Raw genomic sequence first — 57671 nt, forward strand, 5'->3', positions numbered from 1 at the left:
TAGGGTGTGTCCTCATTTGGCTTTGCACCAAATAAATATGCAGGCTATACGGATCATAGATTTATAATTGCGTGCCAGTTTATCAAATCGAGTTGCAATAGCACGGAAATGTTTTAATCTCGAAAATGCATTTTCAACTAAATGTCTTAATTTATATAGATATTTATCAAACTCCTTATTCGATCTCTTACTGTTTGATCTCAATGGAATAATGGGAATCATATTCTTGTTCTTGGCATATATTCTAATGTGCTCAGCATCATACCCCTTATCAGCAATGAGATAAGTTGCCTCGTCTACCGTATCAATCAGTTGTTTTGCAACTTGACTGTCGTGGACGTCACCCTCAGTGATTTTAAAATCAATCGGTAATCCATTCGCGTCGGTTGCAAGATGTATTTTTGTTGTTCGTCCACCGCGTGATTGTCCAATTGCTCTTTCGAAACCATGCCGAGCTCCACTTGCATGTTGATGCACGCGTATGTAGCTTGCGTCAATGAATACCCATTCCTGATCCAAGATGCCTCGTAATCTAAAAAAAATTTATCCCACAATCCCTTGCTTGCCCAACGATTAAAACGATTGTAAGCAGTTTGCCAAGGACAAAATTCTTGGGGAATATCACGCCATGTGGCGCCTGTACGAAGTTTCCATAAGATCGCTTCCATGATATTTCTACTATTCTTTGAACAGTAACAACCGTGTAATCGCATAGTATCTTGAATTTGCTGCCAGATATCATCGGTAAGAAGAGTACGTGCCATTGAAAATATAGAAATAAAAATAACTCAAAGGAGGATTTTAAGTATTTAAAACCAATTCTTCAAATGAGGACACGCCCTAGTCAGATGAATATTAAAAAATTAAAGCTGCGTACTTTTGGAAAAGACATTGATAAAAATAATGCCAATGATCATAAACGCCAGACCGATCAGCGCGGGAAGATCCAGTTGCTGTTTAAACACCAAGAGGCCAACCGTTGAAATCAGAATAATACCGGCACCAGACCAGATTGCATAGGCAATGCCCATCGGAATGGTTTTCATGGTCAGTGACAGGAAAAACAGGGCAACGGCATAACCGGCAATGGTGGCAAGTGAAGGCCAGAGCACGCTAAAACCATTGGAGGCCTTCAATGCAGAAGTTGCAATGACTTCTGCAATAATGGCAATCGACAGATATAAAAAAGACATATTTCTCCCTAAAACACCCGTTTTGCATGATGCATCAGATGTTCTTGTTCTGACTTGAGCCAGCTTTCAGCTTCTGTAGTCGTTGGCGTCCTGTATTGAAACTCATAATCCGGCTGGTATATATCCAGCTCAAAAATCAGGTCAATTTCACGGTCATCTAAAATGACATGCTGAACCAGACTGCTTTCATTGAGAACTTCAAAATTTTCCAGGTTAAAGGTTTTGCCTGTTTCACTGCTGCGAGTGCTGTAAGTTTTAGCTTGACCATCAGTCCCGATAGAAACTTCAAAACTTTCCACCAAGGCAAACACGGTCGGATCGACAGCTTTCAAGTCCATTTGAGCGACTGCACTTTGCACTTCAGGCAAACGCGTCAGGGCATAGCCAATATGATCGCCACAAATAATCAGGCCACCATCCATTTCCAGTTTCTGACCAGATTGAACATCAAGCGCAGACTGAAGCCGCAGGCCTAAAAATAAACCGTGCTGTACCTGCTGGCGCCAGTCTTCGACATAGACATTATTTGGAGAAAATTCCAGAATACAGTTGCCAACGGCATGTAACCGGGCTGGTTCCGGCCATTGCACATGATTCTGATAATTGGCGTAGTCTTTCACTTCCCAGGACAAGAGCTGGCTGGCGCTATCCCAAAGCGTATTGCCAATCCAGCCTTGGCGTTCCTGAACAGCAGTTCCCGTCTGGCTTTTTAGACGAAGATCAATGGTAAAACTGCGCGACTGAAACCAGTACACAACGGTATTCTCATCAGTCAGGCCATTATAAAAACTGATACTTTTACGCCGGAAAGCACCGTATAAAAAGCCCGGAATAATCTCTGGCTGAGGGATAGTGGGCTTTAAAGTCTTAATCACTTCAAACAGATTCATGATGCTGTCTCCGTCTGTTCTTCAAGTCCAAAAGAGGAAAGTGGTACAGCATTTTTTAAGATCAGTTCACCGCTAGCAACGCGCTGTTTTAAATATTGAAAGGTCTGGGCGGTCTGATTAAACAGATGTTCGCCCCCGATCAGGGCAGAATATTTGGAATTTTCAGTGTGAATCACCGGTTCAATCACGGTGTCATAATTGCAGGCGCAAAACAGCGGGAATGAATAACGTTCTTCCGAGACCTTTTTCACGCGGTGTTTGGTGGCGAGATATTTACCATTCGACAGAATTTCCATCATGTCACCGATATTCATCACCAGGGTATTTTCAATCAGTGGAATATCGATCCATTCGCCGGTTTTATTTAAAACCTGTAAGCCGGGCGCGGTTGGTAACAGCAAGGTAAAGCATTCGTAATCGGTATGTGCGCCAATGCCTTCGGCATCTTGCACTTCCGGATTATAGGGATAATGAATCAAGCGTAGCTGACTTGGTGCATCAGTAATTTTGCTTTCAAAAAAGTCCTCACGAACGCCCAACACCAGTGCAAAGGCAGAAAAAATCTGCCGGCTGATCTCACGCAGATGACTATAGTATTGGCTGACAATAGACTTGAAATCCGGATGGTCTGGCCATAAGGTGGGCCCAAGTAAAGGACAGTCTTTTCTTACCCCCTGATAATCATAATTGACATCATAGGCTTCTTTTAAATCATAACTGTTGCCGGCAAACTGTTCTTCGCCAATCGGCACATAGCCACTATGGTTTTTTGATTTGCCAATATAGTGCTGCATTTTGGTGTCCAGATCCTGAGAAAAATAGGACTGGGCCATTTCAATCAGGGCTTTGGCGTAATCAGAATTAAACTGGCTACCTTGCAGATAAAGAAATCCGACTTCTTTACAGGCATGATCCAGAGCATGAGCAACTTCAATACGATCGGCTAAATCCGGACTTTGTAATTTTGAAATATCAACCAGTGGGAGTACATATTGCGCTTGCATGATAATCACCTCTAATGTTGGTCGTCCAACACAGCGATTAAAACCTTCGGGTCGTCCCAAAGGCATTTTGGATAAGATTATTTATTGCTGCTGACCTTGGTCATACGCGGAATGACCGGCAGTTCTGCCAGTGCCGGATCCAGTTCATCTTCTTCAGCATGCACCAGATAATCGACACGTTGTCTTAACTGTTTAAATTCAGGACTAAGCATGACGTCTGGATGGCGTGGACGAGGTAGATCAACTTCGATAATTTCCTTGATTTCACCCGGATTGGCTTTCAGCGCCACAATACGGTCGGCCAGTAAAATGGCTTCATCCATATCGTGGGTCACAAAAATAATGGTGATATCAATGTTTTGCCATAGGTCCATCAGGTGACGCTGCATTTTTTGCCGCGTATGTGGATCAAGTGCCCCAAAGGGTTCATCCATCAACAGGATTTTCGGTTCATTGACCAAAGCTCGGGCAATCGCGACACGCTGTTTCATCCCGCCAGACAACTCATGCGGATACTGGTTTTCATACTTTTCCAGACCAATGATATTGATCCATTCACGTGCCTGTGCTTCTGCTGCTGCACTACTTTGGCCTTTCATGCGCGGACCAAACATGACATTTTCCTTGACAGTTTTCCATGGAAACAGGGTATAGCCCTGAAACACCATGCCACGCTCCGGACTTGGGCCGGTAATTGGCTGGCCATCCACGAGAATCTCACCACTGCTATAAGGATCCAGGCCGGCAACTACACGGCTAAAGGTTGACTTGCCGCAACCGGAAGGCCCAATCACACAGATGAACTCCCGCTTGTGAATTTTCAAATTGAGTGCATTTAAGACCGTACGCTCGGTTTTGCCATGACTGAATTTTTGTGTCAGTTGCTTTGCTTCCAGAATCACCGGACGGCTATAAATCTTGTCAAAGTATTCGCGGGTATTAAATTCAGTGTTTTGCATCAGTTGGCTCCCGGTTTCCATTTAAATAAGCGTTGTCCCAGTTTCATCAAGATCACATCACAAAGCAGGCCAATCACACCGATAATCAGGATCGCGGCAAAGACATTATCAAAGTTTTGATAGCGGGCTTGCTGGGTAATGAACCAGGTAATCCCGGAGGTACTGCCGATCAGTTCTGCTACGATCAGGTAAGTCCATGCCCAACCCAGCAGCACACGCAGATTGCGGTAAATTTCAGGCAGGGCCGCTGGAATCACCACATGCAACAAGCTTTTCAGTTTATTGGTGCCCAGAGTAAAACCGGCTTCAATCAGGCTGCGATCCACCAGACGTGTGGTATTGGCAATGATCAGGATTTGCTGGAACAGGGTTCCTATCACAATAATGGCAATTTTGGGTGCATCATTAATTCCGAGAATTGCCACTGCCAGTGCACCAAAGGCGGGAGCAGGTAAATAGCGGAAAAACTCAACAAAGGGTTCGGTCAGCTGGGAAATTTTATTTGAAAATCCGCATAAAATACCGAGTGGAATACCAACCAAGGAAGAAATAAAGAACGCGGTAAAGACCAACTTGATACTGTGCCACAGACTTTCATGAAACCAGGGTGCATTGGCTTGGGTAGGCTCCGTGGTAAACGCCGTGACCAGTGCAATCGCAACTTCATGTGGTGCAGGCAGATAAATCGGGTTGACCAGAATACCCTGCGGCGGAGCCAGACCCTGATCTACCGCAGACTGCGCAGCAGAAAAAAACTGGTCTTTATCAATACGACTCTCGACCTGTAAATAGGCAACACTACCAGAATCAGTAATCTGGACTTGTGGATGCCAGATAAATGGCAAATAGCTGACTGCACACCAAATCAGAATTGGTATTAAAAAAGACCCCAAGCCAAACAGCAATTTATTTCTTTGACTGAGTTCACGTGCAACGTAACTCATAGTGTTGCCCCTCAATATTACAAATTTTATAAAACGTAATACTGAATAAGCAAAATGGATGCCATTTCATCCCAAATCCTGAAATGACTCTTAAAATGGCTTATTTTTATAGAAAAAATTAGCAGACAACTTTTAATCATATTCAAGAAGTTAGATCAGAATGCAGAGATTTTTAATCATTTTCTGGAAAATAAACTCAATAAAAAAGACCCGAAAAATCAGGTCTCTTTTTTCAGTAACATCATTTAGCCAATAATGTCTGCATGCTGGTTTTGCAAGCTATAGATGCACTGCTGCGCAATCTGTTTTTTCTCGGCTGCGGTCATTTCAATATCTTCCCATTTCTGCATCTGCTGCAGAAGCCAGATAAAATCATCGACTTTCGGTTTGGCACTTTCTCCAACAAAATTCCGGATAATATTCTTGATTTTGTAAAAGTCATAGACATGCCGCTGGGCGGAACATTCAAACTGAATAATCTGATAATCCACCAGCATGTTCCATACGTCTGATAAATCGCTGCGCTGCTTTAAATCATCCTGCGCTTTTTGTACAGCCTTGACCACTGCCTCTACGGTAAATGGATGCTGTTCTGCCCATTCCTGGGTCATGGCCAAGACTTTATCGGCAACTTTTGGAATGACATTCTGGCTGGCAGCGACAATAAAGCTATAGCCTTCAAGTTTGGCCTGAATATTCCAGGGTTCTCCCACGCAAAACCCATCAAATACCTGTTCTGCGATTCCTTTTACCATAGAAGGCGGTGGAGAGGTCATCAGCTGGATATTCTTGGCCAGTTGTGGATCAGTCAGTGCCAGCCATTCTTTTAAACAGTAATGATGAATCGAATATTTATAAACATAGGCCAGATTGATGGAATGATTCTGTTGTAAAGCCAGTACAAGTTTCTTTGAGGTAATCTGTTCATCATCCTCAGGCTGGATACCGAGTTCATAGCACAGATCTTGGCGCAGGCTAATAAAAGCCTGATTCACGCTCAGTACTAGAGGGGTTTGCAAAGCCACCTGTAACTGGTCTGTGCCCAGGGCAGCAGCGGGCAACATGGCGGACAGACAATGTGCAGCATCCAGAAAGCCATAGGCCAGACGGTCACGCAAACTTGACCATGAGGCTTCGCGGATTAAATTGATGGTTAATCCTTGCTCGGCAAAATAACCCTGTTTTTCAGCCCAGAGAATGGCAACACAATCAAGTAAAGGAATATAGCCAATATTGAGTTCAGTTTTTTCTAATGTGGACATATGCTTTTCCTTATTGGCCCAGTAACAGCTTCTGTGCATCCAGTAAGCGTCTGGCCATTTCACCAATGGTAATCCGGTGACTCATGGCATTTTTACGCAATAAAGCAAAAGCTTGCTCTTCCGTTAAGGCATGCAGCTGGATGAGCAGGGCTTTGGCTTTATCGATATCTTTACGGTCAATCAGCTTGTCCTGGGTTTCTTTTAAATCGTTCAGCAGCTTTTTATGTTTGCGGAATTGTTCAATTGAAATTTCCAGAATGCTTTCTAGTTTGGTGGGATCAATACCATCGACAATATAAGCCGTGATTCCGGCATCAATCGCACTTTTGATGGTGTCTTTATTGGAGTTCTGGGTAAACAGCACGGTCGGAAGTTCATATTGGCTGACACAGCTTTCAATAATATCCCGATGCGGATGATCCATATTCAGCAGGATCACATCTGCATGAATACCCTTAACATGTACCATATTCAGGTCATTCAGGATTAAACAGGCCACCACCTGAAAATCATGTGAAAGCAGGGATTCCTGGATGAATTGGGCGCGCTCCAGATCATCATCAATAAGAGCAATTCGTAATTTGGACATGGAATATTTTCAAGTAAGGCCTAAGGAATATTCAAGCAGGAGTAAAGCAAAAAACATGCCATTAAATTGGTGCATAAAATTCTATTTTTCTGTTCAATTTAGTGCATAGCTTTAGGGATTTCAGCTGATGGCTGATCAAAATGAAGCGTTTAGGTAGATCATCTGCCTGAAATAAGGCGTTTTCTTATTGGAAAAGTTGGCACGATTTCTGCATTTATTAAATCGTCAAAGATGACTTTCAATATTAACAACGGCCAACGATGTCCGTTCTGATCGTAATTGCACTTTCAAGGAGTGTGATTGGTATTTCGTTCAGCACAGGATAAATGACATGGTCAGTTGTTCAGCAATACAAAACGCACAAGCGTTTCAACCCTTCCTCCAGCATTACAAAGCGCTGGGTTGCGGTATTTACAACATATTCAATCAGCAGACATATCAATGCCTAGACGTGATATGCGGCTTTTTATCATCTTTAAAAAAACAATAGTTGGAGTGCAGATATGAAAATTCTCATGATTGGGCATGGCATGGTGGGGCATAAATTCATCGAATCTGTACTGGAACAGACCGGTGATGACATTGAGCTGACCATTTTGGCAGAAGAGCCACATTTAGCTTATGACCGGGTACATTTGACCGAATATTTCAGCGGCAAGTCGGTTAAGGATCTGAGTCTGTGTCGTAGTGATTTTGCCGATGCTTATGGCATTGATTTGCGACTTAATACTAAAGCGGTTGAAATTGATCAGCTCCATAAAACCGTCACCACCAGCCAGGGTGATGTGCTGAGTTTTGACAAGTTGATTCTCGCTACCGGTTCTTATGCCTTTGTGCCACCAATCCCGGGCAATGACCGTCAGAATTGCTTTGTTTATCGTACCATTGAAGATCTGGATGCCATTCGTGCAGCCAGTCTGAATGCCAAAACTGGCGTAGTGATTGGCGGCGGCTTGCTAGGGCTGGAAGCAGCGAAAGCCCTGCGAGATCTGAATCTGGAAACCCATGTCGTAGAATTTGCTCCGCGTCTGATGGTGGTGCAGATTGATGATCTGGGCGGCCGGGTACTGCGCTCTAAAATTGAAGACCTTGGTGTCAAGGTACATACTCAAAAGGCCACGTCAAGTATTGAAGATGGTGACAGCACTCAGCATGTAATGAAGTTCGGAGATGGTTCGGTGCTTGAAACCGATATCATCCTGTTCTCGGCCGGCATTCGTCCGCGTGATGAACTGGCGCGCCAAAGTGGTTTACTGATTGGTGAGCGTGGCGGCATCATCATTAATGATTATTGCCAGACCTCACATCCGGACATTTATGCCATTGGTGAATGTGCACTTTGGGACAATAAAATTTATGGTCTGGTTGCACCAGGCTATGACATGGCGCGGATCGCGGCAAAACATGTCCTAGGCCAAGAAAGTCATGCATTCGCTGGTGCGGACATGAGTACCAAGCTCAAACTGATGGGCGTGGATGTCGCTTCTATTGGTGATGCACACGCCATGTCACCAGGTGCCTTGAGCTATTTCTATGCTGATGAAGCCGCGCAGGTTTATAAAAAAATCGTGGTGTCAGCAGACAAGACCAAGCTGCTGGGCGCGGTGCTGGTGGGCTGTGCCAAAGAATATAGTGATCTCCTGCAAATGATGCTGAATGGTCTGGCTGTACCGGAGCAACCGGAAAGCCTGATCATGCCGGGCTTTGATCAGTCGACTTCCAAATCAGGTGGTAGTGGTGTCGATTTATTGCCTGACAGTGCGACCATCTGTTCATGTAATAACGTTTCCAAAGCTGATATCTGTTCAGCTATTGATGGCGGTGCAACTTCATTGGGTGCACTGAAAAAATGCACCCAGGCTGCAACGGCGTGCGGTGGCTGTGCACCACTGGTAACGCAGGTTCTCAAATCTGAATTACAGCGTCAGGGTGTCACGGTGAACAATCACCTGTGCGAACACTTTGCCTATTCACGTCAGGAACTGTATCACCTGGTACGCGTGCATGAAATCAAGACATTCTCTGACCTGATTCAGCAACATGGGCACGGCATGGGCTGTGATATCTGCAAACCGACTGTAGCCAATATTCTGGCATCCTGCTGGAATGATTTTGTTCTGAAACCAAGTCATGCCGGTTTGCAGGATAGCAACGACTACTACCTCGGCAATATCCAGAAAGATGGTTCCTATTCGATTGTGCCACGTGTGGCAGGCGGCGAGATTACCCCGGATGGTCTGATTACCATCGGTCAGATCGCCAAAGATTATGGTCTATATACCAAAATCACGGGCGGACAACGAATTGACATGTTTGGTGCGCAGGTACATCAACTGCCTGAAATCTGGGAAAAACTGATCAATGCCGGTTTCGAGTCCGGACATGCTTACGGCAAATCCTTACGTACGGTGAAATCTTGTGTGGGTAGTACCTGGTGCCGTTTTGGAGTCGATGATTCTGTCGGCTTGGCGATTTTCCTGGAAAATCGTTATAAAGGCCTGCGTTCACCCCATAAAACCAAAATGGCAGTATCCGGCTGTACCCGTGAATGTGCAGAAGCACAGAGCAAGGATGTCGGTGTCATTGCCACGGAAAAAGGCTGGAATCTATATGTATGCGGCAATGGCGGCATGAAACCGCGCCATGCTGAACTGCTTGCCTCGGATCTGGATACTTCCACACTAATCAAATATATCGACCGCTTTTTTATGTTCTATATCCAGACAGCGGATCGACTGCAGCGCACCAGCGTATGGCGTGACAATATGGAAGGCGGTCTGGACTATCTGAAAGATGTCATTGTGCATGATTCGCTCGGCATTGCTGCTGAACTGGAAAGCCGTATGCAGCATGTGATTGGCACTTATCAGGATGAATGGCGCACTGCGATTGAAGATCCTGAAGTACGCAAACGTTTTAAGACCTTTATTAATGCCAAAGCAGCCGAGCAGAATGACCCGCATATTCAGTTTGCACCTGTACGTGGCCAGATTCGTCCAAAGACAGAAGCTGAACGTGATTTAAACCGTATTCCAGTGGTTGAAGCCTAAATACTACAGTCAGGGAGAATGAAAATGACAATTTTAAAAGACATGAACGAACTGAACTGGTACGAAGTCTGTCATCTGGATGAGATCACCCCAAATACCGGTGTTGCAGCCCTGATTGAAGATCAGCAGATTGCAATTTTTCGCGTGGGTCAGGAACAGCGGGTTTATGCTCTCAGCAATCAGGATCCATTTAGTCTCGCCAATGTCATGGCACGTGGCATTCTGGGTGATCTGCAAGGTGAGCGTGTAGTCGCATCCCCAATTTACAAGCAGCATTTCAGTCTGGTTACCGGCCGTTGTCTGGAAGAACAAGACCAGAAATTACTGGTATTTCCAACCCGAATTGAAAATGGCAAAGTTCTGGTGAGTCCAACTCCACAAAAGACCTATATTTCCAGTAATGGTCAAAACACAGAGCGTTTAAAACTGGTACTGGTCGGGAATGGACTGGCGGGTATGCGCTGTCTGGAAGACTTGCTGGATATGGCGCCAGATCGTTATGACATTACCGTGATTGGGGAAGAGTCATGGGGTAATTACAACCGGATCATGTTGTCACCAGTATTGTCCGGTGAGAAAAGCTTTGCCGAAATTATGCTGCATTCAGCCGACTGGTATGCCGAAAAAGGCATTCGATTCATCGCTGGAGATGCTGCCATCTCTATCGACCGTTCGCGTAAACAGGTCCACACCCAAAAAGGCGAAGTCGTTGCTTATGATCGTCTGATCCTCGCTACTGGTTCCAAACCCTTCGTGCCACCTATTCCGGGTGCTGAACTTGAAGGCGTGATTAGCTTCCGGGATATTCAGGATGTTAACCGCATGCTGGACTACTGCAAAACCAAGCAAAACGCCGTCGTGATTGGGGGCGGCCTGCTGGGACTGGAAGCAGCTTATGGACTGAAGCAGCAAGGGATGAATGTGACTGTGCTGCACCTGATGGACCGTATTATGGATCGTCAGCTGGACATGAAAGCCAGTCAAATGCTGGAAAAATCAATCGAAAATAAAGGCATCCGGATCATCACCGAAGCCAATACCGAAGAGCTGATCAGTATAGACGGTCATGTGACTCAACTGCGCTTAAAAGACGGGACAATGCTGGATGCCGATTTAGTGGTTTTTGCCGTCGGAATTCGCCCAAATAAAACTCTGGCTGAACAGGCTGGCTTGCGCTGTAATCGTGGGGTGCTGGTGAATGACACCATGCAGACCTATGACCCGAGTATTTATGCGGTGGGTGAATGTATTGAGCATCGTGGCCAAACCTTTGGACTGGTTGAGCCATTATGGGGACAGGCCTTTATCTGTGCGACGCATCTGGCTGAACATGGCCGACTGACCTTTAAGGCACCGACTGTTCCGACCCAACTCAAGGTTAGCGGATGTGATGTCTTTTCGGCCGGAAATTTTGAACCTCAGGATGATTTTGAAGATATCGTGCTGAATGATGAGAAGCGTCAGATTTATAAACGGATCATCATTCAACAGGACAAGGTCATTGGTGCTGTGCTATTTGGCGATACCGAAGATGGGGCTTGGTATGCAGAACTGATTGCAGACCAGACACCAATTAGTAATATCCGCAGCAAACTGCTTTTTGGTCGGGATTTTGCATTAAAAAAGGCAGGGTAATCGGATAAACCTCCTCCAAACCCTCTTTGAAAAAGAGGGGAACCTCCCTCCTTTGCTAAAGGAGGGTTGGGAAGGATTAAAACTTTTGAGATATAGAAAATATTTAAATCAAACCTGTAAAAACTAGATATCAGAGATTTGGTGAAACACGTGAATTTGGATGATTAAGGAGCACAGCAGCAATGAATAGTATTCCGGTTATGGAACTACATAGCTCTACTGAATCCCAAATAAAAACCACTCAGACGACCTGTCCTTATTGTGGAGTAGGCTGTGGTGTCATCGCGCATGTAAGCCAAACCCCTATGGGTGAAAAGGTTCAGGTTGAAGGCGATGTTCAGCATCCTGCGAACTTGGGCAAGTTGTGTATTAAAGGCAGTCATCTTGCCGATACACTTGGCTTAAAAACCCGGCTTCTGCATCCGATGACAGGGCGAAAAGAGCAGCGGCAAATAAGCACTTGGGATCATGCTATTTCAAGTATTGCCAATAAATTTCAGCAATATATTGATCAGTATGGACGTGACAGCATCGCCTTTTACGTCTCCGGCCAGCTTTTGACTGAAGACTATTATGTGGTGAACAAGTTTGTAAAGGGCTATCTCGGTACTGCCAATATTGATACCAATTCAAGACTGTGCATGTCATCTGCTGTGGCAGCGCATAAACGGGCTTTTGGCGAAGATCTGGTACCGGCCAGCTATACAGATTTTGAGCAGACAGAAATGGTGGTTCTGGTCGGATCCAATACCGCCTGGTGCCATCCGGTGCTTTATCAGCGCATTATGAAAGCCAAAGAAGAGCGGGATTTATTCGTGGTAGTGATTGATCCACGCTTTACCGCAACCTGTGAAGCGGCAGACTTACACTTGCCGATTTTACCAGGTCAGGATGTCGCGCTGTTTAATGGCTTGTTGCAATATCTTCAGCAAAATGGTCATGCCGATCTGGATTTTGTTACACACCATACTCAAGGTCTGGAGCAGGCGCTTGCCAGTAGCTCGACAGAGTCATCACTTGAAAGCGTGGCAAAACGTACCGGTATTGCTATTGAAAAATTAACCTTATTTTTTCAGAAATTTGCCCAGAACGAAAAAATCATGAGCCTGTTTTCCATGGGCGTAAACCAATCCTCTCAAGGAGTAGACAAAGCCAATAGCATTATCAACTGTCATTTATTGACAGGAAAAATAGGCAAACCCGGTTCGGCACCTTTTTCCATGACCGGACAGCCGAATGCGATGGGCGGACGGGAGGTCGGTGGGCTGGCCAATATGCTGGCCAGTCATCTGGATTTGGATAATCCGCAACATCAGCAACTGGTGCAGGATTTCTGGCAAAGCCCGGTCATCGCGCGGCAGCCCGGATTAAAAGCAGTCGATTTATTTCAAGCGGTGGAAAGCGGGAAAATCAAAGCCATCTGGATTATGGCCACCAATCCGATCGTGAGTTTGCCCGATGCAGATCAGGTTAAACGCGCTCTGGAGAAGTGTGAATTTGTGGTGGTCTCCGATATTTGTCTCAACACCGATACCACGCAATATGCCGATGTACTGTTACCGGCACTGGGTTGGGGCGAAAAAGATGGCACAGTCACCAATTCGGAGCGCTGTATTTCCCGGCAAAAGGCTTTTTTGCCGGCTCCGGGTGAAGCTAAAGCAGACTGGTGGGCCATTTCCCGGGTGGCTCAGGTCTTAGGTTTTCGCGGTTTTGACTTTAACAACAGTCATGACATTTTTCTGGAACATGCCCGTTTATCTGCCTATCAGAATAGTTCGCTTTCGCAACGTGAAGATACACCGAATTTTCGCTATTTCAACCTGCAAGGTTTAACTCATCTCGGTTTTGCGGAATATCAGAATCTAACACCGATTCGGTGGCCAGTCTGGGATAAGCAAGAAGTTTATCAGGTTGATCAACTATTTAGTCAAGGCCAGTTTAGCCATGCAGATGGCAAAGCCAGATTGGTGCCAACAGTTGCAGCCGATCCGGTACATGCTATTTCTGCTGAATATCCTCTGATCCTGAATACTGGACGCATTCGCGATCAATGGCACACCATGAGCCATACCGGATTATCTGCCAGTTTGTCCCAGCATCGTGCCGAGCCTTATTGCGAGCTGCATCCGCAAGATGCACTGAAGTATGGCCTGAAAGATGCCGAGCTGGTCGAGGTGAAATCCGCTTGGGGAAGTTGTGTACTCCGTGTGCAATTTTCACAAAATATACGACGTGGCCAGATTTTTGCACCGATTCACTGGAACGACCAGTTTGCATCCGATGCGCGGATTGGCAAAGTGGTGAATCCGGTGGTTGACCCGATTTCCGGCGAGCCAGAATTTAAGCATACTCCGGTGATGATCCAGCCATTTTATACCCAGTGGCAGGGCGTGCTGTATGTACGGGAAGGCTTTGAGCAGAAAATCCAGACCATGATTAAAAATACGGTGTGGTGGAGCAAAACTCAAACCACTCAGGCCATCCGGTATGAACTGGCAGACCGGCGCCGTTTTTCTGATATCACCGGGCAGATCAAGAGCCTGTTAGCCTTTGATGATGAAAGCTTTGAATGGCTGAATCTCGAAGATCAAACGGCGCATATCAGTCATAGTGTGGTGCTTCAGGATGGCCAGTTAATTGCCAGTTTTTATATCGCACCGGCGGCACTATTGCCAGATCGTGACTGGGTGGCAGGCCTGTTTAGACGTGAACGTCTGAGTGCATTACATCGTAAAGCATTGCTGGCAGGTCAGGCCATGTCGATGGGAAATAGTGAAGGGCCATTAGTCTGTAGCTGTTTTAAGGTCGGTAAGAACCGAATTATTCAAACCATTAAAGATAAAAATATCACGCATGAAAAACAGGTAACTGCATGTCTAAAAGCCGGAGGAAATTGTGGTTCATGTTTGCCAGAAATTAGAGGCCTGATTAAAGCCTGCCAGACGGAGTACATAGAATGAAAAGAAGAGTGATGAAGACGGTGTCTTATCCGGAAACTGATGTGGTGATCCTGGCCGGAGGTTTAGCGCGGCGCATGAATGGCATCAATAAATTGCTGCACAAATTTGATGATGAAATCCAGCTCATTAAAATCCATCAGCAGTTGAAGTCCCGGGCAAGCAAAGTTTGGGTCAATAGTCATCGGGATCACTCCATTTATAAACGGATGATTCCTTCGATCGACTTTTATCAGGACGATGAACCCGGTTTTCAGGGACCATTGATGGGCATGAAGAGTGCTTGGTCACATGTACAATCTGATTATGTGCTGTTCGTACCCTGTGATGTGACCTATATTCCCAAAAAAGTCATTTCACGTTTACATCAGGCCCTGCAACGACATCCTTTATCTGAAGTGGCGGTAGTTGAAATCAATGAAAAGGCATTGTTTCCATTCTGTCTGATGAAACGCAGCAGCTTACCCACTCTTATACAACATCTTGAAAATGATCAGCACAGTTTAAAACTCTGTTTTGCTGACATGCACATGCAGCGGGCAAGCTTTAAAAATCGTGCCCTGTTTTTTCACAGTATTAATTCATTTGACGAGCTACAGCAGCATCAACAGCTTAACTTTCTCTAGCGTTTAAAATGCTAAAAGTCGAATTATCATATTCTGGTTCACCAAAATATTGCTTTTTTTATTTTTCGAGCGAACTTTTGGACTAAAAAAGAACAAATATTACCCATTAATATTCATTAAACATAAATTTGTGCAAAGTTGGAACACTTATTGCTCATTCATTGTGAAGAAATAGGGCAGTAAATCAAGACTGTTAAATAACCGTGCAGATCTCATCATGGACCGCAGCAATGAACAGCATGACAGCTTTAGCACCTCGCAGTATCTTTCAGGATCAGTTTGGACGCCAGAAACGTAAGTTGCGGATCTCGGTGACTGACCGTTGTAATTTCAAATGCAGCTATTGCATGCCTGAACATCCGGAATGGATGAATAAAAAAGATTTGCTCAGTTTTGAAGCCCTGTATGCTTTTTGCGAGTTTATGGTGCGACACGGGATTGAGCAGATCCGGGTGACGGGTGGCGAACCGTTGATGCGTCAAGGCATCGTTCATTTTATTGCCCGCTTACAGACATTGAAAGCCTTTGGCCTGAAACGTATTTCCATGACCAGTAATGGCCATTATTTAAAAGATTATGCCAAGGCGCTTAAACAGGCAGGACTGGATGATCTGAATATCAGTCTGGACAGTCTTGATCCAAAGCAATTTCAGCAACTGACTCAAAAACAGTTGCAGCCTGTACTTCAAGGTATTTCTGCCGCGCAGCAGGCTGGTTTGACCGTCAAGATCAATAGTGTGCTGATCAAAGGCATCAATGACGATCAGATTATTCCTTTGGTGAAGTGGGCACAGCATCAGGCTGTAGAACTGCGTTTTATTGAATTTATGCCCCTTGATGGCGATCAGAAATGGAATCCGTCTGATGTCATCAGTGAGCAAGATATCCTGGCTCAACTGAAAACTGAATTTGATGTCCAGGTATCTCAAGGACAAGGCGCCAATCCAGCCCGTGGCTATTTGGTCAATGGGCAGCCTTTGGGGATTATTTCCACCATTACCCATTCATTTTGCAGTGATTGTGACCGTCTGCGCCTCAATGCCCAAGGTGAATTTTATAACTGTTTATTTGCCAGACAAGGCCTGAACCTTAAGGCAGATATCGAACAACTGGCGCTGGATCATTTCGCCACACAGACATTTCAGCACAAGCTCCACGCTTATATCTGGCATAAAGAGGCCGGCTTCCATGCGATCCAGCAATCACCCATACAAAAGCCGATCCGAAAAATCAGTATGCACAGCATTGGAGGATAAATATGTCACTCACTCAGCAAAAATTAATTCATATCAAAATAGAAGCCTTCGGTGCGATTGAACGACAAATTCCTGCAGATTTGAGTTTGCAATGCAAGTCTGAAATTCAGGTTTCTGAAGTTCTGAACGAATTGCTATCCCTCTATCCCGATATACAGCCCATGCTGGAACGTTGTGCCTGTGCAATCGGTGAAGACATTATTTCCAGACAGAATGTTTTAAATCGTGACAGTACGCTGGTGCTGTTATCGCCGGTAGCAGGAGGCTGAGATGCAACTCAAGTCACTAAAACAATTTGCCCGAATCCAGCAGACTGCTTTTAGTCTGGAGGATTTTGATGGTATTCAGCATTTTCCGGAATGTGGTGGAATCGGCATCTTTGTCGGAACAGTACGTAACCATCATCAAGGGAAAGCTGTGCGTGCCCTGAAATATACCGCCTATGCGCCTGTGGCTGAAAAAATGATTCGTGAAATTGAACAGCAGATCCAGATCAAATACCAGGTGTCTTATGTGCGGGTAGTGCACCGTATTGGTGAGCTGGAGGTTGGGGAAACAGCCATTATTGCTATGGCTTATGCGGCCCATCGTCGTGAGGCCTTCGCTGCCTGTGAGGAAGCTGTGGAACGGGTGAAGCATGAGGTTCCGGTCTGGAAAGAAGAGTTTTATCTGGATGGTAGCAGCCAGTATGTGGAAGGCTGTTGTATTCGAAAAGATCATGGACCTGAAACTAATCACTCTCATCATGCAGAAGAAGCGCATTGTCACCATCACCATGTAGCAGAACACGCTTGCCAATCACCATCTAATTAAATGCGTCCAATGAGGATGCATAAGATGAATCACTTTAAAACAGATTTTAAAAATTAGCCTGGGATGAATCATGAAAAATGTAGGGATGAAAGCAGAAAGTTACCGTACAGCAATTGCCACTGGAATCCTGCATGCACCGCCACATTGCATTGAGCTGCTACGTAATGGCAATACTGAAAAAGGTGATGCCCTGAAAACAGCACGCATTGCCGGCATTCTAGGTGCCAAACGGACCGATGAGCTGATTCCATTGTGCCATCCATTACCGATTTATCGTGCCGATGTGGAATATGAACTGTGTGATGCACATGTCGAAATTATTGCTACTGTTGAAACCATTGGACCAACTGGTGTGGAAATGGAAGCTTTGACAGCGGTCAGTCTGGCAGGTCTGACCTTGTATGACATGCTGAAGCCGCATTGTGAACCGGAAGATTTGTCGCTGGATCAATGCAGGTTGCAGCAGAAAAAAGGCGGAAAATCACATTTTACCCGCGTACTTAAAGAGAGTCTGTCCGCTTCAGTTATTGTACTGTCCGATACGGTTGCAGCAGGTAAAAAGCCGGACACTGCCGGACAAAACGTACTGGAAATTTTGCAAGAGGCTAATTTTGACGCTATTAATTATCAGGTCATTCCCGATAGCCCAGAACAGCTATTGACCCTGATTGAACAGCAGAAAAATCAGTATCCGCTGATTCTAACTGTGGGCGGTACTGGATTAGGTCCTAAAGACCTGACAGTTGAGACTCTGCAACCTTTGCTGCAACGGGAAATTCCAGGCTTGATGGAAGCTTCACGTAGTTTTGGGCAGAAACGTACACCTTATGCGGCATTAAGTCGTGGCGTGGCTGGCTATATTGAGAACAGTCTGGTGATGACCCTGCCGGGAAGTCGGCAGGGTGCGAAAGAATCCCTGATCGCGGTGCTTCCAGCGTTGGTGCACTTATTTGATGTGCAAAAAAATATTCCACATTCGGGAGGCTATCAATGAATCAGGCAATATCGCATTCAGCCTGCGGTGCTGAGCCGGGACTGATTTCTGTTGATCAGGCACTACAGATGATACTTGAGCAGACGCATATCTTGGTAGCTGAAAGCCTGCCGCTTGCTCGGGCTCTGAATCGCTATCTGGCAGAGGCGATTGATTCGGCCATACCATTGCCGCTGTTTTCACAAAGTGCTGTAGATGGCTATGCGCTTTGCAGTCCAGAAAATGTTAGTGCTCACAGCACTTTTGAACTCATTGGAGAGATTCGGGCAGGGCAAAGTACTGAAATTGAACTGCGGCCAGGTCAGGCGGTCCGGATTTTTACCGGTGCCAGGATTCCAGCAGGAACTACAACGGTCGCCCGTCAGGAAATTGTCAAATGCCATGCCAATCAAATCATTATTACAACAGACCTAAAGCCTCATACGGATATACGTGATGCAGGCGAGGAAATCGCACAAGGGCAGCGTCTGGTAGATGCAGGTCAAAAACTGCATGTAGGTGCAATTGCAGCTTTGAGCATGGCAGGCGTAAAGCAGGTTTCAGTCTATCGTTATCCTAAAATTGCTGTTGTGATTACTGGAGATGAAGTCGCTTCCAGCATTGAAGACCTGAATTCCGGAAAAATCTTTGACGCCAATGCTCCACTGATTCAGGCCTGGTTTCAATCACAGGGTCAAAACGTAGATATTCTGCATGTTTCAGATAATGAGTATGAGCTGCAAACGTTAATACATCGTCTTAAAAACCAATACGACTTCATATTGACCACAGGCGGGGTTTCGGTGGGTGATTATGATTTCATTCGTCCTGTTGCCCTGGAGCAGGGTTTTGAGCAGATTTTCTGGAAAGTGAAGCAGAAGCCCGGAAAACCGATGTTATTTGCCAAGTATCGTCGAGATGATCAAGGTTACTGTTATCTCTTGGGTTTGCCGGGAAATCCGGCTGCTGTGTATGTCGGGATGCAAATCTATACGGCAACTTTACTGAATGCCTTACAAGGGCAAAAGCAGTCACCTGCATGGCTTAGTGCGGTAATGACACATGATTTGAAAGCGGATGCACGTGAACGTTTTTTAAGAATGGCTGCAGAATTTGATCAGGGTACTTTAAAGCTCAAAAGCCTGGCGAAACAGCAGTCGCATATGTTGAGTAATCTGATGCAGGCCAATTGTCTGGTACGTATTCCGGCAGCAACAGAAATCCAAGCCGGGCATGTGGTACAAGGTTTACTGATTTGAAATGCCTGTCGCAATTCTCAATATTCGAATCACATAGAATGAGAAAGATGGATTTATTCAAAGTTCTACTCACTGGCGTGCTGTTGACTAGCCCCATGCTGTATGCCGAAACAGTTAAAATATATGCCGCAGCCAGCCTGACCAATGCGATTACTGATATTTCCAGACTATATGAGCAACAGCATCGGGACATCCAGATCGTTCCGGTTTTTGCTGCGTCTTCGGTATTGGCGAAACAAATTGCGGCGGGAGCCAGCAGTGATCTATTTTTCTCTGCAGACCTGGACTGGATGAATGATCTGATCAAGAAACAAAAAATTCAGATCGGTCAGATTCGACCTTTGCTTTTGAATGAACTCGTATTGATTAGTCCTATTCAGCAAAAAAATCATTTTAAAATGTCAGCCGACTTTAATCTTGCTAAAGCCTTTCAAGGCTATCTATGTACCGGACAAATGGAATCGGTGCCTGCCGGAAAATATGCCAAGCAAAGCTTAACCCGGCTAGGGTGGTTGAATCCGCTTCGGGGCAGAATAGTCGGTACGGATAGCGTTCGTTCAACCTTGGCTTTTGTAGAACGTGGCGAATGTCAGGTCGGCATTGTGTATAGAACTGATGCCTTGATGAGTAAAAAAGTTAAAATTTCAGGAGTATTTCCAGCCAGTACACATCGTCCGATTGTGTATCCAATCGCTTTAACCCGGCAGGGCCAGAAAAATCAGGCAGCAGTCCAATTTTCTGAATTTATCCAGACGAGTCCAAGGGCCAGGCAGATTTTCCAGAAATATGGTTTTAAGCTTAAGGTAGGCTAACTGCTCATGCTTACACCAGAAGAACTGAGTGCCTTAGCGCTTTCAGCCAAAGTAGCGGGCTTTGCCACAGCGGTGTGTCTGCCATTTGCTATCGCCGTAGCATGGTTACTGGCGCGTTATGAATTCAGGGCCAAATTTCTTGTAGAGGCGATATTGCAGATGCCCATGGTGCTACCGCCGGTGGTACTGGGGTATCTTCTGCTCCTGCTGTTTGGTCATCAGGGGATGTTAGGGCAATATCTGCATGCATGGGGAATTCAGCTGATATTTAACTGGAAAGGTGCGGTACTGGCAGCAATCATTGTGGCATTTCCTTTAATGGTACAACCGATTCGTTTGTCTTTTCAAATGATCAACCGGCAATTAGAACAGGTGGCAGGATCTCTAGGCGCTGCACCATGGCGGGTATTCTGTAGCATTAGCCTACCTCTGGCTTTGCCTGGAATTTTAATCGGTAGCATTTTATGTTTCAGCCGCAGTCTGGCAGAATTTGGTGCCACCATTACCTTTGTTGGCAATATTCCAGAAGAAACCCGCACGATTCCCATCGCCATTTATAGCCTGTTACAACAGCCTGATGGAGAAAGTATGGCTATGCGTTTGGTCATTTTATCTCTGATTCTGGCTTTTTCAGCCTTGATTGCAAATTACTGGATCATGCAAAAGTATCAACGTAAATTGGAGGGTTAAGATGCTGAAGTGTGATTTTCAGTTTAATTACGCAAATTTCCAGCTACAGGCCAGTCTGGATATGCAGACACAATTGATTGGTATTGTGGGAGCCTCAGGAAGTGGGAAAAGCACCTTTTTAAAAAATATTGCAGGGCTATTAAAACCATCACAAGGCTTTATTCATTTTCAGCAAAAAATATTATTTGATCATCAGCAGAAACTGAATATTCCTGTTCATCAAAGAAAAATTGCCCTGATTTTTCAGCAAGCCCTACTGTTTCCGCATCTGAATGTCATGCAGAATTTGAAATATGCAGAACAGCTAAATATAAAAAATAAAGGTCAGCAGAAATTTACGTTTGAAGACATTGTGGAGTTACTCGAATTAAAGCCACTACTTCGGCATCGGGCGCATCAGCTTTCTGGTGGACAGGCACAGCGCGTTTCTATCGGTCGTGCACTTTTATCTTCTCCCGACCTATTACTTTTGGATGAGCCTTTAAATGGACTGGATCAAAAGCTGAAAAACCAGATTTTACCTTTTCTGAAAATTGTGATTCATCAAACAGATTTACCCATGATTTATGTGACTCATCATGTAGATGAAGTGGCGTATTTACAGGCACAACTGCTGCATTTTGAAAAGGGAAAAATTATTTGATTCAGCCCTGCACCGATTTAAACCAGCAATGACTCCGGGCAGGTCATCCTATCGCTGTTTTGCTCATAATTTCTCAGAAGATATCTATTTTTCTCTCTATTTTTAAGAAAGAAAAGTCTAAATTTGAAAGTGAAATAAAAATTATTTTATATAAAAGAATAGTTTATTTTATGTTAAAAATAATCTGGCATGACCTATGCATATATCTAATTAAAGTCAAAGAAGACTCTACATTTGTATGACGGCCAATGACGTCCGTTCTGATCGTTACTGATATGCCTTGTGCATCACAGTGACTTAAATACGTTCAGTTCTGGTAAGGAAATGGCTATGTCTTCAAATACAAGTCTCAATAAAGCAACAAAAATAAGTCTATTTAACTTCAGTAGTTCAGCGATGCGGGCCTTCCATATGAGTTGGCTCGCTTTTTTTGTCTGTTTCTTTGCGTGGTTTGCCTGTGCACCGTTAATGCCAGTGATTGCCGGTGAATTCAGCCTGACCAAAGAGCAGATCGCCAATATCAATATTGCCGCAGTCGCCATTACAATTCTGGTGCGTCTGATCGTGGGGCCATTGTGTGATAAATATGGTCCGCGTAAAACCTATACCGCTTTATTGATTATTGGCAGTATTCCGGTGTTTGGTGTGGCGTCGGCCAACAGTTATGAATCTTTCTTGTTTTTCCGTTTATTGATTGGCGCCATCGGTGCCAGTTTTGTCATCACTCAATATCATACCAGTATCATGTTTGCGCCGAATGTCGTGGGAACGGCAAATGCGACTACAGCAGGCTGGGGGAATGCCGGTGGCGGTGCGACTCAAGCCCTGATGCCTTTAATGCTGGCTGCTTTGGTCATGTTCGGTGTAGAACAGGCAATGGGATGGAGAATTGCACTTCTGGTTCCGGGTATTCTGATGATCATTGTCGGTGTACTGTACTGGAAATTCACCCAAGACTGTCCACAAGGTAATTTTAAAGAACTCCGTGCTCAAGGTATTTCTGTCGGTAGCGATAAAAAAGGTGGTCTTGCCATTCTGATGCATGCCGCACGTAACTACCGTGTGTGGATTCTATTTGGGGCTTACGCAGCCTGTTTTGGTATTGAAATTTTCATCCATAATATTATTGCCTTGTACTTTGTCGACAACTTTCAGTTTGGCTTAAAAGAGGCAGGCATGGCTGCCGGAATTTTTGGTTTACTGGCATTGTTTGCCCGTGCCTTGGGCGGTATTGTTTCAGACAAAGTCGCGATTCGAAAAGGTCTGGATGGCCGAACCAAAGTCCTGTTTGCTTTGATCATGCTGGAAGGTCTATTTCTTATTCTATTCTCACAAATGAATAGCGCGACCTTGGCGATCATGGCAATGACCATCTTTGCCTTGTTTACTCATATGGCATGTGGCGCTACCTATGCACTGGTACCCTTTATCGACCGTGATGCCTTGGGTGGTGTGGCTGGTATTATTGGAGCAGGTGGCAATGTCGGCGCGGTGGCTGCGGGGTTCCTGTTAAAAGGGATGCTGGATATTCAAACCACTTTGATGGTACTGGGTGGCTTGGTGGTGATTGCTGCAAGTTGTGTGTTGATGATCCGTTTCTCTGTCGAGCATAAAGAAAAAGAACAGCGTTTATATGAACAGGCCGTGACTGAACGTCATCTGGCGGAAGTACAGCAATAACACAACACGCCCTGATATAAAATGAATTGACAAAAAGGATAGCAATATCCTTTTTGTTGTTTTTGCTAACGCAATAATAAAATGATGAGCTATATATTCAGGATAGGAAAATATTATTTAAAAAGTACAGAATGGTTGAATTTATCGAATAAAATTAAAATCATTTATAGTTTATATGTTTAATTTGAGATGAAAAAATTATATATATTTTAATAATGATTTTTAAAAAAATAAATGAATTTAATAAGTGTAGATAAAATAAAAGCCATTTTAATAATGGCTTTTATGCTTATGGTGGAGGATTAATAAGTTTTATAAGGTAAAAACTTTCCGGATAATACGACATTCACCCGATCTCCGTTTGGATTATTCTCACGTTGAATATCCATATTGAAATCAATTGCACTCATAATTCCATCACCAAATTCTTCATGGATCAGTTCTTTAATAGTCATACCATAGACGCTGACAACCTCATACCAGCGATAAATCAGCGGATCTGTCGGCACACTGGTTGGCAGAGAACCTTTATAGGGTACGATTTGCAACCAGGCGATGGCTTCATCAGTCAATCCAAATATTTCACCAATTTTTTCTGCCTGTTCTTTATTAAAAGCCATCTGACCCAAACATGCGGCTGTCACCCATTCTTTAGAAAGGCCTACTGTTTCAGCGACATCTGCCCATTTGATAGACTTTAAAACTTTCGCTGAAATAATCATGTCTGTCACTTGTTGACGATGGCTAATCATAATCTTCTCCAATAGCTATATTTAAAAAATGACCGCTATAGATAATGCAGAGATTGTGCCAATATAATTATTAGGATTAAATTTTAAAATAATTTATATGATTTTCATTAGACATTTAAAATAAATGGCATGCTATTTGCTTTTATCTATATTAAATATGGCAACGGCGCCATGACACAATTGATCTGTTTGAATAATGCAAGGCAAAGACGCCTAGGGTTGAAATAGACCTTAGGCGTTTTTTATTTGCAAACAGGCAAGTAATTTATATAAAGGGGATAAAAATATGGCTTATCTTGCTCCTGCAGAGTTTGCAAAAAAAGTGGTCGATGCTGGTGAGGCAAAACTTCATATGGCCACGCGTGATGTTTTAATTCGTGCGTTTATGGCAGGCGCAATTCTGGCGCTGGCAGCAGTATTTGCTGTCACGATTGCGGTACAAACAGGGGTGCCACTGATCGGTGCGCTGCTATTTCCAGTCGGTTTCTGCATGTTGTATCTATTAGGCTATGACCTGCTGACCGGGGTATTTGTATTGACTCCATTAGCCTGGTTAGACAAACGTCCTGGGGTGACGTGGGCACGTATTTTAAAAAACTGGGGGCTGGTTTTTTTAGGTAACTTTGCCGGATGTTTAACCGTGGCAGTGTTGATGGCCGCAGTCTATACCATGGGTTTCGCCGCTGAACCGAATGCAGTCGGGGTGAAAATTGCCCATATTGGGGAAGACCGGACTTTGGGCTATGCCGAATATGGCTTTGCTGGCTGGATGACAATTTTTATCCGCGGCATGCTGTGTAACTGGATGGTATCACTCGGGGTAATTGGTGCCATGATGTCGACCACGGTCAGTGGCAAATTCATCGCGATGTGGATGCCAATCATGCTGTTTTTCGCCATGGGCTTTGAACATTCAGTGGTGAATATGTTCCTGTTCCCATTTGCCATGATGATGGGCGGTGATTTCTCGATTACAGACTATTTCTTGTGGAATGAATTACCGGTGGCACTGGGGAATCTGGTGGGTGGTCTGGCACTGACAGGTCTGGCGCTCTATACCACGCATGTACGTACTGGCGATAAAAAAGAATTCTAATCTGAGCATGATGATTTATGCCTTGAGATTAAAGGGATCAATTCGATCCCTTTTTGAGTATTTAAAATGAATAAAAAATTAAAGATCAGCATTGGGCAATATTCTTCCGCTGGAATCAAAGCACAGAATCAGGACTTTCATGGGGTCTATATTCCGGAAGGCCATGCGCTTAGCAGTAAGGGCATTGCCTGTGCAATTGCAGACGGGATCAGTAGCAGCAATGTCAGTCATATTGCAGCAGAAACTGCAGTCAGCAGTTTTCTATCGGATTATTATTCGACTTCAGATGCATGGAGCACCCAAACTTCAGCGGCACGGGTCATTCGTGCGACCAATTCCTGGCTCTATGCACAAACCCAGCAAAGCCGCGGGCGTTTTGATAAAGACCAAGGTTATGTCTGCACCTTTAGTGCACTGATTTTAAAACAAAATAGGGCACATATCTTTCATGCTGGCGACAGTCGGATTTATCGAATTCAGGCACAAGCCATTGAACAGTTGACGGCTGATCACCGCGTTTGCCTGTCATCAACAGAACATTATTTAAGTCGTGCACTGGGTGCCGACCATCGTATCGACGTCGATTATCAGCAGCTTGAATTATGTGAAGATGATTTCTTTATCTTGATGACAGATGGAGTCTATGAGTTTATTGATATGCAGCTCATATCGGAGATGCTGCAACAGCAACAACACCTGGATATCATTGCCAAGTCTATAGTCGAGCTGGCTATAAAGCGGGGTAGTGATGACAATCTCACCATTCAAATCATTAAAGTGGAACAGTTGCCTGATGAGGAATCCTTTCATATCAAGAGCCATGTTTTATTCCCGCAGCAGCTGAGTCATGGCGACCTGTTTGAAGGATATCGAGTGGATAAGATTCTGCACCAAAATCATCGCAGCAGCCTCTATTTGGCGCATGATGAAGCAACACAAAATCAGCTGGTCATTAAAACCTTGTCTGTCGATGTGCAGGATGACCTGAAAGCCGTAGAACAATTCCAGCTAGAAGACTGGGTATCAAAACGCTTAAAACATGAAAATCTAATGCAAGGCTATCCACATAAGGGCAGCAAGAAATTTTTATTTCAAAGTTATGAATACTTGCAAGGGGAAAGCCTAAGTCGCTGGCTGCATCGTCAAAAAACAGCTTTAAGTTTACAGCAGTTGCTCCCGATCATTGAGCAGGTAGCCAAAGCGCTGAATGCCATGCACCGTCTTGAAATGCTGCACCAGGATGTACGACCAGAAAATGTCATGCTACTCGAACCAGCTGATGCCTTGAAAGTGAAACTGATTGATTATGGATCGACGGCAGTCAGAGGTCTGGTTGAACTGAATCCCAAACATGCAGACGTTCCTTTAGGAACTCTGGCCTTTATGGCACCTGAATATTTTATTGGACGTTCACCCTCAGTAAAATCAGATCAGTTCTCGCTGGCGGTGATGAGTTATTATTTATTGACCCGACAATTACCTTATGGGACAGACCTCGCGCGCTGCAAGACCGAAAATGCCTTAAAGCAGGTTCGATATCATCCTCTCTATGAGTATCGACCGGATCTGCCACATGGCTTGGACGCAATCTTTAAAAAAGCGCTTTCCATTCGCCCGGAGCAGCGCTATGAGGCGCTTTCGGCCTTTATATATGATCTGAAATATCCAGATCTTAAATTTAAAAAATCAGTTTCACGTCCTATGCTTGAAAAGCATCCAGTCACTTTCTGGAAATCCTGCACAGCGATTCTGTTTTTTTTATTGCTCTGGGTATTTGCACTGTATTTTAGCCAATGAAAATAATTCAAATAGGCTATTGAACGATTTTTTTGACTGGATTAAAAAATCGGATCTGATTTAAGCTGAGATGCAGTCAAAATATCTATTTATTCTTATTGCAGATTTTTATATTTTTACGATGATTGACTTTGTATTTTTGAAGATTATCCCTATAAAATAGCAAGTGCAGTTAAAATCTAAATAAGCATAAAAACATTGGAATAATAATTGCTTATTTTTAATACCATTAGAATAAAAAGGCAGAAGAGACATGAAAATTCAATTTTTTAAGCTGATTTTAATCTTGGGCAGCAGCATGGTGATGAGCCAAACAAGTCTCGCCGGAGATGGTGGCTTGCGTTTTGCTGAGAAAAATCAGGAAATAGCGGCACAAATTCAGGCCAAGAAAAAAACGGCAGAAATACAGGCGCAGCCACTACAAGCAAAAGCCTCTACAGAAGCGAAATAGTAAAACAGCGCTTATCCAAGAAGGTGAGCTGTTCAGTTTAGATCGGATAGATAAGCTGTTTTGATGCGAAAAAATAGTCCATAACTTTTTAATCCTGAAAAACAAAAAAACTCCCCATCTATTTTTAAAAATGGGGAGTTTTTGCTTTATGAATGCTCGAAAATAATTTATTGATTCTGTTCTTCGTCCTGTCTTTCCTGACGCAATTGATCCCGCTGACGCTGTGGATCCTGGATACCTAATTGACCGCGCTGGATCTCGCGATCCTGTTTTTCTTGCGGATCAAGTTGTTCTTCAGTGAGTTCTTCATCATTTCGATCGATTGGATTCGACATAGTCTTTCATCCTCTAAAATACTTTCTAATTTTTATTGTATGAGTGCAGCAAAATTATTCTGTGACTTTTATGCCTGAGTTAGTTTTCTATCTTGTTGCTGCTGTAAGTTTAATCAATATTTTATGGGTTATTTTAATGATGGTTAAGTTAACCAAGAAAATTAAATTAATGAAATTAAGGGAATAGTAATTTAAACCTATAAACCTAATAGTTGAATATATCTCATTATTCTGGTTTTGAAATGAGAAAAACTAAATAAAATAAGAAAAATGGGTTATGCTTAAGACAGATTAAGTGTCATCCGTCTTTTAAATTTCCGGTATTTTTCATGATAGAACTTCGCCATTTAAGAACTTTAACTGCTCTGCGGGAGCATGGTTCCCTGGTTGCAGCAGCAAGTGATTTATGTTTAACCCCATCGGCCTTGTCACATCAGCTACGTGAACTCGACCAATGGTTCGGCATTGAAGTGGTCAATCGGCGTAGTCGCCCTGTGAGCTTTTCAAATGTTGGAGAGCGGTTGCTAAAACTGGCAGATGAAATATTACCGCAAGTTCAAATTGCACAGAGTGATATCAGCCGTATTGTGCATGGTCAGACCGGACGAATTGTTTTCTCCTCTGAATGTCATAGCTGTTTTGACTGGTTGATGCCGCTACTTAATCAATACCGGATGCAATATCCGGATGTAGACTTAGACTTTGCTTCAGGTTTTGAATCGAATCCGCATGAATTATTACAAACCGGAGAGTTTGATCTGCTGATTACGGCTGATCCGATTGCACTCAAAGGCATTGAATATTTTCCGATTTTTGAATACGAATCACGCTTGGTTTTATCCAATACCCATCCACTGGTACGTGCGAAAGAGATTACTGTTCAGGAACTTGCTGAAGAAACGCTGGTGACTTATCCGGTGGATAAACACCGTTTGGACATTATGTCGCGTTTGTTTATTCCCGCTAATATTCTACCAAAAGCCATTCGTACCACCGACTTGACTCAAATGCTGATTCAGTTGGTGGCAAGTGGTCGCGGGATTGGTGCATTACCTGATTGGGTGGTAAATGAATATGAGCAGAAAGGCTGGGTGACATCACGCCGTTTAGACTGTGTGGCGCCTGAAGGCTTACGTCGAACTTTATACGCAGGCTATCGTACAGAAGAAAAACAGAAAGATTATTTTGAAGGCTTCTTGAAACAACTGGATCGGTTTTCCAAAAAAAGACAGGTCTATTACAGCTAATCTGTAAATAGTTGAACATTCAAGCCTGTTATCTTTAAAAATCCTGCATCGTCAGGATTTTTAAGAAATTGATTGTTTTTCTCTCAAGGATTTCAATTTTTCTATAAGATGATGAGGTTAATCTCGTCTACTTCGAGTCAGAAAATATACAACTTCGTTCAACTTTCTAAATTAAAGAACTAGTTTAGTCGATTATAAATTTTTCTAATTATCATATTTTGCCAAGTGGAAATACATCTGTGCAGAATTAAATATCATATTATTAAATATCAATTACTTAAAAATTAAGTTCTTGGAACTTGTGAGGATGTGGTTCTGATCTTGCAAGTTGATTTTTAATAAAAATATTAAATAAAATGAAAAAATATACGCTGATCAGTCAATTTTTTGGCAGAAAATAACTCCTGAAAATAACAATGTTGATCTATGCTACAGCATAATTTTTAAACTGATTTCCTCTCATAAAACGGAATCACTTATACAGGACTGTATAAAATCGCCATGCACATGACAAAAATTCCTCTCAAGAAAAGCCCGCTGAGCCTCATGATTCTGTCGATTGTCTCAGGTCATCTTTATGCTGAAACTGCCGTAGAACCGGACAATGTTCAACAGCTGAATACTATTGTGATCAGCGCTGAGCAAAATGCCAATCCGCAGCAGCAATATCAGAAAGAGCTGGCTCAGGTTTCAGGAGGAACGAATTTCATTGGTGAGCAGCAATTAGAACAGCAGCGACTTGCAACCACAGCCGATGTGTTCCGTTTACAGCCAGGAATTTATGCCCAGTCTGCAGGGAATGAAGGTGCAAAAATATCGATCCGTGGCTCAGGAATCAACCGGACTTCAGGTGCACACGCATCCGGTACGCACGTCCTGATTGACGATATTCCATTTACCGGGCCGGGGGGTACAGCGTATGAACTGCTAGAACCCTGGTGGATTGATCATGTCGGGGTTTATCGCGGAGCCAATGGTTTTAAACAGGGTGGACTGGCCTTAGGTGGAACAATCAACTATAGAACCAAGACTGGCGCAGATCAGGATGGCTCTGAACTCAAATATGAAATGGGTAGCCATGGTTATCAGAAATATCAGTTCAGTACCGGCCGAAAGCTGGATCAGATGGATTATTATCTGGCGCTAACGGGTACCCAGTTTGATGGGATTCAGGATCATGCTGAAGGCGATGGTAAGGGTCTGGCTTTTAATTTGGGCTATCAGATCAGTCCGGATATCGAAACCCGTTTTTATGCTCGTTACCGTGAGAGCAAGCATTTAACTCCAGGACGGATTACACAAGAACAGCTCAAAAATGATCCTGAAGCAGCGAATAGCTTTAATTTAGCGGTAGATGCCAAACGGATTCAGCCGGGCAGTACTTGGCTGGCCAATACCACGACCTGGAATTTACAGGATGATGCAAAACTGACTGGCAGTCTGGCTTATCATCATTATCCGCTGGATTTACGTGAAAGCAGTTATCGTACCAATGTCGATTATGAAGATATTACAGCGCGCTTCCAGTATGAAAAACCTTACCAGTTTCTAGGTCTGGAGCATCAGGGGCGTATTGCCTTGCGCAGCACGACTCATCGTCCGGACAGTGGCGTAACTGAAACTTTAAGATTTGACACTCCATCATATCCGGCAGATACAGTCACCCGCCGTTATACCTATCGCGGTTCGGACAATGTCCTGCAATTTGATCAGGAAACCGCATTAAATGATCAGTTCAAATTAGATTTGGGACTGGCAGCGGTATATACCCATCGGGAAAGTGAAGTAACTTATCCTGTGGCGAGTCCTGAAGTCAGCCGTTATGAATGGAATTTTGCACCACGACTTGGTTTGACCTATCAGCCGAATGAGTCTGTGCAATGGTTTGCCAATTTAAGCCGCAGCATTGAGCCAGCACATCCTTGGGCGATGGCTTGGTCTTCACCGTATTATTTTGACAGTGGTGTCGCTTCTGGCCGGGTGCGCGCGCCAATCTATTTGGACACGCAAACCGCCAATAGCTTTGAACTGGGTGGACGTGGACAATCAGGCTTTGGAGATTGGGCACTGAGTTATTATTATTCCAAAGTGAAAAATGAACTGTTAACCTCTGAAATGATTAAAACCTATGAAGATGGATCGAATCGACCTTCAGAGCCAATTGCTGTTGAATCGAATGCCACGCCAACGATTCATCAAGGGGTGGAGCTAAGTCTAGATACGCCATTGCATGAATCCCAATATGGCGAACTGCGTCTGCAACAGGCTTATACCCTTAGCGATTTCCAGTACAAAAATGATCCATTGTTTGGCAAGAACCAGTTGCCAGGAATCCCTAAACATCTGTATCAGGCTCAACTAAGTTATGCCTTGAATAATGGCCTCTATATTGGTTTGAATACCGAATATGCATCGAAGATGGCACATGATTATGCCAATAGCCGATTCAGTGATGACTATCAGATCTGGGGCATTGACGTGGGTTATGCACCAGAACATCAATCATGGAAAACCTGGATCAACTTTAAAAATATCACCGATGAGAAATATGCTGCGGTCGTGATTCCTGGTCTGAATGATAAAGGTGCTGATGTAGCGCGATCTTCACCAGGTGAAGGTTTTTCTACTTATGCCGGCGTGTCATTTAAATTTTAATTATTTAAAAATAAAAAGAGCGGTAAACACCGCTCTTTTTATTTATTGATAGAAAGGATTTATCAGGTTTCTAAAATTCCGGTAACGCCTGTCACAATCATATCAATGGCAATAGTACCGATTAAAAGCGCTGCAACACGACCGACGATATCGACATACAGGTCAATGTAGTTGGAATATTTATGCTGTAAATGATCATGCAGATATTTCATCAGGATCAGCAAGCTACAGGTCAGAAACAGGGTAAAGAAAATCACCAGAATGGTTTGCATTAAACTGAGCTGAATCCCGGTAATCACGGAAGCCGAAATGGTGCCGGGACCGATCATAAACGGCATGGCAATCGTACCCGCCAGATGACTGGGCGCTCCACGCATCACACCAATCGTATCAGCACCTTCAAAGACATAACGATAGCCAATCACCAGAAAAATAATACCGCCAAAAATCTGGAAGGACTCAAACCGTACATGCAAGACTTCATTAAAGAAGGCTTCACCGGTTTTTGCAAAAATGATGAACACAATAAAGCTGATCAGACTGCCCTGAATCAATGCCATGTTGAATACTTTTGCGTCGGAATTACGGATAATTCCGAGCATATAAATACTCATCAGAAAAGGGTTGAGCAGGGAGAAAAACAGGGCAAATGCATTCAAACTTTCTGACATCATTCAGTCCTTCCGTAGTTGAGATATCCTAGATTTCACGGTCCGGGAACAGCGGACGTTTACCTGGGCTGATCCGGTTAATATGCAGATACATCATATGGCGTTCATATTTATCCAGGATGTCATTGATCACCTGTTCCTTACTATAACCGACCAGATCGTTGCCCTGAGAGCCTTCAAACAGATAACTTTCCAGACGATAGTAATAACGTTTGGTTCGTTTACCACGTGAACTGAAATTTGGCGTGTCATAGCGTACCGGCCATATTTCATAGACAAAGTTTTCTTCTTCATCGAGCTGAATGGTCAGATCCAGGTGATACAGTTCAGGTTCTTCCTCAAGCGATTTTTCCTGAATATTTACTTGAATGCCTTTGTCAATTAACTCGGTTGCAACGGCCTCAATGGCTGGTTTGCAAACATTATCCAGCATGGTCCGGGTCTGGGACAGGCTTGGATGCAGCATGACCCGGCTCAGACGCTTCTTCCAGTTCAGGATATCCACATTACCGACCACAGGCGCAGCATTCAGACTGGTACTGGCCTGCCGAAAATCCTCCAGACGCAAGGACTTATACAGTCCGGCCATCACAAAGAAAATCACGAAACTAAAAGGCAGGCCCATAATAATCGTGGTGTTCTGTAATGCTGTTACGCCATTCGCCATGAGCATTGCCAAAGTCAGCAAACCGATGGCAATGGCCCAGAACACACTCAGCCAGCGCGGTGAATCATGTTCAATATTAGTGAATTTGGTCGTGAAATTTCCCAATACCAATGCCCCCGAGTCCGCTGAGGTCACATAGAACAGTAAGCCGGTAATGGTGGCGACACCTGCAGTAAACATAAAGCCTGGATACTGCGCCAGCAGATCATAAAAACCATGTGCCGGATTTTCTAAAACTGTCGTAGCAAGTTGAGTATTACCATCAAAAATCACGCTGTATAAAGCACTGTTACCGAAAATAGACAACCAGGTCAGGGTAAATAACAGAGGAATAACCAAAGTCCCGGTGACAAATTCGCGAATGGTACGACCACGGGAAATACGGGCCAGGAACAGACCAACAAAAGGTGACCAGGCGATCCACCATGCCCAGAAGAACAGGGTCCAGCTATTCATCCACTCTTTCGGTTGTTCAAAAGGAAAACTGGTTAAAGAAAGTTTCGGGAACTGGCTGATATAGTCACCAAAATTTTGAATCAAGGCGGCTAATAAAAACTCGGTATTTCCTACAAACAGAATGAATAGCAGCAGCCCAATTGACACATAGATATTAATCTCAGACAGGATCCGGATGCCTTTATTGACACCGGCAGTGACTGAAATAATAGTAATAATCACAGCAACGGCGATGAGTGCGGTTTGAATCCAGATATTTTCCGGTAAATCAAACAGCACATGCAGGCCATAATTTAATTGCACAACGCCAATCCCGCATGTCGTGGCAATCCCGAAAATTGTGCCGAGTACTGCAGCCGTATCCACAGTATGGCCAATTGGACCATTAATTCTTTTTCCAAAAATAGGATAGAGTGCTGATCGAATGGTGAGCGGTAAATTGTAGCGATAGCTGAAATAACCTAGCGCGACCCCAATCAGCGCATACATACTCCAGCCAGTTAAACCGTAGTGAAACAGGGTCCACACCATGGACTGGCGCGCAGCTTCAAAAGTTTCACCTTCGCCCACAGGTGGATTCATATAGTGGGAAAGCGGTTCCGCCACCGAGAAAAACATCAGGTCAATCCCGATCCCGGCAGAAAATAGCATCGCCGACCAACTCAGCAGGCTAAATTCTGGTTTGGAATGTTTAGGGCCGAGTTTAATCTCGCCATAACGGGAACAGGCGATAAAGACGATAAAAACCAGATACAGCGTTGCCGCCAGCAGATAATACCAGCTAAAGGTACGACTGACCCAGTTTAAGATATTGATAATGACTTGATTGGCTTGTTCATTAAATAAAATGGTAATGATAGAAAACAGCAGAATAAGCGTCGCCGAAAAATAAAAAACCACTTTATTCAGACTATCTTGCTTCTCTTCATTTTTCTTTTGCATAAATCTCTAACCATCGTTTTGTTGCCGGATGATCTACAGTGCAGTGTGATTTAAAAGCAAAAGCCTGCGGTAAAGCTTCCTTGTTTTCGTGAATTACAAACTTTTGCAAATCCAAAACAAACTGCGCTGTACATCAAGGGTGAGCTGGCACTATAATTTTTATTAATTGAACGTTCAATTAAAAAAGCGTTTATGAATTGTTACATCATTCAGCTATTTGCTTTAGCAGAGTGATTTTTTATTGTTACATCCGTTATTCAGGTTAGTCCTATGCCCAAAGTTGGTATGCAACCGATCCGTCGTCAGCAACTGATCGATGCCACCTTAGCTGCAGTGAATGAGCTAGGTTTTGCAGAAGCTTCAATTAGTCAGATTGCCCAGAGAGCAGGTGTCTCAACCGGCATCATAAGTCATTACTTTCGAGGTAAAAATGGCTTGATTGAAGCCACAATGCGTTACTTATTGCAGCAATTGGGTAAATCTGTTGCACAGATAAAGATACAGGTTGATGACTTACCGGAGCAGCGCTTACTGGCGATCGTACGTGGTAATTTTGCTGCTCCACAAACCGACAAGGCGGCCATGAAAGTCTGGTTGGCGTTCTGGGCTAGCAGTTTGCATCAACCTGAGTTACATCGGTTACAGCAGATCAATCATTACCGCTTACATTCCAACCTTAAATATGAATTCATGAAAAAGTTGAATAAAGACCAGGCAGAGAAAGCCGCTCAAGGTTTGGCAGCATTGATTGATGGATTCTGGTTAAGGGGTGCTTTGGTAAATGGCGAAATTGACCCAGAACTGCCGATTGAACTGTGTAGTGAATATATCCGGCAACAACTCAAATAACCCACCTGCGAGGAAATTCCATTGACAACATTCAAACTGCAACGTCCTTATATTCATGGACAATATGTCGATGCAACGTCCAATAGCACGTTTCAAACGATTAATCCTGCAACAGGCGAAATTCTGGCAGACGTGCAGGTATGTACGCGAAAAGATATCGATCGCGCTGTTGAATCGGCACAACAAGGACAAAAAGTCTGGGCAGAAATGACGGCGATTCAACGTTCCCGTATTTTGAACAAGGCTGTTGCCATCCTCCGTGAACGTAATGACGAGCTGGCGCGTTTAGAAAGTCTCGACAGTGGTAAAGCTTTCAGTGAAACATCCACCGTCGATATTGCGACAGGTGCAGATGTACTCGAATACTATGCAGGTATTTTGCCAGCATTAGAAGGCCAGCAAATCCCGCTCAGAAGCAGTTCGTTTGTTTATACTCGCCGTGAACCTTTGGGTGTGGTTGCCGGGATTGGTGCATGGAATTACCCGATTCAAATCGCCTTATGGAAATCAGCACCTGCACTGGCAGCAGGCAATGCCATGATCTTTAAAGCCAGTGAAGTGACACCTTTAACTGCATTAAAACTGGCAGAAATTTATACTGAAGCCGGAGTACCGCATGGCATATTCAATGTGGTGACCGGCAGTGGTGAAATTGGTGGCTATCTGACTTCACATCCAGACATAGCCAAAGTTTCATTTACTGGGGGTGTCGCAACCGGCAAAAAAGTCATGGCCCAAGCTGCGAATTCCAGCCTGAAAGAAGTCACCATGGAGCTGGGCGGAAAATCTCCGCTAATTATCTGTGAAGATGCAGATCTGGATCTGGCGGCAGATATAGCCATGATGGCCAACTTCTATAGTTCCGGTCAGGTCTGTACCAATGGTACCCGCGTATTTGTACCTTTAGCCTTAAAAGCAGAATTCGAAGAAAAGATTCTGCAGCGTATTCCTTATATTCGTATGGGGGATCCACTTGATCCTGAGACCAATTTTGGTCCAGTGTCCAGCTTCTCTCATATGGAAAAAGTGCTGGATTATATTGAACAGGGCAAAAAAGAAGGCGCTCGTTTACTTTGTGGTGGTGGCCGTGCCGAAGATGAGCAATTTGCCCAAGGCGCTTATGTGCTACCAACGGTATTTACCGATTGCCGTGACGACATGACGATTGTCCGTGAAGAAATTTTTGGTCCAGTCATGAGTATTCTGAGTTATGACTCAGAAGAAGAGGCGATTCGTCGTGCCAATGACACCGAGTATGGTTTGGCAGCTGGTGTCGTGACACCAAATCTGGCACGTGCGCATCGTATTATTCATCAAATCGAAGCCGGTATTTGCTGGATCAATACTTGGGGCGAATCACCGGCAGAAATGCCAGTGGGTGGCTATAAACATTCGGGTGTCGGTCGCGAAAACGGTATTGTCACTCTGCAACAGTACACCCAGACCAAGTCAGTTCAGGTCGAACTCAGTCCTTTCCAGTCTGTATTTAGCGCATAAAGGAGGATTGGATGAATTACGACTATATTATTATTGGCGCAGGTTCGGCAGGAAATGTGCTAGCAGCGCGTTTAACTGAAGATCCGGATGTAAAAGTCCTGTTGCTGGAAGCGGGTGGACCAGATTATCGTCTAGATTTCAGAACACAAATGCCGGCTGCATTGGCTTATCCATTACAGGGACGACGCTATAACTGGGCCTATCTGACCGACCCCGAACCTCATATGAATAATCGTCGTATGGAATGCGGACGCGGAAAAGGTCTGGGCGGTTCTTCATTAATTAACGGCATGTGTTACATTCGCGGTAATGCCATGGATCTGGAACAGTGGGCCAGCCTGAAGGGGCTAGAACACTGGAGCTATGCCGAATGTCTGCCGTATTATAAAAAAGCTGAAACGCGCGATATTGGCGGCAATGATTATCATGGTGATTCTGGACCGGTTTCGGTCGCAACACCTAAAAATGGGAATAATGAACTGTTCCATGCCATGGTCGAGGCAGGTGTACAGGCCGGTTATCCACGTACTGATGACCTGAATGGCTATCAGCAGGAAGGCTTTGGGCCGATGGACCGTACCGTAACGCCGCAAGGCCGTCGTTCCAGTACAGCACGTGGTTATCTGGATATGGCCAAAGGCCGGGATAATCTTACGATTATTACCCACGCCATGACCAACCGGATTCTGTTTAATCGTAATCAGGCAATTGGTGTGGAATATTTTGAAGGACAAAATACTTTACAGCCGATTCAGGTCTTTGCAGATCGTGAAGTATTGCTATGTGCAGGTGCAATTGCCTCGCCGCAAATCCTGCAACGCTCCGGTGTAGGTCCGGCTGAACTGTTAAAAAGTTTGGATATTCCTGTGGTTCAGGATTTGCCAGGCGTGGGTGAAAACCTGCAGGACCATCTGGAAATGTACCTGCAATATAAGTGCAAAAAACCGGTTAGCTTATATCCGGCACTCAAGTGGTATAACCAGCCGATGATTGGCGCGGAGTGGTTATTTTTAGGTAAAGGTATTGGGGCCAGTAACCAGTTTGAAGCCGGTGGTTTTATCCGCTCTTCAGACGAATTTGACTGGCCTAATATCCAGTATCATTTCCTGCCTGTGGCAATTAATTATAATGGCACCAATGCCATTCATGAACATGGCTTCCAGGCTCATGTCGGCTCTATGCGTTCGCCGTCACGTGGCCGTGTCCGCCTGAAATCCAAAGATCCGTTTGAGCATCCAAGTATTCTGTTTAATTATATGAGTACCGAACAGGACTGGCGTGAATTCCGCGATGCCATCCGCATTACCCGGGAAATTATGTATCAGCCGGCATTGGATTCCTATCGTGGTGAAGAAATCAGTCCGGGAAAACATCTACAAACAGATGCTGAAATTGATGAATTTGTTCGTAATCATGCAGAAACCGCGTATCATCCATCGTGTAGCTGTAAAATGGGTGAGGATGACATGGCGGTTATCGATGGTTATGGACGCGTACATGAAATGCAGGGTCTGCGTGTGATTGATGCCTCGATAATGCCTTTGATCATTACCGGTAACCTCAATGCAACTACGATTATGATCGCTGAAAAACTGGCAGACCATATTCGTGGCAAACCTGCTCTTGCGCCTTCATCGGCACCTTTTTACAAGGCGCCTCGCGCTTAAATCATGGTTTTATTCCTGTCATCTGGCAAAGCAGGAGTAAAACGAATTTCAATTTTTTCCCAAAGCCGGAGATAAAACCTCGACTGCTGTCGTTTTATCTCCGCTTTACTTAATACATTTATATTTTATGAAAATATTCAATCAAACAGTGCTGTTTGGCTGTGCTGCTGTTTCAAGTTTTTACTGTTATGCCGATGATGCGGAAGTAAAACAAATAGAAGCAAGCGGAAACTTGAGTGTGGTCTCCAAATACGTCTCCCGCGGTTTGACCAATGCGCCTGAAAATGATGATGTTGCTGTACAGGCTGCATTGAATCTGGCTTATGGTAATTTTTATGTCGGATATTGGGGATCTACGCTTGGATACTCTTATGCAGAAGTGCAGGGGCGTCAGGGACATCGTTCAGACAAATTCGAGCATAACTTTCTGCTGGGTTATACCCATAGCAGCGAAAATTATGATTGGGATCTATGGAACGCAACCTATTATTATCCGGGCGGCAAGCATACTACCGGAAATGAGCTAGGTTTAAATATAAGTCGTGCATTGAATGATCAGACCAGTATTGGCGCCAGTGTATCGACCTATCTGTATGATGTGGCTTATGCCAATCAGGGCGATACTTTTTATACGCTTAACCTGAATCATCAGTTGAATGATCGCCTGAATGCCAGCGTTACGGCAGCGGGAAGCTATTTTAACGATGAAGGCAAATATGAGGGCGGTGAACTGGGCGATACCGAAAAGCAGTTTGCCTTTCGTTATGCTTCTGCCGGACTTAGTTATGCGCTCTTACCTCAGGTAAGTTTGTCGGGTGAATATATCTTTGGCGGTTATGACCGTTATGATGACAAGCAGCGTAATCTTGCAGTATTTGCACTGAGTTATGATTTTTAAAATTATGAAATCATTCAGACTAGGCGGGTGAAAATCTGCCTTATCTGCAACTTTGATTAATAGTATAAGCCATGACTTGAAGTTGATTCATGCTCCGGCAGCTCAGGAAAGACTGAGGATCTGGTTTAATCTGCCAGAATTTCAGACAAATATTATCAATTTCATAAAATAATTCTATAATAGCGCCCATTCTCGGCAGCGTTATCCAGACACTTCGTCAAATGGCATAACCTGACCATTTTCTATTTTTCATTCAAGTTCTCCTCCGTGAACCGGCTTGTATATTCAGATTCAGCATCTTATCTGTCCGTGACGGCACATAAGAATATTTAGGTATCCACATGGAAATTAAGGTCAATTATCTCGATAATCTTCGTCAGGAAGCCAAGTTCGATGACTTCACGGTAATCGCCGATCAGCCGATCCGCTATAAAGGCGATGGTTCGGCACCCGGCCCATTCGATTATTTTCTGGCATCTTCAGCTTTATGTGCGGCTTATTTTGTCAAAGTCTATTGCGCGGCACGTGATATTCCGACCGACAATATCCGCCTATCTCAAAACAATATCGTTGATCCTGAAAACCGATATAAACAGATTTTTAAAATTCAGGTGGAACTACCGGCTGATATTTCTGAAAAAGACCGCCAGGGAATTTTACGTTCGATCGACCGTTGTACCGTCAAAAAAGTAATTCAAACCGGTCCTGAATTTGTCATTGAAGAAGTAGAAAGTATCGATGCAGATGCTCAGGCCTTGTTAATGCCAAGTCTGGCTTCTGACCATACGACTTTCATTCCGGGTAAGGACCTTCCGCTGGAAGAAACGATTGCCAATATGTCTGCCATTCTGGCAGGCCTTGGCATGAAGATTGAAATCGCGTCTTGGCGTAATATCGTGCCGAATGTGTGGTCGCTACATATCCGTGATGCGCAGTCACCAATGTGCTTTACCAATGGTAAGGGTTCGACCAAAGAAAGTGCGCTGGCATCTGCCTTGGGCGAATTTATTGAGCGTCTGAATTGCAACTTTTTCTATAACGACCAGTTCTGGGGTGAGGATATTGCCAATGCCGAATTTGTGCATTATCCAGATGAAAAATGGTTCCAGCCAGGTCCAAATGGCGAACTACCTGCAGAAGTTTTAGATGAACATACCCGTGAAATTTATGATCCTGAAGATGAATTATTGGGTATCCATCTTTACGACACCAACTCTGGTAATAAAGCACGTGGCATCTGTTCATTGCCATTTGTACGTCAGTCTGATGGTGAAACCGTTTATTTCCCGTCGAATCTGATCGAAAACCTTTACTTAAGTAACGGGATGAGTGCCGGCAATACCTTGGCTGAAGCGCAAGTACAATGTCTTTCTGAAATTTTCGAACGTGGGGTAAAACGCGAAATTCTGGAAGGTGAACTGGCACTACCGGATGTGCCTGAACATGTTCTGGCAAAATATCCAAAAATTGTTGAAGGCATTAAAGGCCTAGAAGAACAGGGCTTCCCGGTTCTGGTCAAAGATGCATCTTTAGGCGGTCAGTTCCCGGTCATGTGTGTCACCTTGATGAACCCACGTACCGGCGGTGTATTTGCCTCATTTGGTGCCCATCCAAACTTTGAAGTGGCTTTGGAACGCAGTCTGACTGAGTTATTGCAAGGCCGTAGTTTTGAAGGTCTGAATGATCTGCCAAAACCAACCTTTAGCAGTAATGCCGTGACTGAACCAAATAACTTCGTCGAGCATTTCATCGACTCGAGCGGTGTAGTGTCTTGGCGTTTCTTCAGCACGAAATCAGATTATGATTTTGTCGAGTGGGATTTCACTAATAACGGTCAAAATTCGAATGCGGACGAAGCTCAGGAATTATTCACGATTCTGGAAGACATGGGCCATGAAGTTTATATGGCGGTGTATCAGCATCTAGGTGCAACAGCTTGCCGTATTCTGGTACCGGGCTATTCGGAAATTTATCTGGTAGAAGATCTGGTTTGGGACAATACCAACAAGGCTTTGTTATATCGTGAAGATATACTGAATCTGCACCGTCTGGGTGATGAACAACTGGAAGCACTGGTTGAGCGTCTGGAAGAAGCAGATGAGGATGATTATACCGAGATCAAAACCTTGATCGGTATCGAGTTCGATGAAAATACTGAATGGGGCCAACTGACGATTCTGGAACTGAAACTTCTAATTTATGTGGCTTTGCAGCAATTTGAAGAAGCCAAAGATCTGGTTGAGCAGTTCCTGCAGTTCAATACTAATACCGTTGAACGTGGCTTGTTCTACCAGTGCATGAATGTCGTTCTGGAAGTCATTCTGGATGATGAAATGGAACTGGAAGATTATGAACACAACTTCCGTCGTATGTTTGGTGGTGCCCGTATGGATGCCGTTCTAGGTTCAATCGAAGGCACAGTTCGTTTCTATGGTTTGACCGAAACCAACATGCAGCTTAAAGGGCTGGATCGTCATCTACGTTTAATTGACAGCTATAAGAAATTGCATGCAGCGCGTGCCAAGTTTGTGGCTCAGCAATAATCCATAGATGAATGACTAAAATTTTTCGTCATTTGTTTTAAATCTTAAAGATGGCTTACTCGGTTTCGAGTAGGCCCTTTTTATCTCTGACCTTATATGCGATCTTTTCTATTTTTCTATTTTTCTATTTTTCTATTTTTCTATTTTTCTATTTTTCTATTTTTCTATTTGAAAATTTATTAATCCCAGCTCCCGAGGGAACTGGAATTACCTAAAAAATTAAAGTGAAGTGTTAATACTAACTGCTTCAAGATTGGGTATGTGAATGTGAGAAATGAATGTATTTTTCTCATTCACAAGAATTACCTTACATATTCGGGTAATTCGGACCACCACCACCTTCCGGTGTTACCCATGTGATGTTCTGGGACGGATCCTTGATATCACAGGTCTTGCAGTGCACACAGTTGGCTGCATTGATCTGGAAGCGTTTTGAACCATCATTATTCTCCATGAGCTCATAAACACCCGCCGGGCAGTAACGCTGTGCAGGCTCATCCCATTTCGGCAGATTTACTTCCACCGGAATTGAAGCATCGGTGAGTTTCAAATGTGCTGGCTGGTTCTCTTCATGCACGGTATTCGATACAAACACTGAAGACAGACGGTCAAAGGTTAGCTTGCCATCCGGTTTTGGATAGTTTGGCTTGAAGCTTTCAGCTGCCTGGGTTTTTAGCGCAGCATGGTCTTGAACCAGATCATGCAAGGTAAAAGGCACTTTAAATACGTTCTGGTCGATGAAGTTAAAGGCACCACCGATCCATTGACCGAACTTGTGCATTGCCGGGCCAAAGTTACGCGAGTTATACAGCTCTTCTTTTAGCCAGCTGTTGTTGAACTTGTCGATATACGCCGTGAGTTCTTTCACGAAGAAATCTTCACCCTCTACAACACGCGCCACCGCCAGATCACCGCCTTTTTCTACACCAGCAGCAATCGCTTCAAATACCACTTCACCGCAGAGCATGCCGGATTTCATGGCTGTATGAGAACCTTTGATCTTGGCAAAGTTCAGGAAGCCGGCATCATCACCAATCAATGAGCCGCCCGGGAAGGTGAATTTTGGTAGCGAGTTAAAACCACCTTTGGTCACGGCACGGGCACCATAGGAAATACGCTTGCCACCTTCGAGATATTGCTTAATTAATGGATGGGTTTTCCAGCGCTGCATTTCCATGAATGGATACATATGCGGGTTGGTGTAAGACAGATCCACGATCATGCCCAGGGTCACCTGGTTGTTATCGGCATGGTACAACCACCAGCCACCTGAAGAACCAGTTTCATTTAGTGGCCAGCCGGCACCGTGCATCACCAGACCCGGTTTGTGCTTGGCCGGATCGATTTCCCAGAGTTCTTTAATGCCGATACCGTAATGCTGCGGATCCGCATCCTTGTCCAGGTTGAACTTTTGGATCAGACGCTTACCTAAGTGACCACGACAGCCTTCAGCAAATAACGTGTATTTGGCATGTAGTTCATAACCCGGGGTAAAGTTATGCGTTGGTTCGCCATCTTTACCAATACCCATATCACCGGTTTGGATGCCTTTGACTGTACCATCTTCATGATAAAGAATTTCAGAGGCTGCAAAACCCGGGAAGATCGACACTTCCAGCTCTTCGGCTTTCTGGCCTAACCAGCGCACCACATTGCCAAGCGAGATGACATAGTTGCCATCATTGTGCATGGTTTTAGGCACCATCCAGTGTGGCGCTTCCTGTGATTTTTCATCTGAAAGCAGGAAGAAGGTTTTATCTTCAGTCACCGGGACATTCAGCGGGGCACCCTGTTCTTTCCAGTCCGGGAACAGCTCATTCATGGTACGCGGTTCAAGCACAGCACCAGACAGAATATGTGCACCGACTTCGGAGCCTTTTTCTACGACACAAACGGACAGATCGTTTAAGTTGTTTTCAATTGCAAGTTGACGGATTTTGATCGCAGCAGAAAGACCCGCAGGGCCTGCGCCTACGATGACGACGTCAAACTCCATCGATTCTCCTGTTATATCTTCCATAATATAAAATCCAATTTCGCTATACGATATTTATAGCATTATATAAATGGGTTATGAAGCTTATTTTTGATATTTTTATTCGAAATAGGACTTTATCTATTCTTTAAATCTTACTTATTTTGCAACGTAAAAAGGTTTGCAGCAAATTCTGGATAAAGTAAGAAGATGTGGAGGATGAGTACTCATTAAAAAGAGCGACTTAATGTCGCTCTGATGATTAAATTTTTTTATATGTTATTGAGATTCATCGCAATATTGTTCACCATGTGAATCAGGCGCGGTCCAATTTCATTTTCCAGTTTTTCCTGATTGAGCAGATAACTTGGTGCACCGCAGTTAAACGTTAAAATTCCATGTTTGGAATGAACCAGTGGAACTGCCACGGAATTCACATCTTTTGCCCAGTCACCTAAAGAGAGACAGTAGCCATAATCCTGATAATCACGGATTGCACGTTCCAGATTACGCTTGATGGTTGGCCACTGATCTTCGTTTCTTTTCTTGATGGCATCAAATAAATATTCGCGTTCTTTTACATCCATTGCTGCCAGACAGGCACGTCCCATGGCACTGCTATGAATCGGTAAAGTCGAACCGACAGGGCGGCGCATAGTCAGCGTCGATTCTGTATGTACCACTTCCAGATAAATCATGCTCAAACGGTCACGGGTAGCCATTGCCACAGGGGCTTGGGAATAACGTGACATTTCTTCCATAAACGGATAAGCCTGAGTACGTGCAGAAATATTACTCAAAGCTGCATAGCCCAAAGCCAATACGCCAACATCCAACAGATACTTCGTGGTATTCGGCAGTTGTTTTAAATAACCTAAAGAAACCAGGGTGCTGGTAATACGCGCTACAGTCGGCTTGGGCAAGTTAGTTAATTGTGCAATTTCCTGATTACCAAGCAATTGATTGGTCGCTGAAAAGCAACGCAAGATTTCCAATCCACGCGCAATAGACGCAATAAATTGAGGATTGTTTTCTCTATGAATATGTGAAATCGGATCTAAACGGATTTCATCAAAGTTGGGAATTTCACCAGTTTTATTTTTTGTCATGGTCCGGGCAATTAAAGTTAAATTAATGAATATGATAGCAACATAATTTCACGATACAAAATAAAACACTTCTACAAAAGATAAAATATAGGAAAAAATGTCGAAATTATTTGTGGTCGAAAAGAATTCTGTTACCCAAGTTTAAAGACAACATAAAATCATCTAGTTTTTTAGGTTCAATACGTACCCAACACATTTAAGAAGTTTCGATTTCTCCGAAAGAGTCAGTGATCGATAAGTATTACAGCAAAAAAAGGTTTAATCATCTATTCAAAAAATTGATAAATAGAATAATCACTCATCAAAATATTTCGTATCGTGAAATTAAATCTTAAACACAAATCAACTGCAATACCAGAAAAATTTCATTTTTTAGTTAAAATATAAAATTTTTAATAATTTCACTTGCTCAAAATGATTTTATATGATTATTTATTTCGTATTGCGAAACAAAAATAATGGTAAAGGAATTTACCTAAATTATATCCATGGAGATTTATATGATTCGTGATCCAGAAATGTTAGACCAGCTTCTGTCGACGATTCGAAATTTTGTAAAAAATGAACTGGTGCCTCTTGAGCATGAAGTAGAAGAGAACAATGCGATTCCTGAACATATTGTGGAACAGATGAAAGAGTTGGGTTTGTTTGGCCTGACGATTCCAGAAGAATATGGTGGTTTAGGCATTACCATGGAAGAAGAAATTCTGGTCGCGATGGAGTTAGGTCATACATCAGCTGCATTCCGCTCTTTAATTGGTACTAACAACGGCATTGGCTCAAGTGGCATCATTATCGACGGTACAGAAGAACAAAAACAGAAATATTTACCGCGTTATGCAACGGGCGAAATTATTGGTTCATTCTGTTTGACCGAACCGGATTCCGGCTCAGACGCTGCTGCTTTAAAAACCAGTGCAGTCAAAGACGGCGATTATTATATTTTAAACGGAACTAAACGCTTTATCACCAATGCGCCACGTGCCACAACATTTACCGTGATGGCACGTACCAATCAAGAGATTAAAGGTGCGAGCGGTATTTCAGCATTTTTAGTTGAAGCAGGCACACCTGGTTTAAGCCTAGGTAAAATTGATAAGAAAATGGGCCAACATGGTTCCTATACCTGTGATGTAATTTTTGATAACTGTAAAGTGCATAAAGATCAGCTGATTGGCGGTGTAGAAGGGATTGGGTTTAAAACAGCAATGCGCGTTCTGGACAAGGGCCGTCTGCATATTGCCGGTTATAGCGTGGGCATGGCAGAGCGTATGCTGGAAGATGCACTTAACTATGCAGTGGAACGCAAACAGTTTGGCCAGCCCATTGCGAATTTCCAGCTAATCCAAGGTATGTTGGCAGACTCCAAAGCCGAGATTTATGCAGCCAAATGTATGGTGCTGGATGCTGCGCGTCTACGTGATGCTGGCCAAAATGTTACGACTGAAGCCTCTTGTGCCAAAATGTTTGCAACTGAAATGTGTGGTCGAGTTGCTGATCGCTGTTTGCAGATTCATGGTGGAGCGGGTTATATCAGTGAATATTCAATTGAACGTTTCTACCGTGATGTGCGTCTGTTCCGTTTATATGAAGGAACCACACAAATCCAGCAAATTATTATTGCGCGTGAAATGATTAAACAAGCAACCGCCTAATCTCATAATTTTAAAATAAGGAAATATTAAAATGACGACAAAAATTAGATTTGATTGGCAAGACCCGTTTTTAATAGAACAGCAACTGACATCAGAAGAGCGCATGATTCGCGATGCAGCGGCAGCGTACTGTCAAGACAAACTGATGCCGCGTGTACTGGAACAGTTCCGTCATGAAAAAACCGATCCGGCTATTTTCCGTGAAATGGGAGAACTGGGTTTACTCGGTCCAACCATTCCGGAACAGTACGGCGGTGCAGGTTTAAATTATGTCAGTTATGGTCTGATTGCTCGTGAAGTTGAACGTGTCGATTCAGGTTACCGTTCAATGGCCAGCGTACAAAGCTCTCTGGTGATGGTACCCATTAATGAATTTGGTTCTGAAGAGCAAAAGCAGAAGTATTTACCAAAATTAGCAACCGGTGAATATATTGGTTGCTTCGGCTTGACCGAGCCGGATCATGGTTCGGATCCGGGCAGCATGATTAGCCGTGCTAAAAAAGTCGAGGGTGGTTACCGTTTAACTGGCGCAAAAATGTGGATTACCAATAGTCCGATTGCCGATGTATTTGTAGTTTGGGCCAAAGAAGTTTCTGCCGAAGGTAATATCGGTGACATTCGTGGCTTTATTTTAGAAAAAGGCTGGGAAGGGCTTTCTGCTCCAACGATTCACGGCAAGGTGGGTCTACGTGCCTCAATCACCGGTGAAATTGTAATGGATAACGTCTTTGTTCCAGAAGAAAATGCATTTCCGGAAGTTCGCGGTTTAAAAGGGCCTTTTACCTGCTTGAATAGTGCACGTTACGGGATTGCCTGGGGTGCCATGGGAGCTGCAGAGTTCTGCTGGCATACCGCACATCAATACACCATGGACCGTAAACAGTTTGGTCGACCACTCGCTGCGAATCAGCTGATCCAGAAGAAACTGGCAGATATGCAAACTGAAATTGCACTCGGTTTGCAGGTGGCTTTACGTTTTGGCCGCATGAAGGATGAAGGCATTGCTTCAGTTGAAGGTACATCACTGATCAAGCGCAACAACTGCGGCAAGGCACTGGATATTGCCCGTTTGGCCCGTGACATGATGGGTGGAAATGGCATTAGCGATGAATTTGGTGTAGCCCGTCATCTGGTTAATCTGGAAGTGGTAAATACCTATGAGGGTACCCATGATGTACATGCCTTGATTTTAGGACGTGCACAAACCGGAATTGCGGCCTTTTGCAACTAAACCTGAGTTTAACCTAGCCAGCATTGCTGGCTAGATTGTTTTACGGGTTTAAGAATTGTGCTTAATCGCATCTTTCAATGTATTGCTATGTGATTTTGTAGAGCAACTTTATCAAAAACTTTGAAAATCATTTTTATACCACTTTGCTAAAGCATGGTAATGAGCAGCAAATATTCTATATTTCACCTCAATAATTAAGTGAAATATACGTTTTAAAAGGCACAGGAGTGCCGAAAAGTAGAAAGAGCATTATGGATACGATCAGTTCACAACAACACCCAGTGGAAGGTGGAAACGAATCCAAGCAAAGAGCCTGGATTCTGGCCTTTATCTTCTCATTTTTGGCATTACTGGTTGATGGTGCTGATATTGCATTATTAGCCTACAGTCTGACCAGTCTGAAACAAGAGTTTTCATTAAGTAATATGCAGGCCGGTGCTTTAGGAAGCTGGACACTTGCAGGGATGGCTATCGGCGGTTTTTTTGGTGGCTGGGCTTGTGACCGTTTTGGCCGGGTTCGTGTGATCGTCATTGCCATCGCATTGTTTTCTTCATTAACTTTCTGGTTAGGATTCGTGGAAAGTTATGATCAGTTCAAATGGCTGCGCTTTACGTCTGCAATTGGACTAGGTGCTCTATATATTGCCTGTAATACCCTCATGGCAGAGTATGTACCCACCAAATATCGCTCTACAGTATTAGCAACGCTTATGACTGGCTGGACTTTAGGCTCGGTGGTCGCAACTGTTCTGGCTGGATGGCTATTGCCTGAATTTGGCTGGCGATACCTCTATTATATTGCCATTATCCCGATTGTACTGGCCTTCGCGATGTACTTCTTGGTGCCTGAACCGAAAGCCTGGTTAGAAGCACGTCAGGCCCACCTGGATGCAAAAGCCAGTGGCATTGTTCAGGAAAAGCCCAAGAACACTTTCAAAATGATTTTTGAAGATGCACTTAGCCGCCGCATGTTTATCCTCTGGTCCTTCAGTACCGCATTTTTACAGTTTGGCTATTATGGAGTCAGCAACTGGCTACCAGCCTATTTAGAGACTGACCTGGGAATCAAGTTTAAAGAAATGACTATGTATATGATCGGAACTTTTCTGATCATGATGTGTACCAAAGTTATTGCCGGTTTTATCGCTGACCGGATTGGCCGTCGTGCGGTATTTGCTTTCGGTACCATGGGTACTGCGATTTTTATCCCTGTGATTGTCTTTGGTAATACGCCAGATAACATTCTCTGGCTGATGTTATTTTTCGGTTTTCTCTATGGTATTCCATACGGTATTAATGCGACTTACATGACAGAAAGCTTCTCCACCAAAGTACGTGGAACAGCAGTAGGTGGTGCATATAACGTGGGCCGACTGGGTGCAGTGTTTGCACCTCTTACGATTGGCTATTTTGCTCAAGGAGGCTCGATTGGTACCGGCTTACTGATTATGGGCATTGCCTATTTTCTTTGTGGCCTGATACCCGCTTTCTTTATTAAAGACCGCTTATTTGATCCGCAAAAGGCAGATTAATCTGCACTCGTAATATAGATAGAACATGCTAGGAAGCAATATGATGAATAAAATCACGCAGGATATCGAGACGGTACTTAAGCAAATTCCTGATGGTGCACACATTATGACCAGTGGTTTTGGCCTGGCAGGTCAGCCGGTAGAATTAATCGAAGCATTAATTGACTTTGGTCCTAGAGACTTAACCATTATTAACAACAATGCAGCTTCTGGAGATCGTGGTCTAACCAATCTGCTGTTGTCTGGACTGGTTAAAAAAATGATCTGTTCATTTCCACGGGCCAATAACTCAACCGTATTTGAAGACCTGTACAAGGCAGGAAAAGTTGAGCTGGAACTGGTGCCACAGGGTAATCTGGCCTGTCGTATTCAGGCAGCCGGTGCTGGCTTAGGGGCTGTTTTTACTCCAACCGGTTTTGGCACCAAAATAGCTGAGGGTAAAGAAACCCGTAATATCAATGGAAAAGATTATGTGCTGGAATATCCGATTCATGCAGATTATGCCTTTGTGTATGCCAATCAGGCAGACCGTTGGGGCAACTTAACCTACCGTAAGGCAGCACGGAATTTTGGTCCAATCATGGCCAAAGCAGCAAAAACCACCATTGCACAAGTCCATCAAGTTGTGGAACTGGGGGAGCTTGATCCAGAGATCATCGTAACGCCAGGGATTTTTGTACAGCATGTGGTCAAGGTTGGAGATATTAAATAATGAATATTCAAAAACGTAGTCGTGAACAGATTGTAGCTAAAGTTGCACAAGACATTCCAACCGGCTCTTTTGTAAATTTGGGTATTGGTTTACCGACACGCGTAGCAGGTTATTTAAAACCTGAACAAGGAGTAATTCTACACTCGGAAAATGGCGTTTTAGGTTTTGCTGCATTGAGTGATCCTGAACAGGCAGATGATGATCTGATTAACGCCGGCAAAGAACTCGTAAGCATGTTGCAAGGTGGCAGTTTTATGAATTCTGCCGACTCTTTCGATATCATGCGAGGCGGGCATCTGGATATCTGTATCATGGGGGCTTTTCAGGTCGCTATTAATGGTGATCTGGCGAACTGGCATACCGGTAATGCTGATGCTGTACCTGCTGTAGGCGGTGCGATGGATCTGGCAGTGGGTGCTCGCTGTGTCTATGTTTGCATGGAACATGTGACCAAAAACGGTGAGGCAAAAATTGTTGAAGAACTGACTTATCCTCTAACAGGTAAACATTGTGTCAACCGTATTTATACTGATTTGTGTGTGATTGAATTAAAAGACCGACAAGCTCAGGTTATTGAAATAGTGGATGGCTTAAGCTTTGAAGAATTACAACAGCAGACAGGCTGTAAATTAGTGGACAGTCGTCAACAAGCAGCCTAAAAATAAGTCCGCAATATTCTGATTAAGTAAAAGTATAGTTTTAGATCACAGCTTCGGCTGTGATTTTTAAATTTTAGAATTATTATCAAATACACGTAATATTGACCATATTTCCGTATTTTAAAGATATAAATACAAACTTTTGCTAATGATTATTTTAATAATAAGTCTAAAATGTTAACAAGCTAAGGAAGGTGATAGTCTGAATGAATAATAATTGTGATGATCAAGAACTTTTTCATATTTTTAATCTGATTGGTCGCCATACTGAACTTAAGCCTATCCTCGATGTCATTAGCCAGTGGCTTGAATCGCGCATTCCAGATGCGCTTGTCACCATTATGCTCTATCAGGATGACACCCAAACTTTAAATGTTATAAGTGGCAAACAGCACTTTTCAAAAGAGTACTGTAATGCTATTCAAGATTTGAAAATTGGGCCAAATCAAGGATCGTGTGGCGTAGCTGCTTTCTTACGTCAGTTGGTCATTAGTCCGAATTTAATGAAAGACCCAAACTGGCAGCCTTACCGTGCTTTGGTAAACGCAGAAAAATTGTCTAGCTGCTGGTCTATGCCGATTATTAATGCTTCAGATATTCTGTACGGAACGTTTGCCACCTATTATCGAACACCAAAAATACCGACTGAACCTCATATTCAGCTTTTACAGCAAGCGGCAAAATTAGTTGCTCTGGCAATTGAGCTTGATCAGGAACGTCAAAAAAGACATGAGCTTAATGAAAAATACAGCTCATTTTATACCTATCATCCAGATATTATTTTTGAACTTGACCTGCAGGGACATGTGCTTAATACCAATATTGCTTGCGAAGAAATTACAGGTTTTTCTAAAGCGCAAATTCATGGTCAGCACTATTGTGCCTTCATACCGCCCGAATTCCATGAACTTGCTAACGTTTCATTTTCAGAAGCGGCGCAAGGTAAATCTCAACATTATGAACTTCCAATTTATAATGTTGCAGGCGATATCTTATGGCTGGATCTGACCAATTTACCGATTATTCAAAATCAGAAAGTCACCGGTATTATTGGCATTGCCCGAGATATTACTGTATCGCGTGAAAACAAGGAGTCTCTACGCTTATTAAAACGTGGAGTAGAGGCCAGTCCGAATAGTCTTTTTATTACCGATGTTTCTGAAGAAAGACTAATGGTGTATGTGAATCCAGCTTTTCTAAAGCTCACTGGTTATACAGCAGCAGAAGTATTAGGACAAAGCTGTTTTTTCTTACAGGGTCCAGATACTGATCCGGATCAGATTGCATTACTCAAGCAAGCGGTCAAAGAACAAAAAGAAATTCAGGTGACTATAAAAAGTTACTGTAAAGATGGCAGCTGGTTCTGGAATCGTTTAACCATAGGTCCTATTTTTGACCAGACAGGAACCTGCACCCATTTTTTGGGGATTCAGGAAGATATTACCCAGCAACGTATTCACGAAGAATATATTCAGCATCAGCATACCCATGACCATTTAACCGGTTTACCGAACCAGTATGCATTCAAACAGATTCTGGAAAATATTTTTGAAGCACAGCACGAGAGCTCACAACCTTTAGTCTTGCTGTATATAGATCTGGATGATTTTAAAAATATCAATGACAGCTTAGGTCATCTGGTGGGTGACCAGATTCTCAAAATTGTAGGCGAGCGGCTGCAAAAATTTGTTCAAGGCAATAATGTGCTATGCCGCTTCGCTGAAGATGAATTTATTTTGCTGCTCTCAGGGACAGATGAGCATACTGAAGTCGAGGCGATCGCCGGAGAAATTCTTGATCTTCTTTCCATGCTGTTTATTGTTGATCAGTACAAAATACATTTAAGTGCCAGTATTGGTATTGTGGCAGATGACAGTTCAATTCATCATTCTTCTGAATTGATTTATCAGTCTGTTTTGGCGATGCAGGAAGCCAAAAGACAAGGTCGTAATATGTGGCAGTGGTATGAAAAAACCAGAATGCAGCCTGTCGCAGAAATAGACTATACGAATCTGCGTCTGGAACTCATGGAAGCGATCAATCAGGAAAATTTTGACCTGTTCTATCAGCCGCTGATTCATCCTGAAACTGGACTGGTGACAGGCGTAGAAGCTTTAATCCGTTGGTGCCATCCACAGCAGGGTTATATTTCCCCAGCGATTTTTATTCCGCTGGCAGAAAGAACCGGGCAAATTATTAGCGTAGGTCAATGGGTATTGGAAAAGGCCTGTTTAGATATTGCCGAGTGGAACAAGATACACAATAGCCAGATCACGGTATCGGTGAATATTTCTCCTTTGCAATTCCGTAGAGCAGGCTTTTTGCAGGTGCTTGAACATGCACTTGAACTCAGTCAATTACCGCCGGAATTACTTAAAATTGAAATTACGGAAGGTGTCATCATTAATGGTGCAGATCGAACGATAGAAATTTTGAAAGCAGTACGTGCTTTAGGTGTACAGGTTGCCATTGATGATTTTGGTACAGGTTATTCGAGTCTCAGTTATCTGCGTCGCTTGCCGATTAATCAAATCAAGTTAGACCGTAGTTTTATTGAAGAGCTGACCCTCGATGGTCAGGATGCTGCAATTGTGCAATCCATTATTCATCTAGCCCATCAGCTGGATTTGGAAGTTGTCGCGGAAGGCGTGGAAACCTTAAGCCAGGCCAGCTTGCTCTACCAACAGGGCTGTGATCTGCTGCAAGGCTTCTTTTATGCAAAACCTGCACCTTTAACTGAATTGAAACTTATTTATCTCGCAATGGAAAATAGTAAATTGAATTAACTCTAAAAAGTTAAGATATCAATATTTTCAACCGCTCTTCAGATAGAAAGACAATGATAAACAGACCTCAAGAATTTTCCTATTTTATGAGCGTATCATCTCTATAATTTATACTCAGTATAGAAAGTGGAATAAAAAATAGATTTTTAACCCACCAAAGGTTTTTAACAGTATCTAAGGCTCAGGCTGAATATTGGCTAAATTTCTTTCTTGGTTTAAATCATAATAGTTAATCACAAAGATCAATAGGGCAAAAATAAAACCTAAAATGACGCAGGCAGACCAGCCATAGCTTTTCCATAAATGCAGCGATAAAAATGCACCCAGACCGGCACCAGAAAAATAACAGGTCATATAGATGGCATTAATCCGCGAGCGAGCCTGCATTGAAATTCGATAGACCAGATTCTGGTTCAGGACATGCAAACAGGAAATTCCGAAATAAGCCAGAATCAAGCCCAGGATATAAATCCATAAATAATTTTGGGCAAAGAATAAGGGAATCCAGGCCAGAATCAGTCCACATGTGGCTAGGTGCGCAATCCATTTTTCCCGATGCCTGCCAATCATTTTACCGGTCCACTGAGAGGACCAGATGCCGACCACTCCCACAATGCCCATGAGGCCAATCTGGAAATCGTTAAAATGATAAGGTGCTTCAGCTAGAATGAACGTCATGGTAGTAAAGATAATACTCAGCATGCCAAAGCCCAAACCTCCGATCATACTCCGCCGGATCAGCATGGGTTCTGTTCGGGCAAAGGTAAATAGTGAGCGATAAATTTGCAATATATTCATCTGCAACTGGCTCTTAGCACTCGGTAACTGGAACCACATGGCCAGACTCAGCAGAAGAATTGCACAACCACTAAATAGGTATACCGCATGCCAGGACCATAAAGTAGAAATTAGTCCGGCCACGGTACGGGCAAACAGAATACCAACCAGAACACCACTCATGAGCAGGCCAACGACTTCGGCACTTTTATCACGTTGCGACAGGCTGGCGGCAAAAGGAATCAGAATCTGGGTGGTGATCGAACAAAAAGAGGCGAGCAGGGTAAAGCCATACAACATATGCAGATTGGTACTGGCTGAAAGCCCAATAAGCGCCAGTCCGGTACAGAACATCAAACAGCAGATGTACAGCCGTTTTTCAAACAAATCCCCCAAGGGGACAAACAAAAATAACCCGGTGGCATAGCCAATCTGGGTCAGCACTACAGTCCAACCAGACTGAGCTACACTAATTTGCAGATCCTCTGCAATAGAATAAATCAAAGGCTGGTTAAAATAATTACAACCTGCGCAGAGTGCACAGGTCATTGCCATCATGAACATGAAACGGCGTGAAATTTGCCCTTGGGCTGACATCCTTGTCTCCTGAGGCTTTAAAAACTATAGTTGGCAGAGAGGTTGATACGCGAAATATCTGCTTCCTTGTTGTCAAAGGTTTCACGCTTGCCATGATGATATTCTGCACCCAGATTAATCTTTGGCACAGGAGAGTAGATCACGTTGGCCACATAGTCGGTTAAGCGCTTATTGGTTTCAGGATTCGCGCGTGCATAGTCGCTGGAATCATCAAAATCAACAACGCTAGCATTGATGCTACTACGTAGTTTCGGCGTGAATTTATGCGTGAAGCCAATATTTATACTATTGAACTCATTCAGTAAAAGTTCATTATTGGCTGCATTAACCGAATAATCTCCACCCCAGGCAGCGCCATCAGTTGTTGATCCTTGAGTCAAGAAAGCTGCAATACGCTGATCACCGACCATATGAAAATAGTTACCTTGAATCGAGTTTTTATCATCTAAACGGTAACGTCCACCAAGACCTACACCCCAACCGACTTTTTCAATATCACCTGTATCTGTTTGCGCTTGCTTTTGATTGACAAAGCCTTGAGCTAATAAATGAAGAGGGCCTGATTGATGAACATATTTAGTGGTTAATGCAGGAAAAGCAGAAGAACGATCGCCACCAGCCATATATTCCAGACCGACATTCCAGGTATTTTCTGGATCAAGTTTAAAAGCATAGCTCACCTGAGGTGTACGTAAGACTGATCCACCCAAGAACAAGCTGTAATCGACAGCTTCAGTGCTAATCTCTGGTGTTGACATCAATGACCAGGCCTGACCAAACGTCCAGTTATAGTATTTTAAGTGTGCATGACGGATACGTAATCCACCATCGCCTTTACCATTGTTGGTCCAGAAGTCGGCTTCTAAACGAGCAGAAACATTCGGATTGCCTCCTAGATCTTTGGCCAGGAAACCAATCCGGCTGGCAGCCGCAGTAAAATCGGAACGTACAGAATCCGGTTCAGTAAAAGGTACTTTATTAATCTGGTTAATGGTACGGCCACGGGCTTCAGTAGTACTTTTGAAATCGACTGCACCATCAAAGCGGATCAAGCCATAAACATCGACATTATCTACCATTGAACTCAGCGTTTTAGAGTCTTGCGCTTTGGCTTGTTCCTGCTGGTTCTTTAATGCAAGTTGCGCGGCTTTTTGTTGTTCTAGTTCTGCCTGGATTTGCTTTAACTGTGACTCAAGAAATTGCATACGGTCTTCAGAAGCTTCTGCTGAAAATGCCTGTGCTGAAGCAATACCACATAATGTCGCTAAAACTAATTTTTTCATTTCTTAATCCCTAAAGAAATTTTTAATCCTGAATGAAAGGAGACCTTTCTATACTGACGTGTTGTAAATATTTGAAGTGAGGAAGGCAGCGATTTGACCTGCCTTCCGAAGTAGGGTTTATTCTGCTTTTTGCGGATCGTATAAACGGTCTTTAATAAACAGGGCAGGAATCAAACCGCATAGGAAATATGCTGCACCCATTACCAACAGACCTGTACCGATCGAACCATGCATCGCCAGATAACCAATCGTAATTGGCGCAAAGATTGCACCGATACGACCAATATTGAATGCACCGCCCACCGCTGTACCACGAACACCAGTCGGGAAACTTTCGGTTAGATAGGTTGCATTGATGGCATATGGAATACCGTACAGGAAGCCGAAGATTAGCATCAGTACGCCAATGTTATCGGCATTATGCATATACACCACGACAGGGATAAATAGCGCTGTTCCCATGGTGCCGAAAGCAAACACAATACGGCGACCAATTTTATCAGCAACATAACCTGCAATGATTTTGGCAAAAATCATGGTGATGAATGTACCCACCATATACAGTGCCATTTCTTTAAACTTAATGCCTAATTCAGCTTCAAGATAACTTGGCAACCAGTTACTTACACCGAAGTAACCAAATAACAGGAAACCGGAGCTGAAAGACCACAAGATGAACATCTTGCCATGAGTTTTATCTTTAAGAATGGTGATGTATGGATTACCTTTTTTGGTATCGTTATCCACAATCTGACCAGTTCTTTTCATTTCACGGACACGTTTCCATGATTCTGGCTCTGGCACCATAAAGTGCATCAGGATACCCAAAGCTAATGGAGCAATTGTGATCCAGTACAGCATACGCCAGCCGAACTCAGGAATAATCCAGCCTGAAATCATGGTAATCACCAATGAACCTAAAGTGAAACCAGTCATCAATGTTGCCAGTACAGTAGTACGGTATTTGGTCGGTACGTATTCTGACATCAGGGTATTACAGGCAATATATAAACAGCCTAAACCCAAGCAAGAAAGAGTACGTAAAATTGCAAATTCAGTATAAGACTGAGCAAAACCTGAGTAGGCTGACAAGATCGAGAAGGCGATGGTGGCCAGTACAATGACGCGGACACGTCCAAATTTGTCGCATGCCCATCCACCAATAAAACCTCCTATCCCCATACCCAAAAGAGAATAACTTCCTAAAGCACCAGCCTGTACAGAAGTTAGTCCCCATTCAGCTTTCAGACTGGTCAGGCTGAAAGCCAGAATCCCGATATCTGCACCGTCACAGAGCAAAATCAGAAAAGCAAAGACAAAAGCCGTCATCCATAGACGTTTTGGCGCCTGTTTGATGGTATCCGTGGAGGAGACATCGGTTTTATTGTCTCCTGTTACGATGGTATCGCTTGTCATTCTTATATCCTCTATATATTAAAAGTAGCATTTCCTCTGCTACCGCTAAATCCATTTTTCTTCCTCACGGAAACATAGTTTTCCTGATTTAACAGACTTGCTCCTGAACGCTACAGCCGCTGTATTTATTATCAGGCTACATTCGATTTTTCACTTTATTACGCTAAATCAAAATCATCTC

At 43.7% G+C, this 57671-nt stretch carries 46 protein-coding genes; 29 read left to right on the forward strand and 17 right to left on the reverse strand.

Translation table 11 applies throughout. The features are described 5' to 3' along the window. Window positions 1-12: 12 nt before the first annotated feature. The 8 genes from ACNPNW_RS07455 to ACNPNW_RS07490 form a co-directional block, all read right to left on the reverse strand. Window positions 13-764, reverse strand: a protein-coding gene (locus tag ACNPNW_RS07455; protein ID WP_448766392.1) for an IS5 family transposase whose coding sequence is annotated in 2 segments (ribosomal slippage) — window positions 13-530 and window positions 530-764 — 753 coding nt in all. Because the reading frame shifts where the segments join, the coding sequence is not laid out codon by codon here. Between the two features lie 99 nt (window positions 765-863). Further along, window positions 864-1193 (reverse strand): DMT family transporter, encoded by a 330-nt coding sequence (locus ACNPNW_RS07460; protein ID WP_004280373.1) that lies wholly within the window; start codon window positions 1191-1193, stop codon window positions 864-866. Window positions 1194-1201: 8 nt separating this feature from the next. Further along, window positions 1202-2083, reverse strand: coding sequence for a hypothetical protein (locus ACNPNW_RS07465; RefSeq protein WP_253173411.1), 882 nt, complete (start codon window positions 2081-2083; stop codon window positions 1202-1204). Further along, window positions 2080-3087 (reverse strand): isopenicillin N synthase family dioxygenase, encoded by a 1008-nt coding sequence (locus ACNPNW_RS07470; protein WP_448766813.1) that lies wholly within the window; start codon window positions 3085-3087, stop codon window positions 2080-2082. The genes ACNPNW_RS07465 and ACNPNW_RS07470 overlap by 4 nt, the downstream gene beginning before the upstream one ends. Window positions 3088-3164: 77 nt before the next feature. After that, window positions 3165-4046 (reverse strand): ABC transporter ATP-binding protein, encoded by an 882-nt coding sequence (locus ACNPNW_RS07475; protein WP_064096740.1) that lies wholly within the window; start codon window positions 4044-4046, stop codon window positions 3165-3167. After that, the gene (locus tag ACNPNW_RS07480; protein ID WP_253173409.1) at window positions 4046-4990 is read right to left on the reverse strand and encodes an ABC transporter permease; all 945 of its coding nucleotides are present in this window, start codon (window positions 4988-4990) and stop codon (window positions 4046-4048) included. Before ACNPNW_RS07480 ends, ACNPNW_RS07475 begins: the two co-directional genes overlap by 1 nt. A gap of 245 nt (window positions 4991-5235) precedes the next feature. Continuing rightward, on the reverse strand, window positions 5236-6252 hold the full coding sequence (locus ACNPNW_RS07485) for an ABC transporter substrate-binding protein (protein ID WP_195724737.1): 1017 nt from the start codon (window positions 6250-6252) through the stop codon (window positions 5236-5238). A gap of 10 nt (window positions 6253-6262) precedes the next feature. After that, window positions 6263-6841, reverse strand: a complete 579-nt coding sequence (locus ACNPNW_RS07490) for an ANTAR domain-containing response regulator (RefSeq protein ID WP_004280362.1) — start codon at window positions 6839-6841, stop codon at window positions 6263-6265. A 503-nt stretch (window positions 6842-7344) separates the two neighbouring features. On the opposite strand from ACNPNW_RS07490, the gene nirB reads away from it, so the two are divergent. The 13 genes from nirB (at window position 7345) to ACNPNW_RS07555 (ending at window position 23235) form a co-directional block, all read left to right on the forward strand. Next, entirely contained in the window at window positions 7345-9891 is a 2547-nt protein-coding gene (gene nirB / locus ACNPNW_RS07495) for a nitrite reductase large subunit NirB (RefSeq protein ID WP_423090286.1), read from the forward strand. Between the two features lie 24 nt (window positions 9892-9915). Beyond that, window positions 9916-11526, forward strand: coding sequence for a nitrite reductase small subunit NirD (nirD, locus tag ACNPNW_RS07500; protein ID WP_423090287.1), 1611 nt, complete (start codon window positions 9916-9918; stop codon window positions 11524-11526). 182 nt (window positions 11527-11708) lie between these two features. Further along, window positions 11709-14486, forward strand: a complete 2778-nt coding sequence (locus ACNPNW_RS07505; RefSeq protein ID WP_448766814.1) for a molybdopterin-dependent oxidoreductase — start codon at window positions 11709-11711, stop codon at window positions 14484-14486. Then, window positions 14483-15109 carry a molybdenum cofactor guanylyltransferase gene (gene mobA, locus ACNPNW_RS07510; protein WP_005266359.1) on the forward strand — a complete coding sequence of 209 codons (627 nt, stop codon included), beginning with the start codon at window positions 14483-14485 and terminating at the stop codon, window positions 15107-15109. The genes ACNPNW_RS07505 and mobA overlap by 4 nt, the downstream gene beginning before the upstream one ends. Before the next feature lie 230 nt (window positions 15110-15339). Next, window positions 15340-16365: a GTP 3',8-cyclase MoaA gene (moaA, locus tag ACNPNW_RS07515; RefSeq protein ID WP_423090289.1), complete on the forward strand. Its 1026-nt coding sequence runs from the start codon at window positions 15340-15342 to the stop codon at window positions 16363-16365. A 2-nt stretch (window positions 16366-16367) separates the two neighbouring features. Next, the gene (locus ACNPNW_RS07520) at window positions 16368-16634 is read left to right on the forward strand and encodes a MoaD/ThiS family protein (RefSeq protein ID WP_005246288.1); all 267 of its coding nucleotides are present in this window, start codon (window positions 16368-16370) and stop codon (window positions 16632-16634) included. 1 nt (window position 16635) lies between these two features. Beyond that, window positions 16636-17178, forward strand: a complete 543-nt coding sequence (locus tag ACNPNW_RS07525) for a molybdenum cofactor biosynthesis protein MoaE (protein ID WP_004646997.1) — start codon at window positions 16636-16638, stop codon at window positions 17176-17178. 70 nt (window positions 17179-17248) lie between these two features. Further along, window positions 17249-18172, forward strand: a complete 924-nt coding sequence (moaCB, locus tag ACNPNW_RS07530; RefSeq protein WP_180049385.1) for a bifunctional molybdenum cofactor biosynthesis protein MoaC/MoaB — start codon at window positions 17249-17251, stop codon at window positions 18170-18172. Beyond that, entirely contained in the window at window positions 18169-19410 is a 1242-nt protein-coding gene (locus ACNPNW_RS07535; RefSeq protein ID WP_448766815.1) for a molybdopterin molybdotransferase MoeA, read from the forward strand. Before moaCB ends, ACNPNW_RS07535 begins: the two co-directional genes overlap by 4 nt. Window positions 19411-19457: 47 nt before the next feature. Then, window positions 19458-20222: a molybdate ABC transporter substrate-binding protein gene (modA, locus tag ACNPNW_RS07540; protein ID WP_005251840.1), complete on the forward strand. Its 765-nt coding sequence runs from the start codon at window positions 19458-19460 to the stop codon at window positions 20220-20222. 6 nt (window positions 20223-20228) lie between these two features. After that, a complete protein-coding gene (gene modB / locus ACNPNW_RS07545; RefSeq protein ID WP_448766816.1) occupies window positions 20229-20912 on the forward strand; it encodes a molybdate ABC transporter permease subunit in 684 nt (227 codons plus the stop codon). 1 nt (window position 20913) lies between these two features. After that, window positions 20914-21555 (forward strand): ATP-binding cassette domain-containing protein, encoded by a 642-nt coding sequence (locus ACNPNW_RS07550; RefSeq protein ID WP_005096928.1) that lies wholly within the window; start codon window positions 20914-20916, stop codon window positions 21553-21555. A 330-nt stretch (window positions 21556-21885) separates the two neighbouring features. Continuing rightward, a complete protein-coding gene (locus tag ACNPNW_RS07555; protein ID WP_005106918.1) occupies window positions 21886-23235 on the forward strand; it encodes an MFS transporter in 1350 nt (449 codons plus the stop codon). Between the two features lie 302 nt (window positions 23236-23537). On the opposite strand, the gene cynS is transcribed toward ACNPNW_RS07555, so the two are convergent. Further along, entirely contained in the window at window positions 23538-23987 is a 450-nt protein-coding gene (cynS, locus tag ACNPNW_RS07560; RefSeq protein WP_448766817.1) for a cyanase, read from the reverse strand. Window positions 23988-24273: 286 nt separating this feature from the next. Here cynS and ACNPNW_RS07565 point away from each other — a divergent pair, with 286 nt between their 5' ends. The 3 genes from ACNPNW_RS07565 to ACNPNW_RS07575 all read left to right on the forward strand — a co-directional run bounded on the left by ACNPNW_RS07565 (window position 24274) and on the right by ACNPNW_RS07575 (window position 27331). Next, complete coding sequence (locus tag ACNPNW_RS07565; RefSeq protein WP_004280337.1) at window positions 24274-25083, forward strand: formate/nitrite transporter family protein; 810 nt, start codon at window positions 24274-24276, stop codon at window positions 25081-25083. Window positions 25084-25149: 66 nt separating this feature from the next. Next, window positions 25150-26880, forward strand: a complete 1731-nt coding sequence (locus ACNPNW_RS07570) for a bifunctional protein-serine/threonine kinase/phosphatase (RefSeq protein WP_448766818.1) — start codon at window positions 25150-25152, stop codon at window positions 26878-26880. A 253-nt stretch (window positions 26881-27133) separates the two neighbouring features. Continuing rightward, window positions 27134-27331, forward strand: a complete 198-nt coding sequence (locus tag ACNPNW_RS07575) for a hypothetical protein (protein ID WP_448766819.1) — start codon at window positions 27134-27136, stop codon at window positions 27329-27331. Between the two features lie 167 nt (window positions 27332-27498). On the opposite strand, the gene ACNPNW_RS07580 is transcribed toward ACNPNW_RS07575, so the two are convergent. Continuing rightward, the gene (locus ACNPNW_RS07580) at window positions 27499-27666 is read right to left on the reverse strand and encodes a hypothetical protein (protein ID WP_448766820.1); all 168 of its coding nucleotides are present in this window, start codon (window positions 27664-27666) and stop codon (window positions 27499-27501) included. 329 nt (window positions 27667-27995) lie between these two features. Between ACNPNW_RS07580 and ACNPNW_RS07585 the strand changes: the two genes are divergently transcribed. Then, on the forward strand, window positions 27996-28913 hold the full coding sequence (locus ACNPNW_RS07585; RefSeq protein WP_004646984.1) for a LysR family transcriptional regulator: 918 nt from the start codon (window positions 27996-27998) through the stop codon (window positions 28911-28913). 501 nt (window positions 28914-29414) lie between these two features. After that, entirely contained in the window at window positions 29415-31568 is a 2154-nt protein-coding gene (locus ACNPNW_RS07590) for a TonB-dependent receptor family protein (protein WP_448766821.1), read from the forward strand. A 62-nt stretch (window positions 31569-31630) separates the two neighbouring features. On the opposite strand, the gene ACNPNW_RS07595 is transcribed toward ACNPNW_RS07590, so the two are convergent. Together ACNPNW_RS07595 and ACNPNW_RS07600 are read right to left on the reverse strand one after the other, a co-directional pair. Further along, a complete protein-coding gene (locus ACNPNW_RS07595; protein WP_004646981.1) occupies window positions 31631-32239 on the reverse strand; it encodes a MarC family protein in 609 nt (202 codons plus the stop codon). A gap of 28 nt (window positions 32240-32267) precedes the next feature. Further along, complete coding sequence (locus tag ACNPNW_RS07600) at window positions 32268-34304, reverse strand: choline transporter (protein WP_253160009.1); 2037 nt, start codon at window positions 34302-34304, stop codon at window positions 32268-32270. A gap of 270 nt (window positions 34305-34574) precedes the next feature. Here ACNPNW_RS07600 and betI point away from each other — a divergent pair, with 270 nt between their 5' ends. From betI to ACNPNW_RS07625, 5 genes are all read left to right on the forward strand, one after another. Next, window positions 34575-35153, forward strand: a complete 579-nt coding sequence (gene betI, locus ACNPNW_RS07605; RefSeq protein ID WP_005266375.1) for a transcriptional regulator BetI — start codon at window positions 34575-34577, stop codon at window positions 35151-35153. Between the two features lie 21 nt (window positions 35154-35174). Continuing rightward, window positions 35175-36650 (forward strand): betaine-aldehyde dehydrogenase, encoded by a 1476-nt coding sequence (betB, locus tag ACNPNW_RS07610; protein ID WP_448766822.1) that lies wholly within the window; start codon window positions 35175-35177, stop codon window positions 36648-36650. An 11-nt stretch (window positions 36651-36661) separates the two neighbouring features. After that, on the forward strand, window positions 36662-38317 hold the full coding sequence (betA, locus tag ACNPNW_RS07615) for a choline dehydrogenase (protein ID WP_448766823.1): 1656 nt from the start codon (window positions 36662-36664) through the stop codon (window positions 38315-38317). Between the two features lie 127 nt (window positions 38318-38444). Continuing rightward, window positions 38445-39215, forward strand: a complete 771-nt coding sequence (locus ACNPNW_RS07620) for a TorF family putative porin (protein WP_005266382.1) — start codon at window positions 38445-38447, stop codon at window positions 39213-39215. 341 nt (window positions 39216-39556) lie between these two features. After that, window positions 39557-41758 (forward strand): OsmC domain/YcaO domain-containing protein, encoded by a 2202-nt coding sequence (locus tag ACNPNW_RS07625; RefSeq protein ID WP_448766824.1) that lies wholly within the window; start codon window positions 39557-39559, stop codon window positions 41756-41758. 307 nt (window positions 41759-42065) lie between these two features. On the opposite strand, the gene ACNPNW_RS07630 is transcribed toward ACNPNW_RS07625, so the two are convergent. Further along, complete coding sequence (locus ACNPNW_RS07630) at window positions 42066-43778, reverse strand: electron transfer flavoprotein-ubiquinone oxidoreductase (protein ID WP_448766825.1); 1713 nt, start codon at window positions 43776-43778, stop codon at window positions 42066-42068. A gap of 227 nt (window positions 43779-44005) precedes the next feature. Further along, window positions 44006-44842: an IclR family transcriptional regulator gene (locus ACNPNW_RS07635; RefSeq protein WP_407595299.1), complete on the reverse strand. Its 837-nt coding sequence runs from the start codon at window positions 44840-44842 to the stop codon at window positions 44006-44008. 500 nt (window positions 44843-45342) lie between these two features. Between ACNPNW_RS07635 and ACNPNW_RS07640 the strand changes: the two genes are divergently transcribed. From ACNPNW_RS07640 to ACNPNW_RS07665, 6 genes are all read left to right on the forward strand, one after another. Beyond that, window positions 45343-46497 (forward strand): acyl-CoA dehydrogenase family protein, encoded by a 1155-nt coding sequence (locus tag ACNPNW_RS07640; RefSeq protein ID WP_448766826.1) that lies wholly within the window; start codon window positions 45343-45345, stop codon window positions 46495-46497. A gap of 31 nt (window positions 46498-46528) precedes the next feature. Beyond that, window positions 46529-47728, forward strand: coding sequence for an acyl-CoA dehydrogenase (locus ACNPNW_RS07645; protein ID WP_004646973.1), 1200 nt, complete (start codon window positions 46529-46531; stop codon window positions 47726-47728). A 251-nt stretch (window positions 47729-47979) separates the two neighbouring features. Further along, window positions 47980-49260 carry an MFS transporter gene (locus tag ACNPNW_RS07650; protein WP_448766827.1) on the forward strand — a complete coding sequence of 427 codons (1281 nt, stop codon included), beginning with the start codon at window positions 47980-47982 and terminating at the stop codon, window positions 49258-49260. Between the two features lie 40 nt (window positions 49261-49300). Further along, window positions 49301-49972, forward strand: coding sequence for a 3-oxoacid CoA-transferase subunit A (locus ACNPNW_RS07655; protein WP_004280314.1), 672 nt, complete (start codon window positions 49301-49303; stop codon window positions 49970-49972). Next, window positions 49972-50631 (forward strand): 3-oxoacid CoA-transferase subunit B, encoded by a 660-nt coding sequence (locus ACNPNW_RS07660; RefSeq protein WP_086044822.1) that lies wholly within the window; start codon window positions 49972-49974, stop codon window positions 50629-50631. Before ACNPNW_RS07655 ends, ACNPNW_RS07660 begins: the two co-directional genes overlap by 1 nt. 206 nt (window positions 50632-50837) lie before the next feature. Further along, entirely contained in the window at window positions 50838-53417 is a 2580-nt protein-coding gene (locus tag ACNPNW_RS07665) for a bifunctional diguanylate cyclase/phosphodiesterase (RefSeq protein WP_448766828.1), read from the forward strand. Window positions 53418-53591: 174 nt separating this feature from the next. Here ACNPNW_RS07665 and ACNPNW_RS07670 read toward each other — a convergent pair whose 3' ends face one another. The 3 genes from ACNPNW_RS07670 to ACNPNW_RS07680 form a co-directional block, all read right to left on the reverse strand. Next, a complete protein-coding gene (locus tag ACNPNW_RS07670; RefSeq protein ID WP_448766829.1) occupies window positions 53592-54791 on the reverse strand; it encodes an MFS transporter in 1200 nt (399 codons plus the stop codon). Window positions 54792-54808: 17 nt separating this feature from the next. Next, the gene (locus ACNPNW_RS07675) at window positions 54809-56074 is read right to left on the reverse strand and encodes a DcaP family trimeric outer membrane transporter (RefSeq protein ID WP_448766830.1); all 1266 of its coding nucleotides are present in this window, start codon (window positions 56072-56074) and stop codon (window positions 54809-54811) included. A 117-nt stretch (window positions 56075-56191) separates the two neighbouring features. After that, complete coding sequence (locus tag ACNPNW_RS07680) at window positions 56192-57490, reverse strand: MFS transporter (RefSeq protein WP_005096906.1); 1299 nt, start codon at window positions 57488-57490, stop codon at window positions 56192-56194. Window positions 57491-57671 lie beyond the last annotated feature (181 nt).

This window comes from Acinetobacter endophylla, assembly GCF_053543775.1.

Coding starts and splice junctions, on each gene's coding strand:
- ACNPNW_RS07470 (WP_448766813.1), bottom strand. CDS start 3,087: ATGCAAGCGCAATATGTACTCCCACTGGTTGATATTTCAAAATTACAA.
- ACNPNW_RS07475 (WP_064096740.1), bottom strand. CDS start 4,046: ATGCAAAACACTGAATTTAATACCCGCGAATACTTTGACAAGATTTAT.
- ACNPNW_RS07680 (WP_005096906.1), bottom strand. CDS start 57,490: ATGACAAGCGATACCATCGTAACAGGAGACAATAAAACCGATGTCTCC.
- ACNPNW_RS07640 (WP_448766826.1), top strand. CDS start 45,343: ATGATTCGTGATCCAGAAATGTTAGACCAGCTTCTGTCGACGATTCGA.
- ACNPNW_RS07585 (WP_004646984.1), top strand. CDS start 27,996: ATGATAGAACTTCGCCATTTAAGAACTTTAACTGCTCTGCGGGAGCAT.
- ACNPNW_RS07655 (WP_004280314.1), top strand. CDS start 49,301: ATGATGAATAAAATCACGCAGGATATCGAGACGGTACTTAAGCAAATT.
- ACNPNW_RS07645 (WP_004646973.1), top strand. CDS start 46,529: ATGACGACAAAAATTAGATTTGATTGGCAAGACCCGTTTTTAATAGAA.
- ACNPNW_RS07525 (WP_004646997.1), top strand. CDS start 16,636: ATGCAACTCAAGTCACTAAAACAATTTGCCCGAATCCAGCAGACTGCT.
- nirD (WP_423090287.1), top strand. CDS start 9,916: ATGACAATTTTAAAAGACATGAACGAACTGAACTGGTACGAAGTCTGT.
- moaA (WP_423090289.1), top strand. CDS start 15,340: ATGAACAGCATGACAGCTTTAGCACCTCGCAGTATCTTTCAGGATCAG.
- cynS (WP_448766817.1), bottom strand. CDS start 23,987: ATGATTAGCCATCGTCAACAAGTGACAGACATGATTATTTCAGCGAAA.
- ACNPNW_RS07675 (WP_448766830.1), bottom strand. CDS start 56,074: ATGAAAAAATTAGTTTTAGCGACATTATGTGGTATTGCTTCAGCACAG.
- ACNPNW_RS07630 (WP_448766825.1), bottom strand. CDS start 43,778: ATGGAAGATATAACAGGAGAATCGATGGAGTTTGACGTCGTCATCGTA.
- ACNPNW_RS07670 (WP_448766829.1), bottom strand. CDS start 54,791: ATGTCAGCCCAAGGGCAAATTTCACGCCGTTTCATGTTCATGATGGCA.
- ACNPNW_RS07580 (WP_448766820.1), bottom strand. CDS start 27,666: ATGTCGAATCCAATCGATCGAAATGATGAAGAACTCACTGAAGAACAA.
- ACNPNW_RS07505 (WP_448766814.1), top strand. CDS start 11,709: ATGAATAGTATTCCGGTTATGGAACTACATAGCTCTACTGAATCCCAA.
- ACNPNW_RS07620 (WP_005266382.1), top strand. CDS start 38,445: ATGAAAATATTCAATCAAACAGTGCTGTTTGGCTGTGCTGCTGTTTCA.
- ACNPNW_RS07650 (WP_448766827.1), top strand. CDS start 47,980: ATGGATACGATCAGTTCACAACAACACCCAGTGGAAGGTGGAAACGAA.
- ACNPNW_RS07600 (WP_253160009.1), bottom strand. CDS start 34,304: ATGCAAAAGAAAAATGAAGAGAAGCAAGATAGTCTGAATAAAGTGGTT.
- ACNPNW_RS07465 (WP_253173411.1), bottom strand. CDS start 2,083: ATGAATCTGTTTGAAGTGATTAAGACTTTAAAGCCCACTATCCCTCAG.
- ACNPNW_RS07565 (WP_004280337.1), top strand. CDS start 24,274: ATGGCTTATCTTGCTCCTGCAGAGTTTGCAAAAAAAGTGGTCGATGCT.
- nirB (WP_423090286.1), top strand. CDS start 7,345: ATGAAAATTCTCATGATTGGGCATGGCATGGTGGGGCATAAATTCATC.
- ACNPNW_RS07660 (WP_086044822.1), top strand. CDS start 49,972: ATGAATATTCAAAAACGTAGTCGTGAACAGATTGTAGCTAAAGTTGCA.
- ACNPNW_RS07625 (WP_448766824.1), top strand. CDS start 39,557: ATGGAAATTAAGGTCAATTATCTCGATAATCTTCGTCAGGAAGCCAAG.
- ACNPNW_RS07575 (WP_448766819.1), top strand. CDS start 27,134: ATGAAAATTCAATTTTTTAAGCTGATTTTAATCTTGGGCAGCAGCATG.
- ACNPNW_RS07535 (WP_448766815.1), top strand. CDS start 18,169: ATGAATCAGGCAATATCGCATTCAGCCTGCGGTGCTGAGCCGGGACTG.
- ACNPNW_RS07485 (WP_195724737.1), bottom strand. CDS start 6,252: ATGTCCACATTAGAAAAAACTGAACTCAATATTGGCTATATTCCTTTA.
- betI (WP_005266375.1), top strand. CDS start 34,575: ATGCCCAAAGTTGGTATGCAACCGATCCGTCGTCAGCAACTGATCGAT.
- ACNPNW_RS07520 (WP_005246288.1), top strand. CDS start 16,368: ATGTCACTCACTCAGCAAAAATTAATTCATATCAAAATAGAAGCCTTC.
- ACNPNW_RS07555 (WP_005106918.1), top strand. CDS start 21,886: ATGTCTTCAAATACAAGTCTCAATAAAGCAACAAAAATAAGTCTATTT.
- ACNPNW_RS07665 (WP_448766828.1), top strand. CDS start 50,838: ATGAATAATAATTGTGATGATCAAGAACTTTTTCATATTTTTAATCTG.
- betA (WP_448766823.1), top strand. CDS start 36,662: ATGAATTACGACTATATTATTATTGGCGCAGGTTCGGCAGGAAATGTG.
- ACNPNW_RS07460 (WP_004280373.1), bottom strand. CDS start 1,193: ATGTCTTTTTTATATCTGTCGATTGCCATTATTGCAGAAGTCATTGCA.
- ACNPNW_RS07490 (WP_004280362.1), bottom strand. CDS start 6,841: ATGTCCAAATTACGAATTGCTCTTATTGATGATGATCTGGAGCGCGCC.
- modB (WP_448766816.1), top strand. CDS start 20,229: ATGCTTACACCAGAAGAACTGAGTGCCTTAGCGCTTTCAGCCAAAGTA.
- ACNPNW_RS07635 (WP_407595299.1), bottom strand. CDS start 44,842: ATGACAAAAAATAAAACTGGTGAAATTCCCAACTTTGATGAAATCCGT.
- ACNPNW_RS07590 (WP_448766821.1), top strand. CDS start 29,415: ATGCACATGACAAAAATTCCTCTCAAGAAAAGCCCGCTGAGCCTCATG.
- moaCB (WP_180049385.1), top strand. CDS start 17,249: ATGAAAAATGTAGGGATGAAAGCAGAAAGTTACCGTACAGCAATTGCC.
- mobA (WP_005266359.1), top strand. CDS start 14,483: ATGAAAAGAAGAGTGATGAAGACGGTGTCTTATCCGGAAACTGATGTG.
- ACNPNW_RS07570 (WP_448766818.1), top strand. CDS start 25,150: ATGAATAAAAAATTAAAGATCAGCATTGGGCAATATTCTTCCGCTGGA.
- ACNPNW_RS07595 (WP_004646981.1), bottom strand. CDS start 32,239: ATGTCAGAAAGTTTGAATGCATTTGCCCTGTTTTTCTCCCTGCTCAAC.
- ACNPNW_RS07480 (WP_253173409.1), bottom strand. CDS start 4,990: ATGAGTTACGTTGCACGTGAACTCAGTCAAAGAAATAAATTGCTGTTT.
- modA (WP_005251840.1), top strand. CDS start 19,458: ATGGATTTATTCAAAGTTCTACTCACTGGCGTGCTGTTGACTAGCCCC.
- ACNPNW_RS07550 (WP_005096928.1), top strand. CDS start 20,914: ATGCTGAAGTGTGATTTTCAGTTTAATTACGCAAATTTCCAGCTACAG.